The organism is Asticcacaulis sp. P2_C5, assembly GCF_056404555.1.
Genome location: NZ_JBFUDU010000003.1, coordinates 230,686 through 288,356, shown reverse-complemented (window position 1 = coordinate 288,356; position 57,671 = coordinate 230,686). Strand labels below are relative to the sequence as shown.

At 60.0% G+C, this 57,671-nt stretch carries 51 protein-coding genes and 1 tRNA gene (2 of these 52 only partly in view); 26 read left to right on the top strand and 26 right to left on the bottom strand.

Annotated features, from left to right (window positions below):
* Nucleotides 1-778, top strand: partial view of a hypothetical protein gene (locus AC1DXO_RS07225; protein WP_476977442.1) — the 3' portion only. 329 nt of this gene lie to the left of the window's left edge; the window shows 778 of its 1,107 coding nt (coding positions 330-1,107); its start codon lies off the left edge, out of view; the stop codon is at nt 776-778.
* On the top strand, nt 775-1,464 hold the full coding sequence (locus AC1DXO_RS07220) for a hypothetical protein (RefSeq protein ID WP_476977441.1): 690 nt from the start codon (nt 775-777) through the stop codon (nt 1,462-1,464). The genes AC1DXO_RS07225 and AC1DXO_RS07220 overlap by 4 nt, the downstream gene beginning before the upstream one ends.
* Here AC1DXO_RS07220 and AC1DXO_RS07215 read toward each other — a convergent pair.
* The 8 genes from AC1DXO_RS07215 to AC1DXO_RS07180 all read right to left on the bottom strand — a co-directional run bounded on the left by AC1DXO_RS07215 (nt 1,461) and on the right by AC1DXO_RS07180 (nt 11,677).
* Nucleotides 1,461-3,128, bottom strand: coding sequence for an HsdM family class I SAM-dependent methyltransferase (locus tag AC1DXO_RS07215; RefSeq protein ID WP_476977440.1), 1,668 nt, complete (start codon nt 3,126-3,128; stop codon nt 1,461-1,463). The genes AC1DXO_RS07220 and AC1DXO_RS07215 overlap by 4 nt on opposite strands.
* A 452-nt stretch (nt 3,129-3,580) precedes the next feature.
* Complete coding sequence (locus AC1DXO_RS07210) at nt 3,581-4,807, bottom strand: RtcB family protein (RefSeq protein ID WP_476977439.1); 1,227 nt, start codon at nt 4,805-4,807, stop codon at nt 3,581-3,583.
* A gap of 34 nt (nt 4,808-4,841) precedes the next feature.
* Nucleotides 4,842-5,048: a hypothetical protein gene (locus tag AC1DXO_RS07205; protein ID WP_476977438.1), complete on the bottom strand. Its 207-nt coding sequence runs from the start codon at nt 5,046-5,048 to the stop codon at nt 4,842-4,844.
* 20 nt (nt 5,049-5,068) lie between these two features.
* Nucleotides 5,069-6,460: a TROVE domain-containing protein gene (locus AC1DXO_RS07200; RefSeq protein ID WP_476977437.1), complete on the bottom strand. Its 1,392-nt coding sequence runs from the start codon at nt 6,458-6,460 to the stop codon at nt 5,069-5,071.
* Between the two features lie 703 nt (nt 6,461-7,163).
* Nucleotides 7,164-7,241 (bottom strand) — tRNA-Thr (locus tag AC1DXO_RS07195).
* Between the two features lie 350 nt (nt 7,242-7,591).
* Entirely contained in the window at nt 7,592-8,530 is a 939-nt protein-coding gene (locus AC1DXO_RS07190) for a substrate-binding domain-containing protein (protein ID WP_476977436.1), read from the bottom strand.
* Between the two features lie 37 nt (nt 8,531-8,567).
* Entirely contained in the window at nt 8,568-10,253 is a 1,686-nt protein-coding gene (locus AC1DXO_RS07185) for a methyl-accepting chemotaxis protein (RefSeq protein WP_476977435.1), read from the bottom strand.
* 284 nt (nt 10,254-10,537) lie between these two features.
* Nucleotides 10,538-11,677 (bottom strand): chitobiase/beta-hexosaminidase C-terminal domain-containing protein, encoded by a 1,140-nt coding sequence (locus AC1DXO_RS07180; protein WP_476977434.1) that lies wholly within the window; start codon nt 11,675-11,677, stop codon nt 10,538-10,540.
* 344 nt (nt 11,678-12,021) lie between these two features.
* On the opposite strand from AC1DXO_RS07180, the gene AC1DXO_RS07175 reads away from it, so the two are divergent.
* The 6 genes from AC1DXO_RS07175 (at nt 12,022) to AC1DXO_RS07150 (ending at nt 19,239) form a co-directional block, all read left to right on the top strand.
* Entirely contained in the window at nt 12,022-13,518 is a 1,497-nt protein-coding gene (locus AC1DXO_RS07175) for an FAD-dependent monooxygenase (RefSeq protein ID WP_476977433.1), read from the top strand.
* 159 nt (nt 13,519-13,677) lie between these two features.
* A complete protein-coding gene (locus tag AC1DXO_RS07170; RefSeq protein ID WP_476977432.1) occupies nt 13,678-13,827 on the top strand; it encodes a hypothetical protein in 150 nt (49 codons plus the stop codon).
* On the top strand, nt 13,811-14,920 hold the full coding sequence (locus AC1DXO_RS07165) for an RNA ligase RtcB family protein (RefSeq protein ID WP_476977431.1): 1,110 nt from the start codon (nt 13,811-13,813) through the stop codon (nt 14,918-14,920). Before AC1DXO_RS07170 ends, AC1DXO_RS07165 begins: the two co-directional genes overlap by 17 nt.
* A complete protein-coding gene (gene prfH / locus AC1DXO_RS07160; protein WP_476977430.1) occupies nt 14,917-15,543 on the top strand; it encodes a peptide chain release factor H in 627 nt (208 codons plus the stop codon). Before AC1DXO_RS07165 ends, prfH begins: the two co-directional genes overlap by 4 nt.
* Before the next feature lie 197 nt (nt 15,544-15,740).
* The gene (locus AC1DXO_RS07155; protein ID WP_476977429.1) at nt 15,741-16,826 is read left to right on the top strand and encodes a glycoside hydrolase family 43 protein; all 1,086 of its coding nucleotides are present in this window, start codon (nt 15,741-15,743) and stop codon (nt 16,824-16,826) included.
* A gap of 871 nt (nt 16,827-17,697) precedes the next feature.
* A complete protein-coding gene (locus AC1DXO_RS07150; RefSeq protein WP_476977428.1) occupies nt 17,698-19,239 on the top strand; it encodes an AAA family ATPase in 1,542 nt (513 codons plus the stop codon).
* Nucleotides 19,240-19,476: 237 nt separating this feature from the next.
* Here the strand turns inward: AC1DXO_RS07150 and AC1DXO_RS07145 are convergent, their stop codons facing one another.
* From AC1DXO_RS07145 to AC1DXO_RS07130, 4 genes are all read right to left on the bottom strand, one after another.
* Nucleotides 19,477-20,592, bottom strand: coding sequence for a hypothetical protein (locus tag AC1DXO_RS07145; RefSeq protein WP_476977427.1), 1,116 nt, complete (start codon nt 20,590-20,592; stop codon nt 19,477-19,479).
* On the bottom strand, nt 20,593-21,762 hold the full coding sequence (locus AC1DXO_RS07140) for a hypothetical protein (protein WP_476977426.1): 1,170 nt from the start codon (nt 21,760-21,762) through the stop codon (nt 20,593-20,595). It lies immediately after the preceding gene.
* A gap of 324 nt (nt 21,763-22,086) precedes the next feature.
* Nucleotides 22,087-22,710, bottom strand: a complete 624-nt coding sequence (locus AC1DXO_RS07135; protein ID WP_476977425.1) for a hypothetical protein — start codon at nt 22,708-22,710, stop codon at nt 22,087-22,089.
* A gap of 5 nt (nt 22,711-22,715) precedes the next feature.
* Complete coding sequence (locus AC1DXO_RS07130; protein WP_476977424.1) at nt 22,716-23,420, bottom strand: SOS response-associated peptidase family protein; 705 nt, start codon at nt 23,418-23,420, stop codon at nt 22,716-22,718.
* 90 nt (nt 23,421-23,510) lie between these two features.
* Here AC1DXO_RS07130 and AC1DXO_RS07125 point away from each other — a divergent pair, with 90 nt between their 5' ends.
* Nucleotides 23,511-24,017, top strand: a complete 507-nt coding sequence (locus tag AC1DXO_RS07125; RefSeq protein ID WP_476977423.1) for a hypothetical protein — start codon at nt 23,511-23,513, stop codon at nt 24,015-24,017.
* Nucleotides 24,018-24,083: 66 nt separating this feature from the next.
* Here the strand turns inward: AC1DXO_RS07125 and AC1DXO_RS07120 are convergent, their stop codons facing one another.
* Nucleotides 24,084-24,410, bottom strand: a complete 327-nt coding sequence (locus AC1DXO_RS07120; RefSeq protein ID WP_476977422.1) for a hypothetical protein — start codon at nt 24,408-24,410, stop codon at nt 24,084-24,086.
* 64 nt (nt 24,411-24,474) lie between these two features.
* Nucleotides 24,475-26,091: a sensor histidine kinase gene (locus tag AC1DXO_RS07115; protein WP_476977421.1), complete on the bottom strand. Its 1,617-nt coding sequence runs from the start codon at nt 26,089-26,091 to the stop codon at nt 24,475-24,477.
* A gap of 220 nt (nt 26,092-26,311) precedes the next feature.
* On the opposite strand from AC1DXO_RS07115, the gene rpmH reads away from it, so the two are divergent.
* The 5 genes from rpmH (at nt 26,312) to AC1DXO_RS07090 (ending at nt 30,315) form a co-directional block, all read left to right on the top strand.
* Nucleotides 26,312-26,452: a 50S ribosomal protein L34 gene (gene rpmH / locus AC1DXO_RS07110; protein WP_476977420.1), complete on the top strand. Its 141-nt coding sequence runs from the start codon at nt 26,312-26,314 to the stop codon at nt 26,450-26,452.
* Between the two features lie 93 nt (nt 26,453-26,545).
* Nucleotides 26,546-26,926, top strand: coding sequence for a ribonuclease P protein component (rnpA, locus tag AC1DXO_RS07105; protein ID WP_476977419.1), 381 nt, complete (start codon nt 26,546-26,548; stop codon nt 26,924-26,926).
* Nucleotides 26,927-26,962: 36 nt separating this feature from the next.
* On the top strand, nt 26,963-28,831 hold the full coding sequence (gene yidC / locus AC1DXO_RS07100; RefSeq protein ID WP_476977418.1) for a membrane protein insertase YidC: 1,869 nt from the start codon (nt 26,963-26,965) through the stop codon (nt 28,829-28,831).
* Nucleotides 28,828-29,520, top strand: coding sequence for a ribosome biogenesis GTP-binding protein YihA/YsxC (yihA, locus tag AC1DXO_RS07095; protein ID WP_476977417.1), 693 nt, complete (start codon nt 28,828-28,830; stop codon nt 29,518-29,520). The genes yidC and yihA overlap by 4 nt, the downstream gene beginning before the upstream one ends.
* A 195-nt stretch (nt 29,521-29,715) precedes the next feature.
* Nucleotides 29,716-30,315 carry a hypothetical protein gene (locus AC1DXO_RS07090; RefSeq protein WP_476977416.1) on the top strand — a complete coding sequence of 200 codons (600 nt, stop codon included), beginning with the start codon at nt 29,716-29,718 and terminating at the stop codon, nt 30,313-30,315.
* A gap of 98 nt (nt 30,316-30,413) precedes the next feature.
* Here the strand turns inward: AC1DXO_RS07090 and AC1DXO_RS07085 are convergent, their stop codons facing one another.
* From AC1DXO_RS07085 to AC1DXO_RS07060, 6 genes are all read right to left on the bottom strand, one after another.
* A complete protein-coding gene (locus tag AC1DXO_RS07085) occupies nt 30,414-31,832 on the bottom strand; it encodes a calcium-binding protein (protein ID WP_476977415.1) in 1,419 nt (472 codons plus the stop codon).
* 120 nt (nt 31,833-31,952) lie between these two features.
* Nucleotides 31,953-33,833 (bottom strand): hypothetical protein, encoded by a 1,881-nt coding sequence (locus tag AC1DXO_RS07080; protein WP_476977414.1) that lies wholly within the window; start codon nt 33,831-33,833, stop codon nt 31,953-31,955.
* A 6-nt stretch (nt 33,834-33,839) separates the two neighbouring features.
* A complete protein-coding gene (locus AC1DXO_RS07075) occupies nt 33,840-35,825 on the bottom strand; it encodes a calcium-binding protein (protein WP_476977413.1) in 1,986 nt (661 codons plus the stop codon).
* A 64-nt stretch (nt 35,826-35,889) separates the two neighbouring features.
* Nucleotides 35,890-37,941, bottom strand: a complete 2,052-nt coding sequence (locus AC1DXO_RS07070) for a beta strand repeat-containing protein (RefSeq protein WP_476977412.1) — start codon at nt 37,939-37,941, stop codon at nt 35,890-35,892.
* A 109-nt stretch (nt 37,942-38,050) separates the two neighbouring features.
* Nucleotides 38,051-39,430 carry a calcium-binding protein gene (locus AC1DXO_RS07065; protein ID WP_476977411.1) on the bottom strand — a complete coding sequence of 460 codons (1,380 nt, stop codon included), beginning with the start codon at nt 39,428-39,430 and terminating at the stop codon, nt 38,051-38,053.
* Between the two features lie 493 nt (nt 39,431-39,923).
* On the bottom strand, nt 39,924-41,729 hold the full coding sequence (locus AC1DXO_RS07060) for a hypothetical protein (protein ID WP_476977410.1): 1,806 nt from the start codon (nt 41,727-41,729) through the stop codon (nt 39,924-39,926).
* Nucleotides 41,730-41,972: 243 nt separating this feature from the next.
* Between AC1DXO_RS07060 and argB the strand changes: the two genes are divergently transcribed.
* Together argB and AC1DXO_RS07050 are read left to right on the top strand one after the other, a co-directional pair.
* On the top strand, nt 41,973-42,908 hold the full coding sequence (gene argB / locus AC1DXO_RS07055; RefSeq protein WP_476977409.1) for an acetylglutamate kinase: 936 nt from the start codon (nt 41,973-41,975) through the stop codon (nt 42,906-42,908).
* A gap of 136 nt (nt 42,909-43,044) precedes the next feature.
* Entirely contained in the window at nt 43,045-43,692 is a 648-nt protein-coding gene (locus AC1DXO_RS07050; protein WP_476977630.1) for a pyrimidine 5'-nucleotidase, read from the top strand.
* Here the strand turns inward: AC1DXO_RS07050 and AC1DXO_RS07045 are convergent.
* Nucleotides 43,689-44,000: a type II toxin-antitoxin system RelE/ParE family toxin gene (locus AC1DXO_RS07045; RefSeq protein WP_476977408.1), complete on the bottom strand. Its 312-nt coding sequence runs from the start codon at nt 43,998-44,000 to the stop codon at nt 43,689-43,691. The two genes, AC1DXO_RS07050 and AC1DXO_RS07045, sit on opposite strands and share 4 nt — an antisense overlap.
* 5 nt (nt 44,001-44,005) lie before the next feature.
* Nucleotides 44,006-44,242, bottom strand: coding sequence for a hypothetical protein (locus tag AC1DXO_RS07040; RefSeq protein WP_476977407.1), 237 nt, complete (start codon nt 44,240-44,242; stop codon nt 44,006-44,008).
* Between the two features lie 134 nt (nt 44,243-44,376).
* Here AC1DXO_RS07040 and AC1DXO_RS07035 point away from each other — a divergent pair, with 134 nt between their 5' ends.
* From AC1DXO_RS07035 to AC1DXO_RS07010, 6 genes are all read left to right on the top strand, one after another.
* Entirely contained in the window at nt 44,377-44,724 is a 348-nt protein-coding gene (locus AC1DXO_RS07035) for a hypothetical protein (RefSeq protein WP_476977406.1), read from the top strand.
* Nucleotides 44,724-45,563: a DUF2145 domain-containing protein gene (locus AC1DXO_RS07030; protein WP_476977405.1), complete on the top strand. Its 840-nt coding sequence runs from the start codon at nt 44,724-44,726 to the stop codon at nt 45,561-45,563. The genes AC1DXO_RS07035 and AC1DXO_RS07030 overlap by 1 nt, the downstream gene beginning before the upstream one ends.
* 169 nt (nt 45,564-45,732) lie before the next feature.
* On the top strand, nt 45,733-47,694 hold the full coding sequence (locus tag AC1DXO_RS07025) for a methyl-accepting chemotaxis protein (protein ID WP_476977404.1): 1,962 nt from the start codon (nt 45,733-45,735) through the stop codon (nt 47,692-47,694).
* A 134-nt stretch (nt 47,695-47,828) separates the two neighbouring features.
* Nucleotides 47,829-48,677 (top strand): 2,3,4,5-tetrahydropyridine-2,6-dicarboxylate N-succinyltransferase, encoded by an 849-nt coding sequence (dapD, locus tag AC1DXO_RS07020; protein WP_476977403.1) that lies wholly within the window; start codon nt 47,829-47,831, stop codon nt 48,675-48,677.
* A gap of 8 nt (nt 48,678-48,685) precedes the next feature.
* Nucleotides 48,686-49,177 (top strand): DinB family protein, encoded by a 492-nt coding sequence (locus AC1DXO_RS07015; RefSeq protein ID WP_476977402.1) that lies wholly within the window; start codon nt 48,686-48,688, stop codon nt 49,175-49,177.
* On the top strand, nt 49,174-49,704 hold the full coding sequence (locus tag AC1DXO_RS07010; RefSeq protein ID WP_476977401.1) for a hypothetical protein: 531 nt from the start codon (nt 49,174-49,176) through the stop codon (nt 49,702-49,704). Before AC1DXO_RS07015 ends, AC1DXO_RS07010 begins: the two co-directional genes overlap by 4 nt.
* A gap of 212 nt (nt 49,705-49,916) precedes the next feature.
* On the opposite strand, the gene AC1DXO_RS07005 is transcribed toward AC1DXO_RS07010, so the two are convergent.
* The 3 genes from AC1DXO_RS07005 to clpB all read right to left on the bottom strand — a co-directional run bounded on the left by AC1DXO_RS07005 (nt 49,917) and on the right by clpB (nt 53,661).
* Nucleotides 49,917-50,417 (bottom strand): DUF3291 domain-containing protein, encoded by a 501-nt coding sequence (locus AC1DXO_RS07005; RefSeq protein ID WP_476977400.1) that lies wholly within the window; start codon nt 50,415-50,417, stop codon nt 49,917-49,919.
* Between the two features lie 108 nt (nt 50,418-50,525).
* Nucleotides 50,526-50,867, bottom strand: a complete 342-nt coding sequence (locus AC1DXO_RS07000) for a hypothetical protein (RefSeq protein ID WP_476977399.1) — start codon at nt 50,865-50,867, stop codon at nt 50,526-50,528.
* Nucleotides 50,868-51,078: 211 nt separating this feature from the next.
* The gene (gene clpB / locus AC1DXO_RS06995) at nt 51,079-53,661 is read right to left on the bottom strand and encodes an ATP-dependent chaperone ClpB (protein ID WP_476977398.1); all 2,583 of its coding nucleotides are present in this window, start codon (nt 53,659-53,661) and stop codon (nt 51,079-51,081) included.
* A gap of 168 nt (nt 53,662-53,829) precedes the next feature.
* Between clpB and AC1DXO_RS06990 the strand changes: the two genes are divergently transcribed.
* Genes AC1DXO_RS06990 through AC1DXO_RS06975 form a run of 4 tightly spaced genes read left to right on the top strand, consistent with a single transcriptional unit; the run spans nt 53,830 to nt 57,354 of the window.
* Nucleotides 53,830-54,102, top strand: a complete 273-nt coding sequence (locus tag AC1DXO_RS06990) for a hypothetical protein (protein ID WP_476977397.1) — start codon at nt 53,830-53,832, stop codon at nt 54,100-54,102.
* Nucleotides 54,099-54,920 (top strand): SDR family oxidoreductase, encoded by an 822-nt coding sequence (locus tag AC1DXO_RS06985; RefSeq protein WP_476977396.1) that lies wholly within the window; start codon nt 54,099-54,101, stop codon nt 54,918-54,920. Before AC1DXO_RS06990 ends, AC1DXO_RS06985 begins: the two co-directional genes overlap by 4 nt.
* A gap of 37 nt (nt 54,921-54,957) precedes the next feature.
* Nucleotides 54,958-55,755 carry an SDR family NAD(P)-dependent oxidoreductase gene (locus AC1DXO_RS06980; protein ID WP_476977395.1) on the top strand — a complete coding sequence of 266 codons (798 nt, stop codon included), beginning with the start codon at nt 54,958-54,960 and terminating at the stop codon, nt 55,753-55,755.
* Between the two features lie 9 nt (nt 55,756-55,764).
* Nucleotides 55,765-57,354 carry a GMC oxidoreductase gene (locus tag AC1DXO_RS06975; RefSeq protein ID WP_476977394.1) on the top strand — a complete coding sequence of 530 codons (1,590 nt, stop codon included), beginning with the start codon at nt 55,765-55,767 and terminating at the stop codon, nt 57,352-57,354.
* Between the two features lie 6 nt (nt 57,355-57,360).
* On the opposite strand, the gene AC1DXO_RS06970 is transcribed toward AC1DXO_RS06975, so the two are convergent.
* Nucleotides 57,361-57,671: the 3' portion of a type II toxin-antitoxin system VapC family toxin gene (locus tag AC1DXO_RS06970; protein ID WP_476977393.1), read on the bottom strand. 70 nt of this gene lie beyond the right edge of the window; only the last 311 of its 381 coding nucleotides appear in the window; the start codon falls outside the window, past its right edge; its stop codon occupies nt 57,361-57,363.

Below are 57,671 nucleotides of genomic sequence, written 5' to 3'. Positions count from 1 at the left end.
CCTTTTCGATCAGAAGTACCTAAAAGGCAAATTATCGAACAAAGAGTATCGAGATATGTGTCGACGTCAGCTTTTTAGCTTAGCTAGCGGGTATCGTGAGATCTACAAATGTACGCGGGCTGCCGGATTCCCATATAACCTCCTCAACATTGCTTCCGACGAATGGGAGGTCATTTCCCCTCACGGCTTATTGACTGACCTGAACGGCGCAAAAGGCATACCCCATGTTATTGCGAAGCTCCTATTGCGCCAAGTCATCGAACGCCCAGGTATCTTATTAAGCGCAAAGGACGTTGGTGCGCGGCTCGGGATTGAGGCTGAAAATGAACAGCATGAAGCCGCTTTCAATTTTCTCGTAGATGCTGGACTTGGGTATAATGGCATTTTTTCAACCGGCTGGCCCCGTATTTGGCGCCACAATCTTGATCGCTGGGCGGCGGAATATTTTGAAGAACCTCTCACGTCAATTCCAGGTGACCGCAGAGCTAAGACATTAAGCAAAATCATGAAAAGAGATTTTACTCCTGCGGTCTCCAAATGGACAGGCAGACCTGACGAGCTCTTCGCATTTGCCTGCGCGATATGTTGTTACCCTACCGAAATGCGGAATTCGTTAGCTCTGTACGACAAATATCTGTTGCCATACGTCGAGCGAAAGCGCGCGTGTTTTGATTGCATCGTAAAGGGCGCGCTCGATCAACATCCAGGGGTGACGATTGATGAAACTGATGCCGAACTCGGCCAGCGAATTCGATCAGGGGAAATCAAGCGGCCATGAAATATTTGCCAACCGCTTCTGAAATGGCGACCGCCCTCCAAAATACGGTCAAGAAATACGTGGATGCCGGTATTGTTGAAGCTGACAGCTACGGCGCTATCGGCGCCGCAACGACTCGATTGCGCGACAAAAAAGCCAGCCGACAATGGGACTTCAGTATATCAAAAGGAGCGCCCATTAAATTTACTCAGTGCCAGGACAAGCGTGACAACAGCCTGTTCAACCCACTCATAATGGCTAAGGGTATTGGTATTAATGACGCCGCAGCGTTTCCCTATGTGAGTTGGGATGTCTCACTTGTCTTGGAATATCAAGCTGGTGATCGTCAGATTCCAAAATGGCATTTTGATCTGGGGAGTAAACTGCAAGACGGACCGAAACTCCACCTTCAATACGGAGGCCATATTCACGATGACCGGGCATTAGATATATCGATTAAAGAACCTCGCTGGACCGCCTACCCACTTGATATCATTCTGCTGATGGAGGTCGTTGCTGCAAACTTCTTTCCGAAAGTCTGGCGCGACAACCTTCGACAAGACGCTACTGTTAGAAATATGATCAAGGCAAGCGAAACGCTTTGTTATCGCCCACTCCATGAGAGAATGACCGAGTATTTTGACAAGCCAGTCCTCGGCCGAGAAGCGACACTGCTTCATTGTTGCTGGAACGACACCTGGGCTTAACGATTTTTGGCCTTCCGGTCTGGAACTCTTCGTTTCCGGATTGCTGTCAGTTCAGCAGGCAGAACGTTCATCCAATCGGCCTTATCAATATCGAGAGCCGAGAGGATGAATTCGTCGGCGAGATTACGGGCAAGAGCCGATTGTCCAGACCTTAGCGCCAAGTCGATTGTTGAATAGACAGATGTTAAATGTGCTGGGTCGAACACCGACGGCATCAGGACGCTAATGCGTTCCGCATCGCGTGGTTCGTGTTTGAGCACACCTGAGCCATATTTTCTGCCAACGATTTCAGCGGAGATCTGGGAAAACGTACTGAGCAGCGATATCGAGAGCAATTTACATTTGTCTTCCGACACCAGCGGCTTCAAGAATGCACGATGCAGTGTATTCGTGCAATTTGCCCCACTGTGGTTGAGAATTAAACGTGGTCCGAGGTGGTGCATCACCGGAAAAAACGCTGGCGGTATATTTCCGTCTTCCGGAGAAGTCCAACATGGCCTCTTTCCATAGGTACCTACGGATTTAATTTTTTCTGCCGGATATCTATCGATGTAGGCCTGAAGCGCAGGTTCGTTGCCAGTATTGGCGCAGTTGACAAGCAGTGCCCTACCGCCCTTTTCCAAGAGCTTATTCTGATCGTCACGACTAAAGTACAAGCCGTCGAAATAGCTGAATTTGGAAAGAACAGGTCTCAACTTATCTTCTGAAATGCCAAGCTCACGGGCGCGGTCGCGAGTTAGCAGAAAAAAGGGATTATCTCCGGTTACGAGGCCGATACGGATAGACAAATACTTCCCCAAGGTCTCACTATATGGCGAGGCTCCCAACGAATCTAGCACAGACCGCGCTTGAGGTGAAATTTGTCCTGTAACCGCTGCACTACAATCGCTCGTGGAAATCAGTTCACCCGCGAGCCAGGCGTTTACTGAGCTCGCCAGCCCCGAAAGGTCTGGACAAACAGACAGCGATATATCTGCCGGCACGATAGAGCGGGGCTGGGAGGTGAAGCCTTCTCCGAGCAGAATGACAGTCTCCTCATCTGTCCCTTCTTCCAAAAACAATCGCTGCTGTACTGAGAACGCCCTAATTTTCTCAAATCTAGCGGCCAAGAATCGTCTCACCCCGTGAGCGTAATCCGCCTGAAGGAAGCTTCCAGGCAAGACCCAAGCTATACGTCCGCCGTCAGCAAGATTGCCAATGGATAAGGCAACAAAATATGCCCATAGACTTGAGCGCTGCCCCAGTTTGAGCCCGATTGACTTTATATGCTGCAGCGCAGGGTCTCGAACAATAGGGTCTATCTTTTGATACGGTAGATACGGGGGATTGCCGATGACGACATCAAATTGGCCGCGCCAACTCTCGATTGAGGCGACATTTAAAAAATCACCTTGGATGAAATGCCCGAGCTCAGCTTGATCACCAAGCGTATTGGATAAATGTTCAAAAGCGTTCGGATCGACATCACATCCGTAAATTTGACTCTTGGGATTAATGTTTCCCAAAGCCTTTAAGCGATCAACCGCGGATTTTAAAAAGCCGCATCCACCGAAGCTCGGCTCAAGGATACGGTCATCTGCATGTCGAATTGACCAGTTTGATAACAAGTCACTGATATTCGAAGGCGTATAAAAAGCACCCAACTTACGTTTGTTAGCTGCCACTCTCACCATTTATCGGCCTGTTACTTCCACAAATCGTTGGCAATTCCTTGCCGCGGCGGCGGCTGTCAAGCAGCCTTAACATGAAGCCACAGCGCGGTAAATAAAACCTTATCTCGATTCGACGCCAACCTTCCGGCTTTGCTAACTTTTTGTCCAACCAAGAAATTGTTAAGTTTCCGGCACACGATGCTATGCTGGCAAAGCCGAAGAAACGCTGAATCATCGGCAGCGGCAGAGACTCACGCGCCGCGAGACTGGCGTAGCCTGACCGCATCACGGGCCGTGTCCGCTAACACCGCCAGCGCTACAAAGCCCGCAATTCGTTTCATCCCCTCACACCCTTGCCTCCCCCGGCCCGGATTGGCCGGGGGAGGCCCCCTCATCAGACACCGCGCACGCGCAGATGGCAAGCCATCAGGTCGCGCGGTGCCATAGGCGAAGCCACCCTTCGCCTATCCTTTAACGCACACCACCTGCCGCAGCGTGTGGACGATCTCGACGTGGTCGGCCTGGGCGGCCATAACCGCGTCGATGTCCTTGTAGGCCGCCGGCGTCTCATCGATAACGTCGGCGTCCTTGCGGCATTCCACCCCCGCCGTGGCGGCGATGTGGTCTTCGATGGTAAACCGGCGCTTGGCTTCGGCCCGCGACATGGCCCGCCCGGCGCCGTGCGAACACGAACACAGGGCCTGGGCCGATGCCTCGCCGGCGATCCCGCGCACGATGAACGACTTGGCGCCCATCGAACCCGGAATGATGCCCAGCGTCTCCGGCGTGATCCGCACTGCGCCCTTACGGGTCACCAGCACGTCCGCTCCGAAGTGCCGTTCGTGCGCCACGTAGTTGTGGTGGCAGTTCACGGCCTCGCAGTCGCAGGTAAAGCGCTTCGGCACCGATACCGACAAGGCCTCGAGAGCCGCCGTCATCATCAGTTCCCGATTGGTCCGGGCAAAACGCTGGGCCCACGACACCGCGCCCATATAGTCGCCGAAAAGCTCGGAACCTTCGGGCAGGTAGGCCAGGTCTTCGTCGGGCAGGTTGACGAACCAGCGCTTCATCTCGTGCTTGGCGCGCTCGATGAAGTAGGAGCCGATCCGGTTGCCGATTCCGCGCGAACCCGAGTGCAGCATGATCCACACCGCCTGGTTTTCGTCGAGACAGACCTCCACAAAGTGGTTGCCGGTCCCAAGCGTCCCCAGGTGGTTCTGCGCCCGCGTCGCTGCCTGGCTGATCTTCGGGTGCTTGTCGACGATCTTTTTCAGTTCGCCGTTCAGCCCCGAAAACGCCGCCCCGGCCGCCTCGGAGGTTTCGCCCCAGGCGCCGCGGTCATTGGCCCCGCCATTGTCGGTCCGGCCGTGCGGAATCCGCGCCTCGATCGCCGTCCGCAGCCCCAACAGGTTGTCGGGCAAATCAGACGCCGTCAGCGTGGTTCGCACCGCCATCATGCCGCAGCCGAGGTCGACCCCGACCGCCGCCGGGATGACCGCGCCCTTGGTCGGGATGACCGAACCGATGGTCGCGCCCATGCCCCAGTGAACGTCCGGCATGATGGCGACGTGCTTATGAATGAACGGCATGGCCGCGATGTTGTCGAGCTGCTTGCGCGCCTGGTCCTCGACGGCCACGCCGTCGATCCACGCCTTGATCAGCCCGCCCCGGGCGCCTTGAAACACTTGCATATCAACCTCCATTGCGCAGCAACGAAGGCCGCGCCTATTTTTTATCTATTAAATCATCGAGTTCGAACGGCGTTTCACCGGTCAGTTCATACAGTTTGAGCCAGGCCCGGACACAGGCGCCCACCGGTCCCGGGACCGGAAGACCGGCGAACCAGCGGGAGACCGAGGAGCGGTCGACACCCAGCGCCTCCGACAAACGTGACTGCCAGCCACGTTCGCCGAAGAGCAGGATTGCCGACACTCTCAAGGTCTCCGGGTCCATTAGATACCGCCCTCAAGCGCCGGGCGGGCTCCTCGCATCAGCTCGGGCGAGCGGTCGCTCTTGCCAAGTCCTTGCGGACTTGGAGACTGCTCGCTCTCGCGGATATAGTTCAGGACCGTTTCGCTGAAACCGTCGATATGGGTCCATTTGCCGTAGCCGACACCGTTGCGGGCCGAGGCAACGTTGATCATGTACGCTTTTGACGTGACAGGATCAGGAACCGGATCGTGGCTCTGTTCGTCGGTGATGACGATGAGACGATCGTGCTGGATCGTGTTCATCTTCTTCACCGCCTTGCCGAGATAGGTCGAGCCGTGAGGCTGCGACTTGATCACGGCATCAACACCGGCCATACCGCGCCGTGCCGGGACCTCCTTCACGTCCTGCGAGAAGGTGAAGACCCGCACGTCGCCCGGGATGATGGAGGCCAGCGTCGCCGCCGCATCCATACGCGTCAGGTCCGACTTCGCCGACAGGCGGCAATCCATCGAACCGGAAACGTCGACCAGCACGATGGTCCGACCGGTCAGGACCGGACCTTCAAGGATGGTCTCGCTCAGCGCCTGGTCGAGGTAAGCCTCGAACCGGGGCGCCGCCCGCGCTGCCGCCACATAACGGAACGGCAGGACACGATCGGCGCCACGCCGGGCGATGATGGCGTCACGCACCAAACCTTCGTCGACACCGGCCTGGTCCATGTTACGCAGGTTACGCAACAGGGCCAGGTAGCCGAGCTTGCGCTCAGCCAGCAGGCGCGTGAAGGTCTCCGCCTTATCCGCCCCGCCAGACAGCGCCACTTCCCACGTATCGGGAGAGGTCAGCCTGCCGGCGGCCAGGTGCTTCCAGTCTTCGGCTTGCGCCTCGTCCTTCGGCTTGGCGTGGCACAGGAACAGCACGTCACGCAGACGCACAGGCCCGGCACGATCGTACTTGGCCAAGGCATAGGCATCGAACTTGACGAAAGCACGGGCCAGGCCCAGCTTCATCTGTTTCGAGAGAGAAGCGTTCTTTTGGGGCTTGCGCCCGTTTACCTTGAAATAGATCGCCACCAGTTCCGACAGTTCGTCGGCCCGCTGGATCACCCGTTCGATGGTCGGCGCCACCAGCGATCCGCCGTGCTTGATCAGGGCGCACAACAGGATCAGCGGCGCATGACGCAGCTTGAACTGTTCGCGCGCCTCGATGGCGAGTGCCGCCACCGTCGCCGGTGCGACATCGGCAGCCAGAGCCGCGATGCGGTCGGCGATGGTCACGCCGTCTTCATAGAATTCGTCTTCCCACAACAGGCAGGACAGGACCGACCGGCGCAACGCCTGTTCGGCCGAGAGAGTGACGGCGGGAGCCCCTTCGTACGATACGTCGGGGCGCTTTTTGAAAATGTTCAGTCGCATGACCGCACCTTTCCTGACGTGTGAACGCAAGTCAGCCGTCTCCCGACACCGTGTCCGGAGGGTCTTGCGTGTGAAGGCTGGGGGCTGAGGGCGATGCGGAGAGGCATCGCGATGAATATCTTGGCGGCCGGAGGGGCTATACGCGCCCGACTGCTGCCGGTGAAATGACCAAGGGAACCTGCGAAGACGTAAGCTCCCGCTGCCTGACCAGTTTGGTTACTGGGCAGGTTTTGGGAAGGGGATTTGAACCCCAAACCCTTTCGGGCCTCTACCAGACGATGAATACGTCCTCTGTCGCCACTTGATCAGCCGATACTGCGGTTCCGGTAAAGGCCTACATCATCGACATTTTGGTTACTACAGCAACTTGTTGCGTAATGCAACAAATTTCTGAAAAAATTCTTCGTCCAGTTTCCCGGGTACAGGCGGTTCCGGGTGGGAGGCACTTCCGCCGGATCTTGCGCATCCGGGCCACGTTGGCTTGCCGTGCATAGACCACGACATCCAGGGCTGCCCTGTCCCGTTTGGTGCGATGAAGCCGGAACCTACGCCACGGAAAACTGAACTCTGATTGCTTCGGAGAAAATCGATATCGCTCTGGGACGTACCTAAAACGAAGGATGCGAATATCTGCGCTACCGAAACGGTTTCGAGGGGAATAGACGGCAACAATAGGTGCTCTATCCACTGAGCTACACGGCTTTCGCCATGGCCGGATTTGAACCGGCGACCACCTCGTTACAAGCGATGAAATCGTTGCCTGCGCCACCACGAAATGTCGTTACCGAAGCAACGACGGCTGCGGGATACCGCAGTCCGTTGCAGGGCGCAACAGGGATTTCAAAAAAGATGTCGCAGCACCACAGATAGTGGCGGAAAAGTCACATTGTGCGTGACTCTCAGGAAATCCGCCTCTTCCCGTTTACGGGGAGAGGCCGGCGCAAAGCGGCGGGTGAGGGGCAAATTCCACTACAGGTGCAACAGTTCCGTCAGTGGCCGTAATTTGCGGCAATCTTGAGTTCGAGCTTGCACGATCGTAGAAATCCTTTCGAGCGTGGAATGCCCCTCACCCGGCTCGCAAGCTCGCCACCCTCTCCCCGCAAGCGGGAAGAGGTAGATTTAAAACGCCCCTTACTTCGCGGCGAACTGCTCGACATTCGACGGGATTATGACCTCGTATGGCACCCAGTCGTAGAGCTGGGCATAGTCCTTCTTGGCGAACTTGACCGCGTCGTCGAAAGCCTGATTGGCCTGGGCTGTGGCGTTTTGCAGGACCGACATGGCCATCCAGTGGCTGCGGATGGCGTCCAGCGCCTCGGAGGTGCCGTCCACACCCGCGACCACGACCTGACCCGGCTTGTAGCCGGCCTTTTGCAGGGCATCGATGGCGCCCAGGGCCATATTGTCGTTATTGGCAATGACAGCATCGATATGCAGGCCGTCGTTCAGCCAGCCGGTGACCAGCCTTTCAGCATCTTCGCGTTTCCAGTTGCCGGTAACGTCCTTGACCAGCTTCAGGCCCGGCTTGGCGGCGATGATTTCCTTGGTACCTGCCGTGCGGTCGCGCGCCGCCGGGTGACCGTCTTCGCCACGCAGGATGACGACATTGCCGGTGTCCTTGATCTGTGACGACACAAGACGCATCTGCAGCCGGCCGGCGACCAGGTCGTTACAGGCGACGATCGCCACCTGGCCATCGAAGCGATCGATCGACGGCAGGCGGTTGACGAAGATCAGCGGCACGCCGGCCTTCGACGTCTGGTCCGCCGCCGACTGCGCCGAGGCGTCGTCGACATTCATGATCATCACCACATCGGCCTTTTGGGCGATGGCGTCCTTGACGTGCCCGATCTGGGCGCCGCTGTCGCGATGGGCGTCTTCGACCACGACATCGAGTTCCGGGTGCTGAGCCGCGGCGGCCAGGATGGAATCGCGCAGAATGATGGTGAAGGTGTCGTCGGCGCGTGCCAGGGTGACGACGATCTTTGGCTTGGCCTGGGCCACGGCAGGCAGCACCGAAGACGCCGCCAGGCTCAATACGGTTGCGCCGATCAAGGTGAGTTTCTTCATGTCCTTGCCCTTTCCTAAGTGTAAGGCGCTGCGCCCGCTATGCCGCGCGAACCCGCGCCAGGAACTTGTCGACTTCGCCCTTCAGCATATCCGATTGACGCGCCAGAGCATTGGCGGCCGACAGGACCTGAGTGGCGCCCGCGCTCGATTCCTGAGCGGCCAGGGTGACACTGTTGATATTGTTGGTGACGTCCGACGTATTCTGCGACACCTCGTGGATGTTGCGGGAAATCTCGGCCGTCGTCAGTTCCTGCTGATTGACGGCGTCGGCAATCGCCGAAGCGATGTTGTTGACCTCGGCAATCGTGCTTTCGATGCCCGAGATTTCGCCGACGGCCTGCAGGGTCGAAGCCTGCATCTTGGCGATCGACACGCCGATCGTCGTCGTCGAGGTCGAGGTCTGGTTGGCCAGCCCCTTCACTTCCGAGGCCACGACCGCGAAGCCCTTGCCGGCTTCACCCGCCCGGGCGGCTTCGATGGTGGCGTTCAGCGCCAGCAGATTGGTTTGCTGCGCGATGGCGTTGATGATGCCGACCACGGACTCGACCTGGGCGGCGTCGCCGGACAGGGCGTCCATGCTGTTGCGGGTCCGAATAGCCTGGTCGACGGCGTTGTTGGTGATGCCGGACGAACGGGCGACCTCGCCGCCAACCTGGCGGGCCGAGGCGGCCAGTTCTTCGATGGCGGCGGCCACCGAGCGGACATTGTCGGCAGCCTGACGGGCGCCGGCTTCGACGGCCGAAGACTGGACGCTGGTTTCTTCGGCCGCGGCCGACAGGGTCTGGGCCGAGGATTGCAGTTCGCTGGCGGCGTTGGAAACGGCGCGGACGATATCACCGACCGCATGTTCGAACTCGTCGGCCAGCTTGACCACCTCGACCTTGCGCTGCTTCTGCATGTCGTCTTCCAGGGCGGCCTGGGCGGCGCGCAGTTCCTCGCCCTCCATCAGCTTTTCCTTGAAGACCTTCAGGGCCGAAGCCATGCCGCCGATTTCGTCGCGGCGCCCGGCATCGGGAATGGTGACATCGGTTTCGTGATTGGCCAGGCGCAGCATGACCTGGGTCATGCGCGAAATCGGACCGGAAATGCTCATGGTCAGCATGGCGCCCATCAGGACGCAGAATACGGTCAGCGACCCCAGAGCGATCATGATCCACAGGCGCGCCGATTCATTGACCTTGACGGCGGCGGCGGTCGCGGCGGCAGCCTTGCCCTCGCGATAGTCCTGGACGCGGCGGACGGCGCTGTAGAAGGTGACACGTTCTTTCGACAGGTCGTTCATCAGGACGTCGGCCGCCTCTGTGGTCAGGCCCGCCTTGTCGAGATCGGAAACCTCTTCCTGGACGGCCAGGAAATGTTGCCATGCCGCACGCAGCGACGCCGCCAACTGGGCTTCCTCGTCACCCTGGACCATGGCGCTGTAATCGCTCCACGACTTGGAAAAAACGTTGCGGGCCGCTGCCGCTTCCTGGCTGTAGGTATCGCGATCGGCGCCGACGGCCGAATGTTCAAGGAAGGAAATCACGCTCAGGGTCTGGCTGTTGCGTGCCAGATCGCCCAGGGTCGACACGGCCTTCAGCTCGGCAGACAGGCGCGTGCCGATCGCTGAAACTTCGTTCAGTTTCATGATCGAGAAGGCGCCCGTCGCTATGGACAGCACCATGAGCACGGCAAACGCCATGGCTATTTTTCCACGAATGGAAAAAAAGATTTTACCTAACATGATCTGAGGTCTCTCCCAATCGCCCAGTTTCTGAGCGAAATTACAGGGGCAACTGATAATTTAGGATTAACCACAATACCGTTCTCCACGCTGTGATAGCGATAACGCATCGCAGCGTGGCAAGGGCGACCGCACGTCCGAGCTCGTGCGAGGAGCCATGCGGCGATTGAGCTGAAGAAATTCTTCCGGTCACATTTCAGTCCCTTGAGCCCGGATGTGAAGAACCGCCGCGGAGTGACCCGCAGCGGTTCAGGATGGCCCAACAGAAACAGAGTTTCGTCAAATCAGTTGGTATATAACCGGACGTAATCGACCTGCATTTCCGACGGGAAGGGTGTCGCGCCGTTGGGGGGACCGGGCCAGTCGCCGCCGACCGCCAGGTTCATGATGATGAAATTGCTCTGGCCGGCATCGAACGGCCATACCGCGCCCGGAAAACCGGCAATGCTGGCCGTCGTAAAGGTCGCAAAGGGTGTCGCAGAATTGTCGATATAGTAGGCGACGCTGCCCGGTTTCCAGATCATGCCGTAGGTGTGCCAGTCGGCCGCCGTCTGGCCGGCCGGGAAGTGATAGGTGGTGCCCAGGCCCGTGCCGCCGATAAAGCCGGTGCCATGGATCGAGCTCTCGTTCCAGTCCGGTGTCAGCGGCCCGTTGACGCGCTCCAGAATGTCCTGCTCGCCGCTGGCCGGCCAGTTTACCGTGGTGATATTGTTGCCGAGCGTCCATACCGCCGGCCACAGGCCCTGCGCCTCAGGAGCGCGGGCGCGCATTTCGAAGCGGCCATACTGGAAGCTGAACAGGCCCTGGGTCTTCATCCGCGCCGAGGTATAGACGCCCGGGGACGGCTGGCGGGCGACGATGTGCAGCACACCGTCCGTGCCGACACTGGCGTTCGGGTTGGCGCTGTCGCAGGGTGAGGTGTTCGAAGTCGCCGTGCAGTAGGTTTCAAGCTCATGATTGCCGAAGCCGCCATTGCCGGTGTCGTAACCCCAGATCGTGGCGTCGGGCGCCTTGGGCGAACCCGTCGAATTGCTGAATTCATCGGCCCAGACCAGGGTATTGGTTGGAATATTGGGCGCGAAGACCTGCGAAGCCGCGGCGCTGTTGGTATAGCCTGATGCCGCTGCGATGGCCTTGACCGTCACATTGGCGGCGACCAGGAAGGGCGCTTCGTAATGCTGCGACGCTGTAGTCGGGGTCGTGCCGTCGACCGTGTAATAGATGGTGGCGCCGGCCGTCGTGGTCGACAGGCTGGCGATCACGGCGCCGTTCTGCTGGGCGCTCGTGGCAACCACCGGGGTTGCGGCCACCGGGGTCGCGGGCGGTGGCGTCGTACCTCCCCCGCCGCCGCCTCCCCCGCCACAGGCGCCAAGAAGGATAAGCAGCCCGAGGGCCGAAAGGTGCAAGCTGAACCTGGGTATCATGTGCTGTCCTCGACTATGTATGCGAGCCCCTTCTGCACAGATGGCGAGGGCTCTTCATTGTTATGATACGCACGCGCGGGTGCGGTTGGCAACGCTTCCAAAGCCAAACCCGAACAAATGTCCGAAATGACAGCAGAAACGCGACATCGATGTCATAACGCGTCAGGCAGCAATGTGCAATATCATGAAACCGTGGAATGGGACGGTTGGGTCGGGAGCGCGGCAGAGCCCGCCTGATCAGGATATAGGGGCAAACTAAATAAGTTCAAGAATTGCCAGGCTCCGACCTGCCGCTCTATAAAATCGCTGCAAAAACAGGCAGGTGGGCGAGCGGAGTGACAACCATGCGAAACATCGATGTTCTGATCGCGGGCGCAGGCCCGACCGGGCTGATGCTGGCCGCGGAGATGGCCCTGGCGGGCGTTGATGTCGCCCTTGTCGAGCGCCGACCCAACCAGGACCTGGTGGGTTCACGCGCCGGCGGACTGCACGCCCGTACCCTCGAAATCCTTGACCAGCGCGGAATAGTCGATCGTTTCCTGGCCGAAGGGCAAAAGGCGCAGGTCGCCGGATTTGCCGGGGTTTCTCTCGACCTCAGCACCTTTCCGACCCGGCACACTTACGGCTTAGGCCTGTGGCAAAACCATATAGAGCGCATCCTGGCCGGTTGGGTGGCGGAGCTGGCTGTCCCTATCCACCGCGGACGCGAGGTAACCGGGCTGAAACAGGACGACAGCGGTGTCGATCTTGAACTGGCGGACGGCCCTGCCCTGCGGGCCCAATACCTGGTCGGTTGCGACGGCGGGCGCAGCGTGATCCGCAAGGCCGCCGGCATCGCCTTTCCCGGCTCGGACGCGACCAGCAGCAACCTGATCGCCGAGGTTGAGATGACCGAGACTCCGGAACTGGGCGTCCACCGCAATGCCTTCGGCATCCATTCCTTTGGCCGCGAGCAGTACGAAATTCGCGACGGCAAGGTGATCTATGCCGATACGGGCCCGATACGGGTGATGGTCAGCGAGCCGCTGGTCGGTTCCACGAACGAACCCACATTGGCCGACCTCAGCGCCGCCCTGATCGCCGCCTGCGGCACCGACTACGGGCTACACAGCGCGACCTGGATCTCCCGCTTCAGCGACATGTCACGCCAGGCAGACACCTATCGCAAGGGGCGCGTGCTGCTGGCTGGGGACGCCGCCCATATCCATGCACCGGACGGCGGCCAGGGTCTCAATACCGGCGTCCAGGACGCGGTCAATCTGGGCTGGAAACTGGCCCAGGTGGTCAAGGGCACCTCGCCGGATACGCTGCTCGACACCTACCACGCCGAGCGCCACCCGGTCGGCGCGCGCGTGCTGCGCAACACCATGGCCAGCGTGGCCCTGCGCCGCACTGACGATCGCAGCAACGCCGTGCGCGAGGTCATGGCCGAACTGCTTGGCATGGACGAGCCGCGTCAGCGTTTTGCGGCGGAAATGTCGGGCCTGGGCCTACACTACGACCTCGGCGCCGGCCACCCGCTGTTGGGACGGCGCATGCCCGATCTCGACCTGGCCACAAAGGATGGCCCGCTGCGGGTCTTCTCCCTGCTGCACAGCGCCCGGCCGGTGCTGCTCAATCTCGGTGCACCCGGCGCCTTCGACATCACGCCGTGGGCGGATCGCGTCCAGCTGGTCGATGCCCGCTACGACGGTTTGTTGGAACTGCCGGCACTGGGTGCGGTCAGCGCGCCCTGCGCCGTGCTGATCCGCCCCGACGGTTATGTCGCCTGGGTTGGCCACGGCGGCCCGGCGGGACTGACGGAAGCCCTTACCACATGGTTCGGACCGCCCAGTTCCTAGCCCGTCGCAAATCTGGTTGATTTGTTTGGCGCAATCTCTTATGAGGCCCGACAGCCAGTCCCGGCGTGTCCCTGAAGCAGGAAAGGAGAAAATCATGCGAGCACTGTTCCTTCATCTCGAAACCGATTTCCCGATCCAAACTCTTCAGGAACAAATTGCATGGGCAATTCCCTGTCAGGCGCACACGCACGCCTGATCTTTACTGGCCGCGCGTGGCGCGCTGCCGATTTCTACAATTTCAACGCCTGGCCTGCGCCCGGTGATGTCTCCCCTCTTTCGAAGGAGGGCGCGCATGAACACGCCATGTGAACTGACCCTCATCGGGCGCGACCCGGCGCGCTTCGACCCGATCGCCCTTGATCAACTCGATGCCACGGCGCGTCTTGAAGGGATGGGTCGGGTCGTCGGCCTGCCCGATCTCCATGCGGGGAACGGCATCGCCGTCGGTGCCGCCTTCTGGTCGCCTGACCGGATCTGGCCCCACTTGGTCGGCAGCGATATCGGCTGCGGCATGGCGCTGTGGGAAACCAGCCTGACGGTGCGCAAGTTCCGCGTTGGCCAGGTCGACCGCAGACTGCAGGGCCTCGACGAACCCTGGGACGGACCGGTCGAACAGACCCTGGTCTCAGCCGGCCTGCCGGCCGACCTGGCCAATCCCGGGCTCGGCACGATCGGCGGCGGCAACCACTTCGTCGAGTTTCTGCGGCTCGAAGAGGTCGTCGATCCTGAGCGCTTTGCAAACCTCAACCTGGCGGAAGATCGCGTCTGGATGATGGTGCATAGCGGTTCGCGCGGGCTGGGCCAGGCCATCCTGCAGGACCAGACGGAACGCACCGGCAAGTCGGGCCTTCTGGCGGACAGCCCGGAGGCCAGGGCCTATCTGTTACGGCATGATCAGGCCGTGGCATGGGCGGTGGTGAACCGAAAGGTGATCGCCGACAGGTTCCTGAACGCGGTCGGCCTGTCCGGCCGGTGCTGTCTCGACATCGTGCACAACTGCGTGTGCGGCCATCGCGGCGGCTGGCTGCACCGCAAGGGCGCGGCACCTGCCGATCGCGGTCTCGTCGTGATCCCCGGATCACGAGGCGATTTCAGCTATCTGGTCGAGCCTGTGGCGGAGCGGGCGGAAGAGGCGCTGTCGTCACTGGCCCATGGCGCCGGGCGCAAATGGAGCCGCAACGATGCCCATGCGCGTCTGTCCCGGCGCTATCGCGTGGCCGACCTGCAACGAACCAAGCTGTCCAGCCATGTCATCTGCGAGGACCGCCGCCTGATCTTCGAGGAAGCGCCGGAGGCCTACAAGGATATCGCCGGCGTCATTGGCGACCTTGAGGCCGCGGGCCTTGTCCGGGTGATCGCCAGGCTGCGTCCGCTGCTCAGCTACAAGACGAGGGCCTCATGACCGAGATCATTCTGCACCTGACCTCAGGCAAGGGCCCCGACGAATGCTGCTGGGTGGTGGCGCACCTGGCACAAGCGTTCGCAAGCGAGGGCGCGCGCCAGGGCATCGTATGCGAAGTGCTGGATGCGCAAGAGGCGCTTCCCGCCTCGCTCCTTTTGCGGATCAGCGGCGACACGGCAGAGACGTTTGCGAAGGACCGGATCGGCACCATACTGTGGGTCGGCGAAAGCCCATTTCGCCCCCGGCACAGGCGCCGAAACTGGTTTGTCGGCGTTGCCCTGGCGCCCTCTCCCGAGAGCGTGCCCGATCTGCGCGATGAAGATATTGACTTCCAGACCATGCGGGCCAGTGGACCGAGCGGACAGCATGTCAACAAGACGGACAGCGCGGTGCGGGCGACCCACCGGCCAACCGGACTGGTCGTGACGGCCCAGGAACAGCGATCCCAGCATGCCAATCGCAAGCTGGCGACGCTGAAACTCGCCGTCATGCTAGAGGAACGCCGATCCGGGGCACGTGACATTGTCCGGCAGGCGCAGTGGTCAACCCATCAAAACCTCGAACGCGGCAATCCGGTGCGGACCTACATGGGCCCGCGTTTTGACCTCAAGGGCGTCATATAGGGCTTTTGGCTGTCGCGGGGCGGGAAAACTGCCTCGCGGCAGCACTCAGACCTATCCCATGTCTTTGACAACGCACACCAAAATGTTAGCGCTACCAAAATGCTTGCCTTTGGTCGCGAAAGGTGATTTCATCGGGGTCCCACATAAGAAAAAGTCCAGCCCACATGGGTTAGGACATAGCCCAAACGGGGATGCCAATGCCAAGATCTGCCCTTTCCTACGCTGTGGCCCTGAGCCTGACGGCCGCGCTTGCGCCGCTGACGCTTCATGCCCAAACCAACGCTCCCAAGGCGCCCAATGGCCGCCATTACCTGTCCCAGCCTCTGGTCACGGATATCTACACCGCCGACCCGTCCGCCCATGTCTTCAACGGCCGGATCTATGTCTACCCCAGCCACGACATCCCGACCGACATCCCCAACGACGACCTGGGCAGCCAGTACGCCATGAAGGACTATCGCGTCCTGTCGATGGATCACATCGGCGGCCCGGTGACGATCGGTCCCGTTGCTCTCGACGTCAAGGACGTTCCCTGGGCCAGCAAGCAGATGTGGGCGCCCGACGCCGCCTACAAGAACGGCACCTATTACCTGTATTTTCCGGCGCGCGATCCGAAAAACGTCTTCCACATCGGCGTCGCAACCTCGACCTCGCCGGAGGGGCCCTTCAAGGCCGAGCCTGAGCCGATTGCCGGATCCTTCAGCATTGATCCGTCCGTCTTTACGGACGGCGACGGCGAAACCTATATGTACTTCGGCGGTATCTGGGGCGGTCAGCTCCAGCGCTGGGCCACCGGGTCGTTTGACGCCAACGGCTCCGACACCGATCTTCATCAGGACGACCAGCCGGCGATAAGCGCCAGGGTCGCCAGGTTGTCGCCGGACATGAAACAGTTCGCCGAAGCGCCCCGCAACGTCGTCATCGTTGACGATGCCGGCAAGCCGATCCTGGCCGGCGACCACGATCGCCGCTTCTTCGAAGCGTCGTGGATGTTCAAGCACGACGGCCAGTATTACTTCACCTATTCGACCGGTGACACGCATTTCCTGGCCTACGCGGTCGGCAGCAATCCCTATGGCCCCTTCACCTACAAGGGTCATTTCCTGTTGCCGGTCCAGGGGTGGACAACCCACCATTCGATCATTGAGGCGGACGGAAAGTGGTGGCTGTTCTACGCCGATACCCAGCTTTCGGACAAGAACCACCTGCGCAGCGTCAAGATGACGGAACTGCATTTCAAACCCGACGGCACCGTCCAGGAAATCGATCCGTTTACCAACTGATCGTAGCGCGTGCATCCTCCCCGGCCATACGTCTTTGTGCTACGCGGCGCGGGGAGTTATGGAGAATTCTGGGACAGGTTTTGGACTGCATAATTCGTTTCTGAGAATTATGCATTTCATAACCTGTCACCGAAATACCCGTTTTGACCTCAAGGCTGTTAAATAAGGCTTGTGACGCCCCTCCGGAAAAGCGCTTCCTCCGCCAGGGCCAATCGCGTCAAAAAGTCGCGCAAAAACCAGTGACGCGGGACCGGGTCACAGTCTGTTGCTACGTTACAGGGCTTGGCTTTCCGGCGTCACAGCGTCACGACTTTTCAGATGTGACGGCCTGTGACGCCCTGCCCTTGCCGACACCCCGAAGCGTCACAACCGTCACACGCCCCCTATAGGGGTGTGACGGTTGTGACGCTGTGACGGGACCACCAAAAATATTTCCGTCTTAACGGCGTTAAACTGGACAAGTTGCGTGTTATCTCTGCCTGACCGTCCAGCGCAGGCCTAGGTTATCGAAAACGATAATCCTGCGTAGCCATGAGCGCTCCGCGCCCCTCCCCCCAAGGACCGACCGGCAAATTCCTCCTCTTCCCGCCTGCGGGGAGAGGCGGGGCGCCCCGTGGCGTGGCGCGAAGCGCCGGGTGAGGGGCATTCCACCGTCAAAACAGCCTGTGCGACCGTGCAGACCAGAGCTCCCGCTGTCGGCGATGAAGAGCCTACCTCCGTACAGGAAATCATCCGACCACTGACCGGGCCGCTGCATCTGCAGTGGAATGCCCCTCACCCGGCGCTTTGCGCCACCCTCTCCCCGTAAACGGGAAGAGGAGGATTTAAGCCCTTTCCGCCGCCAACATCCGTCCAATCCTGAGGTAAAGCCATGAACGCCATGACGTTAAACCTGGCCAGTGTCGAGGTCGAGCAGGCCCTGTGCGGGGCCTGCCTCAACATTCCGGCCGCCGTCAACAACGCCCACGGCGTCACGGCCGACCACTTCGCCTCCCCCGTCCTTGGCCGGATGTGGCACCTGATCCAGGACCTGGCACTAAATGGCGGCGATATCGCCCCCTCGGTCGTCGTGTCGCGCCTGAAGGCCGATCCGGAATTCGCCTCCCTGGGCGGCAAGAGCTATCTCGCCGACCTGATCGACAAGGCGCCGCCGGCCAATACCGTCCCCACCCTGGCGGCGGAACTGATCGAAACATGGAAGGCCCGGCAGGGCGCCCTGCTCGGTGACCAGATGGTGCGCGAACTGGCCAAGGGCGGACCGGTCGGCCATGTCCTGGCCTATTACGGCGCCGAGCTCGACAAGATCCAATCGGTCGACAACCGGACCTCGCGCTACAATCCGGAACCCTTCGCTGCCGTGGCACCCGTGGCGTCGCCGTGGCTGATCAAGGGCGTCCTGCCGTCGAAAGGCGTCGGCTTTATCGTCGGCCAGACCAAGGCCGGCAAGAGCTTCCTGGCGCTGGATACCTGCCTGCGCCTGGCGGCCGGCGCACCGAAGATCTTCGGCGCCCGGGCGAGACGCGCTGGTGTTGTCTATATCGCCGGCGAGGACGACAATGGCTGCCGCGCCCGCGTCCTGGCCTGGCGCCGGAAGCACCACCGCGCAACACCCATGCCGTTCGAGCTGATCGGCCAGGGGCTGAACCTGCTTGATCCTTCCGCCGTCCACGACCTGAAAAAGGCCCTCCACGCCGCGTCCGATCGCTTCGCCACGATCGACAGTCACCTCGGCGTTGTGGTGATCGACACACTGTCGCGCTGTGCACCGGGGGCCGATGAAAATAGCTCCGTCGACATGTCGCGCGCCTTCCACGCCCTGGAAGACATCGCCCGATCGACCGGGGCGCTGGTCCTGGCCGTCGCCCACTTCGGCAAGGCCGGCGCTGACAAGGGTATCCGCGGCTGGTCCGGCCTCGACGCCAATTCGGACGCCACCCTGACCGTGGAACGCTCGCCCGACGACGACAGCCTGCGCCTCGTCACCTTTGCCAAGGTCAAGAACGGCGTCGACGGCGGCCAGATCGCCTTTCGGCTGGAAGAGGTCGGGCTGGGCATGGTCGATGGCGACGGCGACGAGCTGACCTCGTGTGTCGTGGCCTTTGAACCCCTATCGGACAGGGTTGAGCGGCGGAAGCAGTCACGGGCTCTGAAGCCTCCCGAAGCGCTGGTTTTGGCCGCCGTCAAGTATGTGACCGACCACGAAAAGACGCTCCCGCTGCCCATCGCGATCGAAGGCCAGAAGCCATGGATGAAGGCCGTGACGCGCGAACAGGTCAAGGCCCGCTCGCTCGCCACCGGGCTTGCCGGCGACGACAAGGGCGGCACGGTCCGGATGCGCTTTTCTCGTGCCCTGGAAGGCCTCGGCGCGACCGGCAAGCTCAGGATCGAAGGGGATTTGGTATGGCTGATTTAGGGCGACAGGGTCAGGTCGGGTGAAGTGTGACCAACTGTGACGCGCCACATTTCCGACGCGGTCCAATGAGAGGTCCTCGGCACGGCCGATGTCGAAGCCGTAACCGACTCCCTCGTCCAACACGTCCAAAATTACGATGCCGGGGCAAGGCGCACGTATATCCAATGTTCATAAAAATCAATAAACTGACTCTGCCCCCTTAGCTTGGCCCCTTATGGCCTCTTAAACTTGATACCATTAGTTAATAGTTAAGTGCTCTTTGTATTTTTCATGAAATATGCGGAAGAATTTGGTGAGATATAAGCTTAAATCTCTCCAATCTTTCATAGACAAATTCTCGTTTATTTTCACTTCTCGATCTTTCAAATGGACTAAGCTATTTCTATGGAAGTAGACCTTCTTTCCTAGTGCGCCTCGCTTTGCTTCCGCGGCTCCCATTGCATTAACAAGAGTAACTATCTGCGCCTCACAGTGGTTTAATTCTTGACTATCCACCATTTCGAATATCTCACACATAGAATCTGACTCTTTGCTCTTCCAGCTTAAATTATCTTCACAAAATTTGGCCAAACTTGCCGCAGTCAAAAAGGTATTTGTTTCCATTTTTAACTTATACATCCATGGAAAAAAGAATAATGCTTCGAAAAATCGATACAAATCTAGAAAAACATGCTTCCAATTACCTGCGTTTAGGCAGTTCAATAAATTGTCAGGTGGACAGAAATATAATCCCTTCAACCTTATTAAGGAGTCAGCAAATAATTGGTCAATGTACTTGGGACGCAAAAAAGAAAACATCCACAACAAATCTAAGGCAATATCAGAAAAATTTGACTCTATATATGGGCAGTTTTCTGTAATTTCGTATGCAAATACAGTCCTGTAGCAAGACATAAGCTCTGAGATATCATGGCCGCTATATTTTTCATCGACAATATCAAGGAAATTTGTTGCACCTAACGCTGAACGATATTCCTCCTTCAGCATCAAGTGATCTCTCAGATCACCGCATGCCCAAATAAAAAAACCCTCATCAAAATCAACTTCATTTATATTCAACAGATTGCGGGAGTCGTCTGACAAAATGATCTGGTCATCTTCGTTTATCCAAGGCGAGCTAATTAAGATATACCTTTTTTGCTTGAAATCGGCCTCAGCAATAAAACCTCCGCCGACGAGAGCGCATACATTCGCTTCGTTGAACTTAATCCCGTTAAATTTAGCAAACTGTGCAGCCTTCCTATCCTCGGCTAAGTCTTTCGTTCGTAACAAAGGCGCTAGATAGGTCTTTCCCGAGCTCTCAATTAAAGGACGAAAAGCTTCCAAAATGTAGGCGACGGCATTTCGGGTCATTCACGAAACCCAAGATGGCAACATACTGTCAATGCGGTCTGCGTTGTTTATCAGGACGGTGAAGGCTTTTTGGAATAAGTCTCGTTCAAAACGGCCAACCTGACCAGAACGCTGATTCAACCTATCGTTCAAAGTGTCCAACTGCAAAAATTCCTTCAACTCGCTGGGTGGCATTAAGTTGAGGCGATCAATGAACTTGTTGAGCGTCTCTTCGACAGCCTGAAGCTTAGTATCGACTTGTCCCCAATCTGTCGGCATTCCAGGGATGTCAAACAGGATGACAGCAACTGAGACGAAGAAACCAACTAGCGCCGGATCGGTCTTGAAAATTTCCTGGCCGTCAGCAATTCGAACAGCATGGGGCTTCGGTGCAGGCTCGCTTCTGGCAAATGCATGATCTAAGCGTACCATCAAACGAAACACTCGAACGAATTGATCGACGAAATCTACATGGGCACTTGACTCAATGGTGTCCAATCTAGCGAAGTCATCCGCAACTCTATCTTTCACATCAAACTCTGAGCGCCTAGAAGAAAAGCTTAGGTATAACCTAACAACAGTTGATCCTTGATATTGCCCAGAATCACTCCTCCTCTGGCCATCATTCCTGTTATAAACCTCGACATCGTTGCCAACTGAGTTCTTCAATATTTTTATCAGTTGAGAATAGACGGTCTCTAGCTGCCTTGACACTTCCCAAGGTACTTGGCCCGTATTCAACACCAACATTCTATATATTAAACTATTTAGGCTTTTAGCCACCCAAAACTCTACTCTAACTTTTCTATCTTCAAGTGCCTTGTCAGAATCGACAGCCTCCATCAGTGCAGTAGTTCGCTGCATGCCATCGATTATAGAAAGCCCATCATTGTCGATGCCAGATATTAATTCCGCTGCTTTTTCAGAGCTTAAGTCGGCGGATATACTAATCCCATCGTCCTGAACGCCCAACACAATTGCTGGAATAATAGCTCCCTGTGAAATGTCCTGAACTAATCGCGACCTGATCGATTTTGCAGTCTTGGTCGTTAAAGCCACGCGCTGGCCTTCAATTCCGCCACGTCCAGAATAAGCCGCCTTGACCATTGCGAGGTACTGACCGACCGGCATGATAAAAAGCAGGGAATGACATTTGACGCGATCGTCATAGTCGATATTAACAAGCTGCATTTTGCCTCGCACATCCAAACAATGGCCTAAACGGTCTTTGCCGTAGCCCGCACTTTAGTGGTGAGCCATCAATTCTAATTGCTCAAGCGAATCGGTCCGTTGTCAACAAGCTTACTCGCAAGGCTACGCTCCTACACGTTCCGTACAGATTGTGTAGACGGAAAAGGGGTGAGAGTCACTGCTGTCCCACAGGACTTGAAGTATAGCGCGAATTACCGTGACGCCATACCAATTTCCAATTTAACTGTCTGATTTAATTGACTACTCGTACGCGTCCTAAGTGTCCGTTGAGGCTCATACAAGGGCAGCTAAGCGCCCCCTAATCTAAAATGGGGCTTTTTCGAGTGGAGTCAGTTTCAGGGCCGCGCGCTGTTGCGCGAGGATTTCGTTCGCCTTCAGCCTGAAGCTGGTCGGATTATCTATAACGACCAAGAAGCGCATTGCGTGAGGGGTCACCCTTTCATCGGATATCCCTCTCAAAAACTGTTCCGCTTCATCGAGATTGCCCAATATCCCGGCAGCGACCCCGGCATAGTAGCCAAACCACGATGCTCGCATGCGCTCCGATCCCTGCGCTTCATCGATCACATATTTTGCAATTTCCTCGAAGGACGAGAATTTTGCGTCGATTTTTGTAGCGTTTACCGCGGCCAATCGCGCGATTTCGGCGATCTCATGGCGGAATTGATCTTCGTCTTTGAACTCAGCATGCGGCCTGTCAGAAAGGCAATAATTCAAGGTGATGAACCCGCTGCCGCCCCAAAGCCAATGAGCGCAGTTGTTCAGATCGACCGTTACAGACCAGGGACTAGGTGTGAATTCTACGACATTTAGCCAGAAACTATGATCTTTCAGCCAGAGTCGCGATCGCCCCTCCCGTTTAAAACCGATAGGTCCAAGTTCCGCTTTAGCGGCTGAAGCAATGATCTTGTTATGTGATGCCCCCATCTCCCTTACAACAAGCTGCCGACCGTGCCCTGCACATCGCCGCCCGGCAAAACCTCTTCATCCTGCTTGCCGCCAAGCCTGACGATCTTGAGCGAACCATCCGGCAAGGGCCTTTGCAGCGCCTTGGCCTCGTCCCACGGCGCAGTCATCCACGTCTTGCATTCATCAAGCGTCCGCAGATGGACCGGCATGGCCTTGGGGTGGACGGCGGCGACTTCGGCGTTCGGCTCGGTCGTCAGAAAGGCATAGAACAGGCCCGAGACCGGGTCGTCATTGACCTTGATCTTGCGCGTCACCTCGGCGCAGACCCCGGCAAAGAAGGTCAGGGGCCGGTCCTCGCCCAGGGAAAACCATGTCAGTTCCTTCGATCCGCTGGCCTGGTTGGGCTCGCAAAAGCTGGTGACGGGGACCAGGCAGCGAAATTCCGGCGCCAGCCAGCGCCGCCAATGCGGCGAGGCCGTGTTGCGGATATTGGTCACACCTGGGTCGGTCTTCTTGCCCTGAAGCGCAAAGGCCGGTGACGGCATGCCCCACAGGGCGCCGGTCAGGTCCAGGTCGTCGCCGTCGTGTTTCAATACGACGCCGGTACGGTTCGGAAAGATACCGCTCAGCGGGACTTGGTTGCCGGCACGGTTCCTGACGTCCTTCCAGGCCTTCACGAAATCGATGATCGCCTGGGCGTTCTTGGTTTCCGAATAGAGATTGCACATAAGCCGCCCTCCTGATGCCGGGAAAGGCACGCTACCCGCTTGACTCACCCCCGGCAATGAGAACAAAATAGGAACTTCGGAGGTTCGGCGATGATCATCAAGGACACATTCTGCGTCGATCTGGAGGGGTTGCGGGACCGTGGCGGCCGGGCGACCTATTTCATCGCCATGGAAGACAGCCAGAGAAAGGGGACCTTCCATATCGGCGGCTATCGCTATGACAGCTATGGCCAGCCGGTCGACAATCCGCACGCCCCAAAGGTCATCGACGTCTGGTCGGTCGAGACGGAGACGCGGCAACACGCCAAGACCCGTCGGATGTCGATGGGTGATGTCGAGTTCTTCAAGGCCGCCGAGCAGATGCAAAACGCGCACTTGCCGTGGAAAGATCGGACAAGGCTGTACGAAATCTCGGCCTGGAAGAGCCTGACCGGCACCTGCCAGGCCTGCGGCCTGGCGGTGACGCATCCGGTCCGCCAGCTTATCGAAGAGGCCCGCTACGGCGCCCGGACCATAGCGGAGATCGAAGCCGTGTCCGTCTGTCGCCGGGTCAAGTGCCGGGGCAGGATATCGATTGAATTTTCCAACGAAAAATAGCCCACGCCGCAACGGCGGAACAAGCCGGCGCGGCTAAGCCCAGTGCGACCAAGGTATGGGTTGGCCCTACTTTTTTTCGGAGCGCGCTCCAGGCGTGTCAGGCGCGATAGCTTCGGCGTATTCATCTATGGCCAGAAAGGCGTCGTGGACGTGTTGCGGATCCAGTCCGTCGCGCACGACGAGGGTGTGGAACTCGACAAACACCCGCAACCTTGCTGCGTCACCGCGCAGATCCTGAACGCCGAAAAAGGCTGCGCCGCCGGCGTAAGCGAAATGCCCCAGCCACTCGGTTTCGCTATCGTCATCCGTCAAGAGGCGAACCCCGACCTGGCCGTCCGTCGCAAGGCCAAATCCTGGCGGTGTCCACGCGATAAGCGCTTGGCAAGCCTTCATCTTCGCTCCAGCTTCATGTCGGTGACGGGTCCATGAACACTACGCCCTATTGATATGGCCCCCCCTACCCCTTCAACGGCAGCCTGATCTCAAACGTCGTGCCGCCGGCGCCGGTGGCCGTCAGCCTGACGTCGCCGCCGTGGATCTGCGCCAGTTCACGGGCGATGGCCAGGCCCAGGCCCGAACCACCCGGCGTGTTCGAGGCCGTAAACGGCTGGAACAGCTTTTCGCGCGTCTTTTCCGGAATGCCCGGACCATTATCGGCCACCGACAGCAAAACCTCGTCGGCGGTCTTCTCGGCGGTCAGGGTGATACGCCCCTTGGCCTTGCGGTTGGGCTGCAACTCGATCGCCTGGCGGGCATTGCGCATAAGATTGACCAGCAGGCGGTGCAGCTGTTCCGGGTCGGCCTCGAGATGGAAACCCTTGGCCGACCTGAGTATAAAGCGCACCGGCTCGGGTGATTGCGCCGTCAGGGCCAGGCCGGCGTCTTCGGCCGCGGCATCGGCCAGGTCCTTCAGGTTGACGATCTGGATCTGCGGGTCGTGCTCGTCGCTCTTGCCATAGGTCAGGACGTTGGTGGCCAGCGACAGGGCACGGTCGAGCGCGCGTTCCAGGCGCGGCAGGGCCTTGGCCACGGTCGGGTCGCTGGAGGCCGACAGGCGGTCGGACGCCATCTGGGCCGAGGTCAACATGTTGCGCAGGTCGTGATTGATCTTCGACACAGCCTGACCCAATGCCGCCAGGCGCGCCCGCGAGCGCAAGGCCGTGCGCACCTCGTCCTGCATCGAGATCAGCTCGCGCTGGATATGGCCGATCTCGTCCTGACGCTTCGACGGCTTAAGCCCCAGGCTGGCGTCTTCCGGATTGGTCTTGAAGCGCTGGATAGCCTTGGTCAGGCGACGGATCGGGCGGACGATAAAGCCCGACAGGGCGGCGAAAACCAGCACCCCGGCAGCCAGCGAAATACCAAGCGAGACACGCAGCTTCGAGATCAGACTGGCGCGCAGGGTGGTCTTCAGCGAGTCCGACGGCACCACGATCTCGATCATCTGGCCGGGGCGGACCCGGGGCGGGGTCTGGACGTGGATCAGCCGGTTCTGCGGGCTCATCAGGGTCTTCCACGGCGCCCACAGATAGGCGATGTCGTGGAAGATGTCCTTATGCATGTCGCGCATGTCGGTCACCTGGTCCGGCACCACGATATCGGGGTTGAACAGGCGGTAGTTGCGCACGCCGTCATTCTGGATGGCCAGGTAGAGCACGCCGGCGCTGTTGAGCAGCTGTGACGACATATGTTTGGACACCGTGTTCTTGGTCGAGGTGTCGACAGCAAAGGAGGCGATCTCGGCGCGGCGCACGCGGTCGTACAGCCAGCGTTCCTGGTCGGCGGCCAGGGACGGGATCAGGATCACCGCTTCGACGATCAGAACGAAGCCGAAGGTCAGCAACAGCAGCTGGCCCGACAGGCTGAAGATGAAGCGGCGCGTCAGGTGGGTGGTCTTCAGACCGTATTTCAGGCTAAACGCAATGAGGGCATTGACCGCGCGGGCGCCGCGTTCGGCATAGAAGCCCGCAGTCCGCTCGGAAAGGGGTAGCGTTGCCGGCGCAGACGCCGCCGCCCGCCGGGGCTTCCCCGCCGGTCCTGACCTGGTTTGTCCCGGCTTGCCTTGATCAAACACGAATGAGGTACCCCGCGGAGGTGCGAATCGCTATGCAATCCCAATCGGGACTTTGGCCACAGAGTCTTTACTATACCTGAAATACGGCGCAAAAGCGCGTAAATTAGCCCAATTGCGCCCAAACGAGATTGACAAGGGCGCGGGGCTGGACTAATCACGCGCCTCTTTTGCAATTCCCGGCGTCCTTCGTGATGCCACGCTGTCATCCGGAGTTACCCTCATGGGAACGAAACGTACCTATCAGCCGAGCCGCCTGGTTCGCAAGCGCCGTCACGGTTATCGTACGCGCATGGCCACCGCGAACGGCCAGAAGATCGTCGCCCGCCGCCGCGCCAAGGGCCGCAAGCGCCTGACCGCCTAAGCGACATCGCGCACACCTGTTTCGAGAAGAGCCCTTAACATGTTTAAGGGCTCTTCTTGTATGTGCGATGTGGCGTCCTCATCTTCCGCCAACATGATCCCTCATCTCAAAACCCGGGCCGAGTTTCTCAAGGCCGCCAAGAGCCCCTACGCCGCCCGGACCGGCGTGGTGGTCCAGGCGCGGGCCCGCGACGACGGCGATGACGCCATCCGGCTGGGCTTTACGGCAACCAAAAAGATCGGCAATGCCGTGGTGCGCAACCGGGTCAAGCGCCGCCTGCGTGAAGCCGCCCGGGCCGTGGTGCCCTTGCACGGCAAGGCCGGACACGACTATGTCTTCATCGCCCGCGCCGGTACCCAGGAGCGCCCATGGCAGGCTTTACTTGACGATGTCAAAGCGGCCCTGATAAGGCTCGCCGGCGCGCAACACAACCGGGCAAGCAACCCCAGGCCGCCCGAGCCGCCAGTATCATGATTAACCGCCCCGCCCCCAGGAAATAAAGACCGTTCGATGAACAATACCGACGACAACAAGAACATGATCTATTTCCTGGTCGCGAGCGCCGCCTTGCTGCTCGCCTACCAGTTTTTCATAGTCGCCCCCAAGCAGAAGACGCTGCAGGCCCAGCAGGCCGTCGCCGCGGCTTCGGCTGCCGCATCGTCGAGCAGTGCGATCGCTGCCGGGGTGCCGGCCGGTACGGTCATCACCACGGCAACCCGCGAACAGGCCCTGGCCGCTGCACCGCGCGTCCGTATCGAAACGCCGTCGCTGCGCGGCAGCGTGTCGTTGGCGGGCGCCCTGATCGACGACCTGTACTTGATCAAGTATGACAAGACGACCGACAAGAAGAACGATCCTGTCGAACTGCTGCGACCGGCCGGCAGTGATCATACCTACTATATCGAATCGTCCTATCGGGCAGATAATGTCCAGGGCATTCCCGGCCGTAATACGCTTTGGGCCCTGACGTCAGGCGACGTACTGAGCCCCGGCAAACCGATCGTCCTGACCTACGACAACGGCACGGGGCTGGTGTTTACGCGCACGCTCAGCATTGACGACAACTACATGATCACCCAGGACGACCAGATCGCCAATACGGGCGCGGCGCCGGTGAACATGCTGCCCTATTCCTACGTCGTGCGCAGCGATATTCCGGATTCGGCCCAACACGCCGGCATCGTCCATGAGGGCCTGGTCGCGACCTACGCCAAGGAGATCAAGGACGGCAAGGCAGAGCACTATGTCACCACGTCGTTGAAGTACAAGGACATCGCCAAGGACCCGAAGAAGAGCCTCAACACGGTCGACACGGTGGGCGGTTGGTACGGCATCACCGACAAATACTGGATGGCGGCGGTTATTCCGAACCAGACCCAGGCTGTGAAGTTCACCGCCAATGTCGATGCATCGGGTCAAAAGCCGGTCTTCCGCGCCGGCTATTCCGACAACCAGATTACTGTCGCGCCGGGCCAGACCTGGAAGGGCCAGTCGCACGTCTTTGCCGGCGCCAAGGTCTATTCGCAACTCCAGACCTATGAAGATACGCTGCATATCCCGCGCTTCCACTGGGCCGTCGACTGGGGCATGCTCAGCGTCATCACCTTCCCGATGTACTGGCTGCTGGACAAGCTCTACGCCTTTATCGGCAATTTCGGCCTGTCCATCCTGACCCTGACCGTCATCGTAAAGGCCGTCTTCTATCCGCTGGCCCACAAGGCCTACGAGTCGATGACCAAGATGAAGCAGGTCCAGGACCGCCTGAAGCCCAAGATGGACGCCATCAAGAAGCGCTTCCCCGACGATGCTCAAAAGCAGCAGGAAGCGACCATGGCCCTCTATCAGGAGGAAAAGGTCAACCCCATGGCCGGCCTGGGCGGCTGCCTGCCCATGCTGCTGCAATTGCCGGTCTTCTGGGGCCTGTACAAGGTGCTGCAACTGGCCATCGAAATGCGCCATGCGCCCTTCTTCGGCTGGATCAAGGACCTGTCGGCGCCCGACACCACCTCGATCGTCAACCTGTTCGGCCTGTTGCCCTTCGATCCGGCCCAGGTGCCGTTGATCGGCGGCGTCCTGGCCGGCCCGCTGCATATCGGCATCGTGGTCATCCTGTACGGCGCCTCGATGTGGCTGAGCCAGCAAATGACGCCGACCAGCGGCGTCGATCCGATGCAGAAGAAGATGCTGGCCTTCATGCCGCTGATGCTGACCTTCTTCATGGCCCAGGTGGCGGTCGGCCTGATCGTCTACTGGATCTGGAGCAACATCCTGACCATCCTGCAGCAGTACAGCATTATGCACCGTCTGAAGGTCGAGAACCCGATCGATACGGCCATAACCAAGGTGCGCGAGCAGCTTGAGAAAAAGAAGGCGGCGTGAGCGAGTCCCCAAAAATCGCGTCTCCCAAGGTCGAGCCCCTGAAGGTCGAGGCGTTGTACGACGACGAAACGCTCGAAGCGGCACGTGTGCTGTTTGCCCGCGAAGCCCGCTTCGTCATGGGCGCGGCCAAGGTCGAGCAACTGCCCGACACCAGCCAGCCTGAAGTCGCCTTTGCCGGCCGGTCCAATGTCGGCAAGTCGTCGCTGATCAATGCCGTGGTCGGCATGAAGGCCCTGGCGCGGGCGTCGAACGAGCCCGGCCGCACGCGCGAAGTCAACTTCTTCAATCTCAACGACCAACTGCATCTGGTCGACCTACCGGGCTATGGCTGGGCCAAGGCGTCAAAGACGACGGTCAAGAAGTTCCAGAACCTGGGGCGCGACTATCTGCGCGGCCGGCCGAACCTGATGCGCGCCTATCTGCTGATCGATGCGCGCCATGGATTGAAAGAGGTCGACAAGGAGCCGATGGACGCGCTGGACCTGGCGGCTGTGTCGTACCAGATCGTGCTGACCAAGGCCGACAAGATCAAGCCAGCGGAATTGGCCAAGGTCATCGAGGCGACCCAGGCGGGGATCAAGAAACGCCCGGCCGCCCACCCGGTGGTCATGCCGACCTCGTCGGAAACCGGCTTCGGCATTGCCGAGCTGCGCGCCGAGATCATGCGCGTGTGTAACGTCACGCCTTAAGGCTTTACCCCTCCGTCGGCTGCGCCGCCACCTCCCCATCGTCGCTTCGCTCGACAGGGAGGAGGGAGCCAAACCGAATGTCCATAAACTCCCTCCTCCCTATTGCGCAGCAAAGGGGAGGTGGCGGCGAAGCCGACGGAGGGGTAAACCACCTTCGGGATTGCCGCCTTATAATCCCGGCGCTAACCTCGCGTCATGGGATTAGAAGCCAACGGCCAGTTGACCACCAATGACGGGACCTTCGCGGTCAAGGCCCTGCTGGAAACCGACGCCCTGATCCTGCGCGGCGGCTACAAACAGACGGTGCCGCGTGGTCAGATGGCCAATACGCACGCCCTGGGCGAGCAACTGCTGTTCGAACATGCTGGCCGGGCCTATGCCCTGATCCTGCCCGCCGGTCAGGCCAACAAATGGCTAAAAAAGCTGACCGATGCTGCACCCAGCCTGGCCGCCAAGCTGGGCATAGCCGAAGGACGCCCAGTCCTGGTCTACGGCGCGACCGACGACCCGGCGCTGAACGACGCCCTGCACAATGCCGTCACCAGCGACGCAATAGCCGCCACGCAAGGGGTGATCATCGCCGCGACACCTGACGATCTGTCGTCCGCATTGGCTAAAGCCACCATCGCCCTGCCCCACGCGCCTTTGTGGATCGTCTACCCCAAGGGCGCCAAATCACCCCTGCCGGAGTCGGCCGTGCGCAGCCACCTGCGCGCCCTGGACTATGTCGATACCAAAACCAGCGCCGTATCGGCCACCCTGACGGCCCTGCGGTTTTCGCGCCGCAAGACGTGACCGAAGACTCGCTCTCCCAAACGCAAAACCGGCCTCGCGATGGTTCGCGAGGCCGGCTTAAATCTTAGACAACACGCGCCTTTACGAGCGCGTGAACCTTACCAGATGATATGGCTGAGCAGATTCGGGTCGTTATAGGCGACGCCGTTGAGCAGGATGGTATTGCCGCCGCCCAGATCGATCAGCGTATTGCCGCCGGACTGGGTGATGGTGACGCTGGGGTCGTCGACCACGCCATGGGTGTAGGCGTTGATATTTACCCAGTCGCCCTGCGACGTTGAGAAGTCCGAGATGCGATCAACACCGCTGCCCGTATTGAAGACAAACGTATCTGCGCCGCCGCCGCCAACAAGGCGATTATTGCCGCTGTTGCCCGTGATGACGTTGTCGAGCGCATTGCCCGTGGCGACAGAGGCAGCCGTGCCGATCATGGTCAGGTTCTCGACATTCGCACCCAGGGTATAGGAGAACCCTGCCATGACAGTGTCTGTGCCTTCGCTGGCTTTCTCAAAGACAACATCTGTGCGGCGTTCGACAACATAGGTATCGTTACCAAGCGCGCCAACCATGGTGTCGGCGCCGTTGCCGCCGTCCAGATAATCGTTTCCACTCTTGCCGGACAGGATATTGTTGAAATAATTGCCGGTCAGGACGTTGTCGGAAGCGTTGCCGGTGCCGTCGATCGTGCCGCGGCCGGTCAGGGTCAGGTCTTCGACGCGGGCGCCGAGGGTGAAGCTAACCGAGGAATAGACGATATCCGTGCCCTGATCGGCCAATTCATTGACCTGGTCGCCGACATTGTCGACATAGTAGGTGTCGTTGCCGTCGCCGCCCGTCATGCCATCGACACCGGTGCCGCCATCCAGCGCGTCATCACCGTCCTCGCCGGCGATGGCATCATTGCCGCCGCCGCCATTGAGGACGTCATCACCGGCCAGGCCGATCAGAATGTCGTTGTTCATGCCGCCTGTTATGCTAACGGCCTCGACATTGATTACGGCCGCGAGATAGTCGCCAGCAAAGCTCTGAATCCGATAGCCTGATCCGCCAAAAGTATAGAGCGGCGACGTCCCAGTCGAAAAGTCGGCGACAAAGCGATCCGAACCATCCCCGGCGTCCCATACAAACATTGTCTTTTGCAGCGTGATTATGGCGGTGTCGTCGCCCGCGCCGGTCTGCAGTTCCCATAGCTCCTCGATGTTCATCAGTTGGGTGCCGTCGAACAGGGTCGTACCAAGGCTCGTCGCAGCCGCCGTCATGTCGACCGTGATATTGTTAGTATCCGACGAATCAAAGAGGAGGCTTACGCCGTCGCGGCCCTTGCCGCCGTCAAAGACATCGACACCACTCGCTATGCCACTGACATAGCCCAGCCAGTCGTCGCCTGCACCGCCATCGATCGTGTCGTTACCCTTGCCGCCGCTCAGGGTGTCATTGCCGTTGTTGCCGAAGATCGCGTCGTCGTCGTCACTACCCGTAATGACATTTCCATTCGCGTTACCGTTGTAAGTCGCCATCCGTCTGTACTCCTGCCTGTTTGTTTTCCGCAAAAAACGATTGCAGCAAGGGACGCTAGACTGATTTGCATTGACCGTATAGCGGGCAAAAATTACCCGGTCACCACGCGATATGCCGCGCTACCACACGATATGATTGAGCAAGCCCGGATCGTTATAGGCGACGCCGGTAACGATGATCGTATTGCCGCCCCCCATATCAATCAACGTGTTGGCGCCGGACTTGGTAATGGTGACACCGCCACCGCCGACCACGCCGTGGCTATAGGCGCTGATATCGATCAGGTCGTTCTGGGCGGCAGAAAAATCCCAGATCCGGTCGGCGCCACTGCCCAGATTGAAGACGAACCGGTCGGCGCCTCCACCACCGGTCAGGCGGTTGGCGCCGGTATTGCCGGTGATGATATTGTCGAGCCCATTGCCGGCGCCGGCGATACCACCCGTGCCGATCAGGACAAGGTTCTCGAAATCAGCCAGAAGCGTGTAGGAATTGGGCGTCATGACGGTGTCGGTCCCCTGGCCGGCCAGTTCGATCACAACGTCGGTCGCCTTGTCCAGGACATAGGTGTCATTGCCCAGCCCGCCAATCATCGTATCATTGCCCGTCGCGCCATCGATGCGGTTATTGCCGGCATTGCCCGTCAGCCTGTTGGCCAGGTTGTTACCGGTGATGTCGATATCGGCGGTACCGATCAGGACTACGGTCTCGATTGCGCGCGTTACGATCGAATAGCTGACCGAACTGTACAGGGTGTCCGCGCCTTCGTTGGTGTATTCGCGAATGTCGTCGAGCGTGCTCTCGATATAGTAGGTATCGTTGCCCAACCCGCCGTACAGGGTGTCGTTGCCAGTGAGACCGTCCAGCTTGTCATTGCCGTCGTAGCCAAACAGCTGGTTAGCGCCGGCATTGCCGGTCAGGATGTTGCCGAGCGCATTGCCTGTGCCGCGCAGATCGGCCGTGCCGGTCAGGACCAGGCGCTCGACATTGTCCGACAGGACGTACTTGACCGAAGAAATGACGGTATCCGCGCCTTCGTCGGCAAATTCAACGACGGATTCATAGGTGGCGTCGACAAAATAGGTGTCGTTGCCCTTGCCACCGTACATGGTGTCGAGGCCCACGCCGCCGTCGATCCGGTCATTGCCCGTCCCGCCGAACAGGACATCGGTGCCACCCAGGCCGTACAGTGAGTCATTGCCTGTCAGGCCGACAATTGTGTCGGCCTTGGCCGAGCCCTTGATCAGGTCATCGACCGCCGAACCGCGCGTGAAGCCGCCCGCCGCCAGGGCCGTGAAGGTGAAGCTGTTGGTCGAGCCATTGTAGGACCATGACGCATATTGCGTGCCGTCCTGGGCATTTGTCCCATAGACAGCTTGCGCCGCCGCAATGTCGAGCGCCGTCAAATGCTGCGGTCCATTTGGCTGCTGCGTCATGATGGTGTCGACACCATTGTCGGTCGCCAGGACCTGGTCGTGGTTGGTGCCCGACGCGTAGTTCATGAAGGTCTCGGTCGGGTGTTTGAAGCCCAGGGCGTGACCGATTTCATGCAGTAGCAGGCCGTAGTTGAACAGGCCGCCAGTCAGCGAATCCGTATTGAGCAGGACATGGCCGGCAACATCGAAGCCGCCGTCGAAAAAGTGCGGATAGCTGTAATAGTTCCAGTCGCCGAAGGGATAGAAGCCGATACCATCAACGCCACTGTAGCCCGAGGCGGAGAAGTCGTAAGACGAGAAGGTGATATCGGAATTACCTGGCGCCACCTCGACCGCTGTGATGCCGGACGCCGCAGCCCATTCCTGCATGGCGGCGCGCGCCTGGTTCTGCTGGGCGGTGTTGAGGGCCGCGAAGGTTGCCCAGGCCGTGGAACCCAGCACGGCCTGATCGGTCGGCGGCGCCACGGCGGCGAAGCTGAAGGTGACGATGGCGGGAGCCGAGGCGATTTCAAGCCCGTTCCACGAGTCGCCTGACAGCAAGGCCGTGTAATCGTTGACGACCGGCATGGCGCCTTAGGTCCACTGCAGATGGCTGAGGAAGCCCGGATCGGTCGCCGTGGTGTGCAGGACGCGCACAAAGACGTCATTGCCCAGCGAGATGACGGCATCAGCCCCGTCCTGGGTGATGACGGCCTGGGACTGCTGGAACGAGCGCAGATCGATACGATCGTTCTCGGCGACGGAAAAATCGGTGATGACGTCGCTGCCGCCGTTCAAGTCCATACGGAAGCTGTCGCTACCCGCGCCGCCTGTCAGGGTGTCGTTGCCGAAGCGCCCCTGCAGGCGGTTATTGCCACTGTTGCCGATCAGGATATCGTCGCCGACATTGCCCGCCGAGTTAAGATTCTCCGTTCCCGTCAGGATCAATGTCTCGACGGCATTGTTCGTGAGGGAAAAGCTCACAGAACTGTAGATGACGTCCTGACCACCGTTGAAATTGTCAAGTATGGTGTCACCGGCATTATCGACATAATAGGTATCGTTACCGTAGCCGCCTTCCATGTAGTCCTTGCCCGCACCACCGATCAGGACATCATTGCCGTCCAGTCCAGACAGCGCCTGGTCTTCCGCATTGGCCGTAAGCACATTGTCGCCCTTGTTCCCGGTGAGGCGAAAGAAGCGCGTTTCCCCGGTCACGGTAAGGTTTTCAACATTGTCCGCCAGCGTGTAGGCGCTGCCCACATTGGCGGACGTCACAGCCAGCATCACCACGTCAATGCCGCCGTCGGCCAGTTCGACCACCGCATCAGAGAAAGAATCGACGTGATAGGTGTCGTTTCCGCTACCGCCAGTCATGTTGTCGACGCCGGCACCGCCGTTCAGTTCGTCATTGCCGGCGCCGCCGTTCAGCGTATTGCCGATTACATTACCGGTCAGCTGGTTATCGAGGCCGTTACCCGTACCGGTCGTTGCCTCACCCGTCAGGATCAGGTTCTCGAGATTGGCGCCCAACGTATAGTTGAAGTCGGCATAGACCGTATCCGAACCTTCGCCCGCGGCTTCGATGACGGTGTCGTCCGACGTCACGACATAACTGTCATTGCCGCGCCCGCCGCGCAGTTCGTCGTGTCCGACCCCGCCGCGTACGATGTCATTGCCGTCCATTCCCCACAGGACATTGTCGAGGCCATTGCCGGTCAGCATGTTGTCGCGGCCGTTGCCCGCGCCAGTGTGGGCCGTTCCGACCAGATACAGAGCCTCGACATTCTCCGCCAGCGTGTAGTCGAATGAGGCATAGACCGCGTCGCGGCCGGTGTCGCCGTATTCGACCACCATGTCGCCGGCATCATCGACGATGTAGCTGTCGCTGCCGATGCCGCCGATCATGACGTCGTCACCGCCCAGCCCGCGCAATATGTTGTTGCCGTTATTGCCGGTCAGGATATTGTCGCCGTCATTGCCGGTCGCCGTATAGCTGCCGTCGCCCAAAAGAGTCAGGTTTTCCAAAGTGGCGGCCAGACGCCAGCTCATTTGCGCCATAACGGTGTCGACACCGCCATCGACATCTTCGAAAATTCGGTCGCCCACATTATCGACCACATAGGTGTCGTCACCCGCTCCGCCAAGCATGTTGTCAATTCCGATACCGCCGTCCAGGCGGTTAGCCCCGGCATTACCGCGCAGAATATTATTCAGGACATTGCCCGTGGCGTCGATCGAGTCCGTGCCGCCCAGAACGAGGTTTTCGAGATTGGCGCCCAGACTGTAACTAACCGTCGCCACCACCGTATCCATGCCCTGGCCCGCCAGTTCGACGATCGTGTCGCCGCGGTTGTCGACGCGGTAACTGTCATTGCCCGTTCCGCCCTTCATCAGGTCGAGACCGCTTCCACCGTCCAGCAGATCGTCGCCACCAAGGCCTGACAGGGTATCTGCCCCGCCCTGGCCGATGAGATAGTCGTCACCGTCTCCGCCGGCGAGGAGGTTCGCGTCATCGTCGCCGACCTGGGTAGCGAAGGCTTGGGTGATCGATGCCGTCAGGCTGTATTTGCGGATCATGAAGAGGCTTTCTTTGAGGCAGGTGAGCGCTAAGGCGCTCACCTGTTTTTTTGATGACGCGCGGCTACCAGAATATATGCGTGTAGACGGCAGCGGAAAGGCTGTTGAGAACAGTTATCATATTACCGGTGCCCAGGTCTATCACGACATCGAGACCGGACTGCGTCACCGTAATGCCGCCGCCACCGGCTGTGCCGTGGCTGTAGGCATTCACATTGATGCGGTCGTGGTCGATGACGCTGAAGTCGGTAATAACGTCCGCGCCGCTGCCCAGGCCGAAGACGAAGACGTCCTGGCCGCCTTCGCCGCTCAGGGTGTCGTTGCCGCCCTCGCCGCTCAGGTGATTGCTCGACGCATTGCCGACAATGGCATTGTCCAGCCCGTTGCCCTTGCCGTTGGCGGCCGTGCCGTCGAGATTGAGGTCCTCGAGATTGGCGCCCAGGGCGAAATTGATGAAGGCATAGACGGTGTCGTGGCCCTCGCCTGTCCGCTCGACGACGGTCACGCCTGCATGGCTGACAATATAGCTGTCATTGCCGAGACCGCCAAGCAGGGCATCGTTGCCGGCACTGCCCCCGTCCAGCGCGTTATCGCGATAATTGCCGCGAATAATGTTGGTGGCGGCATTGCCCCAGCCGCTGATATGTTCGTCGCCGGTCAGGGTCAGGTTTTCGACATTGTCGGTCAGCGTATAGGAAATGCTACTGCCGACCAAATCCGTGCCCTCACCCGCCAGTTCCAGCACCTGGTCCGCGGCATTCTCGACAGCATAGGTGTCGTCGCCGGCGCCCCCGGCCAGGGTATCGGCGCCCAGGCCGCCATAGATCCTATTGTTGCCGGTATTACCGCCCAGCCAGTTGTCCAGAGCGTTGCCGGTAAGGTAGATATAGGCCGATCCGGTCAGTGCAGCGTTCTCGACATAGCTATTGCCGATCTCGTAGCTGATCGACGCATAGACCATGTCCACGCCCTCGCCCGCCCGTTCAATGACGCGGTCAAAGGGGTCATCGACAGTGTAGGTGTCGTTGCCACCGGCACCGGCCATGGTGTCGCCCGACGCGCCGCCGTCGATGCTGTTGTCGCCGCTGTTGCCGACGATGCTGGTGACGCCGGCATTGGCGACGACATTGATATTGCCCGTTCCCGTCAGGATGACGGTTTCGATCTCGGTCCCGCCCAAGGTAAGGCTGGCTGACGTATAGACGGTGTCCGCCCCCTGGTTCAGCACCTCGAACACCTGATCGAAAGGGTTGTCGACATAATAGGTGTCATTGCCCTTGCCGCCGATCATGCTGTCACGCCCAGCTCCACCATCCAGAAGATCATCACCGGCCTGGCCCGTCAGGGTGTCGCCGCCGGCGCCCCCCTTCAACACGTCATTACGGTTCAGCCCGATCAGGTCGTCGTCGCCCTGACCGCCGGTGACATCGAACCGGTTACCAGCGATCGGACGGGCCGAATTCATCTCGAAATCGAAGTCGCCATCATCGGTGACCAGTTCGTAATCGCCGATATTCAGGCCGTCTATGATCGTATGTATCGCGGTGGTCGCCGTCGCCAGGCTGATCACCAGGGTACTGTCGCCCAGCCCGGCATACCAGTGGAAATCGCCTGCGGGCATATCGAAGATCAGGGTGTCATTACCCGCGCCAGTGGCAAAATAAGACGCGGACCGTTCTACATTGCGCACAAGCGTGCCATTGATCGTCGTACCCACAGCCGTTGCCGCAGCGCGCATGTCGATCACGATGTCGTTGGTCGCCCCATCAAACACGACGGGTGTCAGGCTGTCGACACCGCTGCCACCATCGAGTACGCCGCTATCGGCTTCCATGTACAACAGGTCGTCGCCGTCCCCGCCGTACAGCAGATCGACACCCGTCTGTCCGTACAGGGTGTCGTTTCCGTTGTCGCCGATCAGCAGGTCGCCACCCAGGCCGCCCTGCAGAAAATCATTGCCGGCGCCGCCGTGGAGCCTATCCTGATTGTTGTCGCCGTTGAGGGTGTCATCGCCGTCATTGCCCCACAGGCTGTCATTGCCGACGCCACCGCGGGCGGTGTCGTTCTGCGGCGTTCCGCCGAAAGTGTCATTGCCGCTGGTGCCGACGAAATTCATGTTCGTTCCCTCCCGAGCCGGTTGTCATACACGCTGTAGCCCGCCCTGGATCAGAATACTGAGCAGGAACAGCCGCCGGAAGGCGCCAGCGCCCCGGCGGCTCATTATCCTACCACACAATATGACCGCTCAATTCGGCCACCAAAGTACCCTGAACCGTAATCATATTGCCGCTGCCCAGGTCGACGACCGTGTCGCCGCCGACCTGGGTCATCGAGACGACCCCGCCATAGGCGCGGACATCGATGCGGTCGTTTTCGCCGGCATGGAAGTCGGTGATGATGTCGGCGCCACTAGCCAGCCCGAAGATGAAGGTGTCACGACCCGCCTCGCCCGTCAGTGTGTCATTTCCTGCCCCGCCGTCGAGATAGTTGTTGCCGGTGCCACCGACAATCTGGTTGTTCTGCGCATTGCCGACACCATTGACCGAACCCGTCAGGTTGAGGTTTTCGATATTGGCGCTCAGCCGGGTATTGACCCAGGCATAGAGGGTGTCGATCCCTTCGCTGGCCCGTTCGACCACCGTCACCCCGGCATGGTCGGCGATATAGCTGTCATTGCCTAACCCGCCGATCAGGATATCGCTGCCGGCACTGCCGGCGTCCAGAGCGTTATCGCGATAATTGCCGCGAATAGTGTTGTTGGAGGCATTGCCCCAGCCGCTGATATGCTCGTCGCCCGTCAGGGTCAGGTTCTCGACATTGTCGGTCAGGGTATAGGAAATGTTGCTGGCGACAAAATCCGTGCCGCCGCTGGCCTCTTCACTCACCCAGTCACCGCCGCTTTCGACGGAATAGCTGTCATTGCCGCTGCCGCCGATCATGGTGTCGGCGCCGACACCGCCATAGATAAGGTTATTGCCGCTGTTGCCGGTCAATATATTGGCGAGACTGTTGCCGCTCGCACCGATATTGCCTGACCCCGTCAGGGTGACATTTTCGATATAGCCGATACCGATAAGGTTCAGACCGCAACTGACCGACGAATAGATAAGATCGACGCCTTCGTTGGCGTATTCGATCACCCGGTCGAAATCGTGATCGACATAGTAGGTGTCGTTGCCCGCGCCGCCAACCAGGTCGTCGGCAAAGCCGCCGCCGTCCAGGATATTGTTCCCGCTATTGCCCTGGATCATGTTGGTGAGTTCATTGCCGGTGCCGTTCAGGTCGGCGTCGCCCAGCAGGGTCATCCAGTCGAGATTGCTGCCGAGCGTGTAGCTGATATAGGAATAGATCCAATCGACGCCTTCGTTGAGGCCTTCGATGATCTGGTCGCCGGCATTGTCGACCGTATAAAAATCCTGCCCGATGCCGCCGGCCATGGTGTCGGCGCCTTCACCACCGTACAGCCAGTCATTGCCCTCGCCGCCGTCCAGGCTGTCATCGCCCGCGCCCGTGCTGAAGGTGTCGTTGCCGCCCAGGCCCTGGGCGTAATCCGCCTCTGGCGTGCCACCGAAAGTGTCATCGCCGGATGTACCGATGAAATTCATTGCGAGCTCCTCTGTAGGTGTGTTTTTTTTGGGAACGCTACGCCACTGTTACAGGGTGGGTTGGCCACATGGGTTGGCCGTATGACTCTGTTTTGTCATCATGGTCCATCATCAGGGGACGCGTAAAATTACCCGATGATAAATAAGGAAGCGATGTGCCAGGCCTGGCGCAGCCGTTCAGCAGATCGTCTCCGTCAAGGCCTTGGCTATGTCGCTGCCGAGTGTGCGTCTAACGTGTCATTGCCGGCGGCGCCTGTGTAGCTGGACATGATCATCCCCTCTATTGCGCGCCCGGCCGCTATCCAGCGATCGCTGCGTACGGGTAAAAACTTAATACGCAAGACGAACGCCCTAAACACCTGCCCTATGATACGCCTGTCGTGTGACAGTTTTACGTAAAATGGTCACGGCGGCAACCGGATGACTGCCCGCGGCTACCGCTCAGGACCATGACAGGGACGCATGACGGTATCGGTTCCGCCCCTGCCCCATCCTACCAGATGATCTGATGCGCCACATCCGCCTCAAGCGCGTTGACGACTATGATGCTGTTGCCGCCGCCCAGGTCGATCAGGGTGTCTCCGCCGGTCTGCGAAATGACCACACCGCCCGTGCCCCCGTGGGTATAGGCGTTGATATTGATCCGGTCGTACTCTGCCAGCGAGAAATCGGCGATGACATCGTCGCCGCTGCCCGGAGCAAAGAAGAAGATGTCGTAACCGCCACCGCCGATCAGGGTGTCATTCCCGGCGCCGCCGGTCAGGTAGTTTCTGGCTGAATTTCCGGTTATGACATTGTCCAGGTTATTGCCGACCCCATTGATCGTGATTGTCCCCAGCAGTGTGAGGTTTTCGACAAAAGAGCCGGCCAGGCTGCGCGACACGGTCGAAAAGACGATGTCCGTGCCCTGGCCCGCCAGTTCCGGCGTTTCGTCGCCGGCATTATCGACATAATAGGTGTCGTTGCCCTTACCGCCGACCAAGGTATCGGCGCTGCTGCCGCCGTCCAGCCAGTCATTACCGCCAAGGCCCGTAAGGTTGTCATGACCCGAACCGCCCTTCAGCACATCGTCACCGTCCAGGCCGGTCAGGTCGTCATCGGCCAGCCCGCCGGTAATCTGAAATACCTCGATCCCATAGCCTGTAAATATCTGCGGCTGAGCGTTGCTGCCAATCGTCAGTTGCACGCCCGAAATCTGCATATGCAGGCTGGCTGTGACCTGGCTGAAATCGGCCACCAAGGTGTCGATGCCCTCGCCGGCGTACCAGACATAGGCACCATGGCGATCCAGGTCTATTGTCGTAATCCATCTGTCGTTACCGGTACCCGTGCTCAGGGCACTGCTGGTATGTTCGATGTTGCGCAAGACCATGCCATTGGACAGCGTGATTCCGCTGGCTGTCGCTATGGCGCGGGTATCGAAATCGACGTCAATTGTAAGGCCACTCAGAAACAAGGAATCGAGCGTATCATCGCCGGCGCCGCCGTCGAGGATGTCGATACCGCCACCCGACTTCAGAAAATCATTGTTCGCCCCCCCGTTCAGGGTTTCGTTGCCCACGCCACCGAACAGGGTGTCATTACCCGTTCCACCTTCGAGCAGATTGATTCCTGCCCCTGAGGTTAACATGTCATTACCGGAACCGCCGTCGAGCAGGTTGTTTCCCGCACCGCCGTTCAGCGTATCATTGCCCGAGCCGCCATACAGGGTGTCATTGCCGTCGTCACCAGACAGCTCATCCTCGCTGAGGCCTCCGTCCAGCCAGTCGTCGTTTTCATGGCCATACAGCCGGTCGACGCCGCCGCCGCCGATAATGGTGTCATTTCCGGCACCGCCGTACAGGCTATCGACGCCGTCACCGCCGTCGATCCGGTCATTGCCCCCATTGCCGTACGCCTGGTCGTTCCCCGCCCCACCAACAAGTGTGTCGGCTCCTGAGGTTCCGCTGAGATAGTCAGCCCCCGAACCGCCGGTGATCGACAGGGCTTCGAAATTACGAACCTCGATCGCTACGCCACCCGGCGCCAGAATATAGTACACGCTCCCAGAGGAGGGATAGGCGGAAATACCCCCCGTCGCCGTGCTGAAATCCGCGACTACGGTATCGCTACCAGTGCCCCCGTCAATTATGTCGCTACCGAGTCCTACAATGAGAAGGTCATTGCCGTCGCCACCATCGATCGTGTCGGCGCCGAGCCCTCCGTTCAGGGTATCATTGCCTCCCAGCCCCAGAATGGTGTCGGCATCGTTCGTGCCCGCATAGCTGTCGGGACCGCTGGTTCCGGTAAAATTTGCCATGAAAATATACCCTCCTCGAAAACCTGTTAAATGGCCCGGTTCCGGCCCATGGTTATTGTTTGCCAAAGTCCCGGCAACTCGATCGGCTCACCGGCAATGGAGATCACAGCGGCCGTAAAAACGAAATGTGGAAGTTGAACGCCTCCCCCATGGTCATTCCGTCGCAAGATTGCGCCAAAATAGTCGTCGCCGCAACCGCAAAATCTCATGACAGCGACCTCCATATCCGCTAAGTGCGCGGCCATGGACAACGACAACCAATATACCGCCGAAGAAGAGAAAGGCTGGGCCACCGCCAAGACCCTGGCCGAAGCCCTCCCCTTTATCCAGATCTATGACCGCGAGATCGTCGTGGTGAAATACGGCGGCCATGCGATGGGCCAGGAAGCGTCCGCCAAGCTGTTCGCCTCCGACATCGTGCTGCTGAAGCTGTTGGGCGTGCACCCGATCGTCGTCCACGGCGGCGGACCGCAGATCTCGGCCATGCTGGGCCGTGCCGGTGTCAAGTCGACCTTTGTCGACGGTTTGCGCGTCACCGACGACGCCACGATGGAAATCGCCGAGATGGTGCTGTCGGGCGCGGTGAACAAGCAAATCGCCAGCTGGATCACGCTTGCCGGCCAGGAGGCTGACGTCCGCGGGGTCGGTCTGTCGGGCAAGGACGCCGGTCTGATCACGGTTGAAAAGGCCACGCGAACGAAAAAGGACCCGGACAGCATGATCGAACAGGTCGTCGACCTGGGCTTTGTCGGTGAACCGAAGCGCGTCGACGACAAGCTGATCCGCACCCTGATCGACGACGTCAATCACGACTATGTCCCGGTCATTGCGCCGATCGGCGTGTCGGATGAAGGCCAGACCTTCAATATCAATGCCGACACCGTGGCTGGCGCCGTCGCCGGCAAGATGGCGGCCAAGCGCATGCTGCTGCTGACCGATGTTATCGGGGTGCTCGACGAGAACAAGGAACTGATCCGCCAGCTGACCGTCAGCGAAGCGCGCGGGCTGATCGAGTCGGGCGTCGCCTCGGGCGGCATGATCCCGAAGCTCGAAACCGCCATCGCCGCCGTCGAGTCCGGTGTCGAGGCCGTGGTCATCCTGGATGGCCGCCGTCCCCATGCCATGCTGGTCGAACTGTTCACCGAACACGGCGCCGGAACCTTGGTTAAGGCGGACTAAGGATTACACCAGCCGTCCAAAGTTTGACTTTTCTTTGCCCACCCCATTTATGGGGAGGGCGGCGCGAAGCGCCGGGCGGGGCCCTTTACCGGTGCTTTGGCCAATCGCCGACGATTTGGAATGTTAGGTAATGTCCATGCACCCCGCGCTCAGCCACGTCGACACCTGGATCTTCGACCTCGACCAGACCCTGTATCCGCACGAAGCGGAGGTCATGGCCCTGATCGAGGGCAAGATGACGACGTTTGTGGCGCGTGAAACCGGCATGCCCTATTCCGAAGCGTTTGCCCTGCAAAAGCGTTATCTCAGCGAACACGGCACGACCCTGGCCGGGTTGATGGCCAACCACGGCGTCGATCCCTACCGCTTCCTCAATGAAGTGCACGATGTGTCGTTGGACGGGTTACACCCCGATCTCGAATTGAATGCCGTGATTGCGGCCATGGGCGGGCGCAAGCTGGTCTTCACCAATGGCGACAATTTTCACGCCGTGCGCATCCTGGCCAAGCTGGAAATGACGGCGCTGTTCGAAGGCGTCTTTCATCTCGAACACGCCAATTTCGTCCCCAAGCCCAACCGCTCGACCTTCGACCTGATGATGGCGGCCCACGGCGTCGAACCGAAGACGGCGACCTTTTTCGAAGATAGCCCGAAGAATCTGCGCACGGCCCACGAACTGGGTATGAAGACCGTCCTGGTCGGTCCAAAGGCGGAGGGCAACAACGACGCCTGGGTCGATTTCCGCAGCCCCAGCCTGAAAGCGTTTCTGAGCGATCTGGGTTAGGGCCGCCGAACGAGCGGCGGCAGGTTCCGCGCGCCGTGCACGACTCGCCAGACATAGATGCCATCGCCTTCGGGCAGTAGGTCGAAGAAGATGGCGTAACGAAACACGTTAATACGCCTCGGCGCACCGAGAAACTCTGTCCGCTTGCGATAATGCAGAGGGCGTGAAGCGGCACGGTCTATGGCTTTAGAAATGCGGGCAACGATCGCATCCGCAGCGGCGGCGCCCACTTCATCGGCCAGACCTTGGTAGAGTTCACTGATATCCCGACGTGCGCGTAGCGATCGGACAACACGCGGCGAGTTCATTCAGTTCAGGATTTGCTGTTGCGTGCAGCAAAACGCGCGCGTTCTTCTGCCAACAACACATGTAGCGGCTCCATGGGTTCGCCTTCGCCGCGCCCGATTTCGTCATAGGCTTCCTGCAGGAGATCGTCGATCTCAGCGATGTGGTCAGCCATCAACCGATCCATCTCATTGTCGGACACGGTTTCATCGTTGAGAAATGTCTCAATCGATTCCTTGCTGCGCTGCTGCTTTGCTGTGGCCATGACGGCACCTTATCACAGTCCCATTTTTGCGTACAGGCTCCCGAGAATGTTTGAACCCCGTTCACATTTATCTTGACGCGCCCGTCAACATGAACCATGTTCATCGTGAACAACGTTCACAACAGGAGCCCGTCATGAAATACGCCGTCCTCACCGCGTCCGTCCTAGCCCTCGCCGCTACCGGCGCCCAGGCCGACAGCCTGGGCAATGCGTCCAAGGCTTCGGGCGATTCCGTTATCGCCGTGGCTGAACTGGCCGAATCCGGCGTCAAGCTGGTGGCCGGCGCCGTTGCCCTGCCCTTTGTCGTCGTCGGATCTGCCGCCGAAAGCGCCGGCGGCGCGGTGCGCGAAAGCGGCGAGGACGTCTGGGACTCCGCCAATGAACCGCTCGAAGTCTCGCCCGAGACCGTCACCGCCCAGCCGGCGCCACAGGTGCCGTATGACCGCCCCGAGCGCGACAATGACGACCGCCGGCGCAACTGATGCGCCGGCTATTTCTTTTTGCTCTGGCGGCCTTGCTGCTAACGACACCCAGCCTCGCCGCCGAACCGAAGCCTGTACCCGACAGTGGCGGCTTCTCCGGCCACACCGCCGGCCGCCACTTCACCGCAGCCGAGGCCGCCGACTTCGCCAAACAGGTCGAGTTGAGTCTCGGAGCCCGGGGCGCCCGGGTCGCCATCGTCTTTCGTTCCGGCCGGCCACGCAACAAGCTGCCCGCCGGTATCGCCTACACGCACGGCGCCTTCTGGGTCTATGGCGACATCAAGGGCGGCGATGGCCATATCTATAAGGGTTATTCGTCCTACAACCTTTATCAGGGCGACGGGGTCAGCCGTCTAGCCGACCAGTCGTACCTGGCCCAGGACTTCCCGCTCGACTTCATCAGCGGCAGCCAGGTCGACGACGTCGCCATCATCATCCCGTCGCCGGAAATGCAGCGGCGAATTCTGGCCACTATCGCCTCGCCAGCCTATGAGCGCCTGCATATCGACGACTATTCGCTGGTCTCCAATCCCTTCGACGCCCGCTATCAGAACTGCACCGAGTTCGTTCTCGACGTCATCGCGGCGGCTGCCTGGCAGACCAACAGCTACCCGCAGATCAAGGCTGACCTGCAGGCACATTTCAAGCCGACGATCGTCCGTGCCAATGTTTTCGAACGCATCTTCGGCCCCATGGTCGACCCGCGCCTGAAGATGGACGATCAGGACGGTCCCATCGTGACCGCCACCTATGACAGTATAGCGGTCTTCATGCGGGATAATCATCTGCTGGCGGAGACCTATCGTCTCGACAAAGGTACGGCTGCACCGGACCGGTAACATGATACTCGCACAGGTTGCGCGAATTAACCTATGGGTAACCGGGTTACTCTACCCTTGGCTTAGAACCTCTCGCAATTCGGACTCCAATATCGCGAATTGCCGGACATTGCGTCGTTTTCGCCCCTCGCCCGTCCCTTTGCCAGCCCCCCTGAATGATCTGTGCAGCATGAAACTTCAAACCAAATTTCTTGGCCTCGCCTGTATCAGTGCGACCATGGTTATCGGTGTCATCGGCTTGAACCACTGGGTCGACCAGCTACGCTCAAGGCAGCTCGCGATCCAGATCGAGATCGCCAATGTGCTGCAACGGCACGTCAATGGTGACATGCAACACGACGCCATTCGTTCGCAGGTCCTGACGGCCATCATCGCCGCCGGCCATAACGATACTGCTGCTCTGGACGAGGCCGAAACTTCGGCCAAGGCCTATGGCGAAACCTTCGTCAAGGACGTCGACGGCAATCTGCAAAGCAAGCTGACGCCCGAACTGAAGGACAAGCTGGCAGCACTGCGCGGCGATATTATCGCCTATACCGACCTGGCCGCCCAAACCGTGGCCGATCTTCACGCCACGCCCGACAATCAGGCCGCCGTAGATCGCTTCGAGACCCTGTTCGAAAAACTGGAAGGCGAGCAAGCCAGCGTAACCGACGATCTGCAGGCGTGGAGCGTCGCGGTCAAGTCCCAGGCCGACAGCCAGGCCCAGGGCGCCGCCGCTCTCGTCCTGGCCATATCGCTGGGTGTCGTTCTGCTGATGGTCTTCAATATGTGGCTGATGTGGCGCCAATTGCTGCGGCCGCTGGGCGTTTTTTCCGGCCAGCTGAGCCGGATGTCCGGCGGCGATCTCGGCTTCGACATCGGCAATCTGGACCGCCGCGATGAAATCGGCACGATCGCCCAGTCGATGGACGCCCTGAAAGCCCGGGTCAGCCAGGCCTTCCGGCTGGAGCAGATGGTCCAGGGCATGCCGACCCCCGTCATGTCGGTGGATGTCCACGACAATCTGCGTATCAACTTCTCCAATGCAGCCTGCGGCCGCCTGCTGAAACGTGTCGAGGACGACATTGCGATCAAGGCGGACAACATCCTCGGCCAGTCGATCGATATCTTCCAGCAGCATCCGGAGCAGCAGCGCCGCCTGCTGGCCGATCCGGCCAACCTGCCCCACCGCGCCCGTATGAAACTTGGTGCAGAGACCATAGATCTCCAGATTTCCGCCGTCTATGACTACAAGGGCGAATACCAGGCCGCCATGCTGGTCTGGGAAATCGTCACGCAAAAGACGCATCTGACCCAGGAATTCGAAGGCAGTGTCCAGGACGTTGTCGCCATCGTCGCCGCGGCGTCGGAAGAACTGACCCAGGTGGCCACCCTTCTCAGCGACGAACTCAACAAGAATGCCAGTCTCACGGTGTCGGCCTCGAGCGCCGCATCCCACACCGCCTCGAGCGTCCAGTCGGTCGCGGCCGCCGCCGAGGAACTGTCGTCGTCGGTCAGTGAAATCTCCAACCAGATCCAGAAAGCCAATTCACTGGTCCGCAATTCCTACGCCAAGGTCCAAAACGCCGACCTCATGGCCCAGAAACTGGCCAGCGCATCGGATCGGGTCAGCAGCGTCACCGAGGTCATCTCCGCCATTTCCAGCCAGATCAATCTGCTGGCGCTGAACGCGACCATCGAATCGGCGCGGGCCGGTGAAGCCGGTCGCGGCTTCGCGGTCGTCGCCGGCGAAGTCAAGAACCTGGCCAACCAGACACACCGCTCGATCGGTGAGATCAACGCCGTCATCAGTGAAATGCGCGCGGCCGCGAGCTCCATTGTCGAAGCGCTGCACGACATTCGTGTCGCCGTCGACGAGATTACCGGCGCCACCACCTCCGTCGCCGCCGCGGTCGAGGAACAGTCGGCTACGACCCAGGAAATCGCCCGCAACATGGCCTTTGCCGCCGATGGCACCCAGGTGATCAGCGACAATCTGCAGGAGGTCTCCGGCCTGACCGCCGAAAGCCAGCAATCGTCGCGCCACCTGACCCATTCCTCGGAAGACCTGAGCAAACAGGCCAATATCCTCAAGGGTCGCGTCAACCAGTTCCTCAGCCGGATGAGTTCGCTGGTCGAAGCCGCCTGAGTTTTTCTGCTCAGGCGCGGCCACATGACGGCCCATGCCCGGTGAAAATCCAACACCGCTGGTATTTACCCTTGATCAGACGCCTGTGGAGCCTTATGGCCTGACGCGAATTCCGAAACGCAAAGGCCCTGCCCATGTCCGACCTCGCCGCCTTCAAGGATGATATCGAAGCCGCCTGGCAAGTGCGCGACACATTGAACCCCGACTATCGCGGACCCTACCGCGAAGCCGTCGAGGGGGCCCTGGCCCTGCTCGACAGCGGCCGTTTCCGCGTCGCCGACAAGATCGATGGCACCTGGGTGACGCACGAATGGCTGAAGAAGGCCGTCCTGCTCAGCTTCCGCCTCAACGGCAACCAGTTGATGCACACCGGCCGAGGCCTGTTCGAACAGGCGCCGCTCGGCCCCTACTGGGACAAGGTGCCGAATAAGTTCGCCAAGTGGGGCGCCGATGAATTCCAGAAGGCCGGCTTTCGCGCCGTGCCGGGCGCCATTGTCCGCGCCGGCGCCTATATCGCCCGCAACGTCGTGCTGATGCCGTCCTTCGTCAATATCGGCGCCTATGTCGATGAGGGCTCGATGGTCGACGGCTGGTCGACGGTCGGCTCCTGCGCCCAGATCGGCAAGAACGTCCACCTCAGCGGCGGCGTCGGCATCGGTGGCGTGCTGGAACCGCTGCAAGCCAATCCGACCATCATCGAAGACGACTGCTTTATCGGCGCACGCTCCGAAGTGGCCGAAGGAGTCATCGTCGAACAGGGCTGCGTGCTCAGCATGGGCGTCTACCTGTCGGCCTCGACCAAGATCGTCAACCGCGCCACCGGCGAAGTCTTCCGCGGTCGGGTGCCGGCCTATTCCGTCGTCGTTCCGGGCACCCTGCCCGATCCGAAAGGTGGACCGTCGCTGTACTGCGCCGTCATCGTCAAGACAGTCGACGCCCAGACCCGCGCCAAGACCGGCATCAACGAATTGCTCAGAGACTAGGAACAGACATGGATGCGGCCACACTCGATGCCCTGGCGGCATTTCCTGACCGGCTGGAGGCGCATTACGGCGCCATTCCGGATGGCTACGAGTTGTGGACCCCACCGTCCTGGCTGACCTGCCCCAGCGAGCCCTATTCGGCCCTGGAGCAGCTGTGTCACGTCCGCGACATCGAAATAGACGGCTACCATGTTCGCTTCGTCCGTACACTGAAGGAAGATCATCCCTATCTCGGCAGTATCGACGGCGCTCAACTGAAGATCCAGCATGCCTATGGCGACAGCTTCGCGCCCGACGTCCTGCAGCAGTTCCGCATCGCGCGCGAGGAAACCCTGGTTCTGCTGGCCACCGTGTCGCAGGCCCAGTGGGACCGCACGGCCGAGTTCGAAGACTATGGCCCGGTGACGATGCGCAGCCTGGTCCACTATCTGTGCAGCCACGACCAGCAGCACCTGGCGGGCCTGCAATGGCTGGCCGGCAAAATTACGGCGCTTGGATGAGCATCTTTGTCGTCGATGTCGAATCCGACGGCCCGGCGCCAGGGCTCTATTCGATGATCTCGGTCGGCGTGGTGCGTCTCGACCGTGACCTGAAGACGACCTTCAAGGCGACTTTTGCGCCGATCTCGCCCGACTGGATTGCCGACGCCCTGGCGGTCAGCGGATTTACCCGCCAACGGCACGAAGCCTGTCCCGATCCGGCCATCGGCATGGCTGATTTCGCGGCCTTTCTCACGGCCGTGAATTCCGGCGGACGGCCGACCTTTATTTCAGACAATCCAGCCTTCGACTGGCAATGGGTGAACTACTACTTCCACCGCTACCAGGGCGCCAATCCGTTCGGCCATTCGGGACGGCGCATCGGCGACCTCTATGCCGGCCTCGTCCAACGCTTCGGCGCCGCCTCGGAGTGGAAGGCGTTTCGCAGGACGAAACATACGCACGACCCGGTCGACGACGCTATCGGCAATGCCGAAGCCCTGCTGCATATGGCGGATCAGTTCGGCCTGAAGATTCCGGGTATTTAAGATTTGGCCACGGATGCGACTTCGCCGCTACACGGATCGGCCGGGCCTTCGAACTGACTTGGATATGGTTCAAAGCGCAAAGCGCCTTATCAAAATCCCTCAGATAGATCCAGGTCTCGCTGTCATCCGTGCAGCGGCAAAGCCGCATCCGTGTCATCCGTGGCCAATATCTTTAGACCGTTTCCGCTGCAGATGGCCTCCGGCATAGCGGCTCAGGCGCAGCTATCGAGCACGGGCTCGGGCTCTGCCTGACCCGGCGCCGGGAAGGGCTTGCTGAAGGTAAAGGCGTCGGCATGGGGTCCGATACGGCGCAGGCGTTCAAGACGGCCGATCGCTTCGGCAACCGTCGGGATGTGCCCGGCGGGTACCCACCACAGCACAAAGTACAGTTCCATCTTTTCGAACCATTCCTTGCGCCGCCGCATGATCTCCAGATGGTCCGGATTGCGGTAGGTATAGGCGGCCAGGCTGTCGATATCGCGCCACAGCGACATGTTGATAGCCACATTCGGGTCATCGAACGCATGGATATCCATGGCGTCGCCCCCCTCGCCTTTCAGCCGCCAGATAAAGCCGTCACTGCCATCGGCCAGAGCGTTTACCCTGTCGAGCGCATTGACGAAATCGGCATTGACGGGGTCGTTCATGGGTACGCGAAAACGGGCAATGTTGACTTCGGCCAGGTGATAGTCAGTCGCTTGATTGTCTGTCATGGGGCGCCTCCTCAGCCATTTGGATATAGGGGCAGAACACGCACCCGCAATACCGGCCGTTTCAAGAATTTACGCGCCGTGATGTTTCCTCAAAATTGGCAAGAGTGCCTAATGGGATCTCGGTTCGAACGGCCCGGGAAATCCAACAAGTTTATACTGGTCGATATTTTCGGAACGGACTTTAATTGTCCAATTGGTCAGCAGATCGGGGTCTTCGAGCTCCTCTCCCGTTGCGCGCAGGGTGTAAATACCTGGTTTGGCAACATTGAAAGCTTTTGTGTCCGGCGGCAGAACGAACACTCCAGATCCGTCACCCTTCTGCACGACAATGCCTGTCAACTCATCGGCGTTCAGAATGCGGCCATGGGTTTGGAAATGTTCGACCACGGCATCATCTATCCCTACGAAGGTGATGCCGATCATCACATATCGTCCAATCAACTCGTTCATAGTTTTGGTTTGCCTTCCTACGCCAAATTCAATCCTCTCAGATATGGCAACAGATGGCGCAACATGAAAGCATCATTCACATAACCGACACAGGCTGAAGACCGCAGCCCGGAAATCAATGCCCTCTCCACGCCTTCGCCCAAGCGGGCGAGGCGCGGAAAGGGCAACGGAAGTCTTGGGGCCCCAAAGACGCTTCATGCCCCCCCCCCCGTCAGTTGACGGTGGGCTTGCCGATCGTCAGTTCCTCGCCATCAAAGCCGACATGGATGACATCGCCGTCCGTGACCTCACCGGCCAGGATCCGTTTGGCAATCCCATCGACCAACAGCTTCTGGATCACCCGCTTCAAGGGCCGTGCCCCATAGGCCGGGTCGAAGCCCTTTTCGGCCAGGAAGTTCAGGGCCGAATCCTCGATCGACAGAGTCATCTCCCGGTCGGCCATCAACTTCTCCAGGCCCTTCAGCTGGATGCGGACGATGTCGTGCATATGCGCCGCGTCGAGGCGATGGAACAGGATCATCTCATCGACCCGGTTGAGGAATTCCGGGCGGAAATGGCGGCGCACAGCCTCCAGAACCAGCGGCCGCACGACCTCGACCGACGTCTCCGGTGACATATTGACCAGCACGTCCGAACCCAGGTTCGACGTCATAACGATCAAGGTGTTACGGAAGTCGACAACCCTTCCCTGGCCATCGGTCAGGCGACCGTCGTCCAGCACCTGCAAGAGGATGTTGAACACGTCCGGGTGCGCCTTTTCGACTTCGTCGAACAAGACGACCTGATACGGCCGGCGGCGCACGGCCTCGGTCAGCGCGCCACCTTCGTCATAACCGACATAGCCCGGAGGCGCGCCGATCATCCGTGAGACCGAGTGCTTTTCCATATATTCCGACATGTCGAGCCGCGTGATCGCCGTCTCGTCGTCGAACAGGAATTCCGCCAGCGCCTTGTTGAGCTCGGTCTTGCCAACACCCGTCGGGCCCAGGAAGAGGAAGGAGCCGATCGGGCGGTTGGGATCCTTAAGACCCGCCCGCGCCCGACGCACGGCATCGGACACCGCCGTCAGGGCCTCGTCCTGACCGACCACGCGTTTGCGCAAGGTATCTTCCATACGCAGCAGCTTGTCGCGCTCGCCTTCCAGCATCTTGTCGACAGGAATCCCGGTCCAGCGCGACACCACAGCGGCGATCTGCTGAGAATCGACCACTTCCGGGGTCAGATGTTGAGCGTCCTGTGGCGCGGTTTCAGCCGCCGCCAGCTCCTTTTCGAGCGACGGAATGCGGCCATACAGAATTTCAGAGGCCTTTTGCAGGTCACCGACGCGCTGGGCATTGGCCAGGTCGATGCGCGCACGGTCGAGCGCTTCACGCGCCCGGGCGGCCGATCCGACCTTGTCCTTTTCCGACTTCCAGCGAACCGTCAGGTCGTGGGACTTGAGCTCCAACTCGTCCAGTTCGTCGGTCAGCTTGTCCAGACGGGCACGCGAACCGGGATCGGTCTCCTTGTTCAGCGCTTCGCGCTCGATCTTCAGCTGGACGACGCGGCGGTCCAGTTCATCCAGCTCTTCGGGCTTGGAGTCGATGGCCATGCGGACGCGCGATCCGGCCTCGTCGATCAGGTCGATCGCCTTGTCGGGCAAAAAGCGGTCGGCGATGTAACGGTTCGACAGGGTCGCCGCCGCCACGATCGCCGAGTCGGAGATGCGCACGCCGTGGTGGACTTCATACTTTTCCTTGAGGCCGCGCAGGATCGAGATGGTGTCCTCCACCGTCGGTTCGGTGACAAAGACCGGCTGGAAGCGCCGCGCCAGGGCAGCGTCCTTTTCGACGTGCTTGCGGTACTCATCCAGGGTTGTGGCGCCGACGCAGTGCAGTTCGCCGCGCGCCAGGGCGGGCTTCAGCAGGTTGGAAGCGTCCATAGCGCCATCGGATTTGCCGGCGCCGACCAGGGTGTGCATTTCGTCGATGAACAGGACGATCTCGCCCTCGGCTGCGGTCACCTCATTGAGGACGGCCTTCAGGCGTTCCTCGAACTCGCCGCGGTACTTGGCCCCGGCGATCAGGGCGCCCATGTCGAGCGAAAACAGCTTCTTGTCCTTGAGAGATTCCGGTACGTCGCCATTGATGATGCGCTGGGCCAGGCCCTCGACAATCGCGGTCTTACCCACACCGGGCTCGCCGATCAGGACAGGATTGTTCTTGGTGCGCCGGGCCAGGACCTGGATGGTGCGACGGATTTCCTCGTCACGGCCTATGACCGGATCGATCTTGCCGTCCAGCGCCGCCTGGGTCAGGTCGCGGGCGTATTTCTTCAAGGCGTCAAAGCCGTTTTCGGCCGAGGCCGAGTCGGCTGTCTTGCCCTTGCGAAAAGCCGCCTGGGCGTCTTTCAGGGTTTTCAGATTGAGATTGGCGGACTTGAGGATGGCGGCGCCGTCAGTGGTATTGAGCGCGGCAACCAGCAGGCGGTCGGCGGTGACGAAGCTGTCGCCGGCTTTTTGGGCTTCGGTCTCGGCCTCATTGAACAGCTTGGCGGTATCGTTATGCATGAACAGTTGCTGGGCCGAACCGGTCACCGACGGGATCTTGTTGAACGTCGCGTCAACGGCGCCCGCGAAGGCTTCGGCATTGCCACCGGCCAGGGCGATCAGGCGCGAGGTCAGGCCGTCGCGATCCTCGGTCAGCGCCTTCAGCACATGGACGGGCATGAAATACTGGTGGCTGCTCGCCTGGGCAATTCCCTGGGCGCTTTGGATAAGCTTTTGCGTTTTTTCGGAATATTTGTCGACGTTCATGGACGGCTCCCCTTCAAGGCGGATGGACTTGACGGCCCTTGCGATGAAGCGACCCTCATGGCAGCCGATATAGTGTGGCATTTCAACAACACAAGGGCCGCTCGCCCAATTTTCCACAGTGCACTTTTGCTGTGGCGCAAACCTGTCAATCGCCCTATAAAAGCGGCCATGAAATTTCTCGACAACAAGATCTTTTATCCGGTTGCGGCCCTCATCGCCTTTGTGCTGATTGCGTTCAGCCTGATCTGGCCACAGGGCCTGGGCACGCGTTCGCCGGCGCCGTTCGGCCATGCTGTCGAATATCCCGACTATTACCGCATGACGCGCGAACGCGATGCCCGCCTCAAACGCGAAGCCGCCGAAAAGGCCCAGCGCCGGGCTGGACAGTCGACCGATGCGGCAACCGCGTCTGTGACCAGCGACGACGCCGCGACCAATTGAGTCGCCAACTCCTGATCTTCGGCTATGGCTATATCGGCGCGGCCTTTGCGCACCTGGCCCGCGACGCCGGCTACGACATCACAGCCACGGCACGCTCAGCGGACAAACGCCAAGCGCTTGAAGCAGAGGGCGTTACCGCCATCGATCCGACCGAGGCGCGCGACGTAGCAGCCGACGCTATCCTGATCACGCCCGCCCCTGGTGATGACGGCTGTCCAGCCTTCGCCGCCCTGTCTCTGTTCAAACGCAGTTGCTGGATAGGATACCTGTCGACGACCGGCGTCTATGGTGACCGTGGCGGTGGCTGGGTCTGGGAAGACAGCGAACTGAGGCCAACCTCGGCTGAAGGCCGCCGGCGTGTCGTAGCCGAGCAGCAATGGCTGTCGGTAGGCGCGCAGATCTTCCGCCTGCCCGGGCTTTATGGTCCCGGCCGCAATGTCATCGAACGGCTGCGCGACGGCACGGCCCGACGCATTCATAAGCCGGGTCACGTCTTTTCCCGCCTGCATCACGACGACTGCGCCACCGCCCTGATGGCCAGCCTGAACCGTCCCCGTTCGGGTGGAATCTATAATCTGTGCGACGACGAACCGGCCGCCGCCGACACGGTATTACTGCACGCAGCTGCCCTGTCCGGACTGCCGGTGCCCGACGCCACGGCCTGGGACGATCCGCGCTATCCGGCCATGCAGCGCTTCTACCGTGACAACAAGCGCGTCTCCAACGCCCTGGCCAAGGCCGAACTGGGCTGGCGGCCGGCCTATCCGACCTATCGCGACGGACTTTTCGCGCTGTGGCGGGCTATACAAAAGCCGTAATCGGATTAGCCTATGACGCCAATCCTGGGGCGACTCAATGGCGAAGACTTTTCTGATCACGGGCGCGTCATCGGGCATCGGCGCCCAGTTCGCCCGCGCTTACGCGGCGCGCGGTCAGAACCTGATCCTGGTGGCCCGCCGGCGTGACCGCCTCGATGCCCTGGCCACGGACCTTCGCGAACAATACAAGATCACCGCCACAGTCCTGACCGCCGACCTGGCCCAGCGTGCCCAGGTTGAAGGTCTATTGGCCGAGCTCAAAACGCACGACCTGCAGCCCGACGGACTGGTCAACAATGCCGGCTATTCCCTGGCCCACACCTTCAGCCACACCACCGCCGAGCAGCAGTTGGCCTTTGTCGAGGTCTGCGTCACCACGCCGACGCTTTTGGCCCACGCCTTGCTGCCGCACATGCTGGCTCAGGGCTATGGCCGCATAATCAATGTATCGTCCATGGTCGCCTTTTCGCCCGGTGCCGCCGGCCATACCCTGTATCCGGCGGCCAAGGCCTATATGCTGAAATTCTCGCGCTCCCTGGCCGCCGAGGTGGCCGCCAAGGGCGTCAAGGTGACGGCACTCTGCCCCGGTTCCACCGAGTCGGAATTCCAGACCGCCAACGGCATGACTGAGGTCCTGAAGGACAAACCGTCACGCCTGGTCCAGAGCGCGCAAAGCGTTGTCGAAGCCGCCATTCGCGCCAACGAAGCCGGCCGAGAAGTCATCGTCACCGGCCTGGTCAACAAGATCGCCGTCGCCGCCATGACCCTGTTACCCGACGGCCTGATCACACCGCTGATCCGCTGGGGCGCCAAACGCTATCAACTACACGACTGAGTAATATCCATGCCCGACCTGCCGTCCGCCGAGACCACCCATTACGACATCATCATTATCGGTTCCGGCGCGGGCGGCGGAACCCTGGCCTACAGTCTGGCTGACACGGGAAAAAAGATCCTGATCCTGGAGCGCGGCCAGGAACTGCCGGTCGAGAAGCAGAACTGGGACGCCCGCGCCGTCTTTATCGAGCACCGTTACCGCACCAAGGAGGTATGGGTAGACAAGGACAACCGCCCCTTCATCCCCAATACCAACTACTGGGTCGGCGGCAATACGACCTTCTATGGCGCCGCCCTGATGCGCATGAAGGTGCGTGACTTCGAAGCCGTCGAGCACGCCGACGGCCTGTCACCGGCCTGGCCGATCTCCTATGCCGACCTGGCGCCCTACTACACCAAGGCCGAAATGCTGTGGCGCGTCCACGGCGAACGCGGCATAGATCCGAACGACCAGCCCGACGATCCTCCCTATCCCTATCCGGCGGTCGCCGACGATCCCGGCGTTTTCGCCTTGAAGACGCACCTGAAGGCGCGTGGCTGGCATCCTTCGCCCCTGCCCCTAGGTATCAATCGCGATGAGACAAATCCCCAGGCGTCGCATTGCGTACGCTGCACGACCTGCGGCGGATTTCCGTGTTTCCTCAAGGCCAAGTCCGACGCGCGTTCGATCGTGCTCGATCCCATCCGCGATCTGCCGAACGTCACCATCCTGCCCGGCCACAAGGTGATGAGCCTGGTCACCGGCGACGGTGACAAGACCGTCACGTCAGTGATCACCGAAGATGCAAATGGCGCGCCGATGACCTTCAAGGGCGATATCTTCGCCCTGGCCGCCGGGGCCGCCAATTCCGCCGCCATCCTGCTGCGCTCGGAATCGGCCAGCAATCCGAATGGCCTGGCCAACAGTTCGGGTCTGGTCGGACGCAACTACATGTTCCACACCACCTCGGCGGTGATCTCGATCATGGCCCAGCGCTTCGACTCGCACTTCCCCAAGACATTCGCGGTCAACGACTTCTATTTCGGTGAGCCAGACGGATCGTATAAGTTCCCGATGGGTCAGATCCAGCTACTGGAATATATGTCCGGCCCGACCCTGGAAGGCCAGATCGCCGACTATATCCCGCCCAGCCTGATCCCCGATTTCCTGACCGACGACATTGCCCGCCACATGGTCGCCTTCCTGACGATGAGTGAGGACCTGCCGCGTGCCGAAAACCGAGTATCCCTGACAGCGACCGGCCAGATCAAGCTGACCTACACACCGAACAATCTGGAGCCGCATCAGCGCCTGACCCGCCGGCTGGAAAACGCCCTGCATGGCTTTACCCTGCGCCAGCACACCCTGTTCGAGCCCAACTTCCAGATCGACCAGTTGCTGCCCTTGTACGGCACGGCGCACCAGTGCGGCACCCTGCGCATGGGCCGCGATCCCGCCGCCAGCGTGGTCGACGCCAACTGCAAGGCGCACGATCTCGATAATCTGTACGTGGTCGACACATCGGTCTTCGTGTCGAGTTCGGCGGTCAACCCGACCCTGACCACCGTGGCCAATGCCCTGAGAGTCGGCGATCATCTGCGGGAACGACTGGCCTGACGCCCCTCAGCGAATCGCAACAATTTGCAGGGGCAGTCCCAGCGATTGCCAGATGCCGTCGGCCGTAACCACGCTTGCACCCTGCGCCATGGCCAGGCTCAAGCAAGCGCGATCACCCAGCGAAAGACCGCCCCGAACAGTCTGCGAACGCAACGCGCCGGTCGCGAAAGCCTGCTGTTCGTCATAACCGACCATCGTCACCTTCAAACTGGCCAGGAAACCCCGCATCGCATCCAGATCGAGGCCACGTTCCTGGCATTTGCTATAGACTTCGGCAAGATTGACCGTGCTCATACAGGCGTCGGTCAGGTGGGAGG

Coding starts and splice junctions, on each gene's coding strand:
- AC1DXO_RS07185 (WP_476977435.1), bottom strand. CDS start 10,253: ATGTTAGGTAAAATCTTTTTTTCCATTCGTGGAAAAATAGCCATGGCG.
- AC1DXO_RS07005 (WP_476977400.1), bottom strand. CDS start 50,417: ATGACAGACAATCAAGCGACTGACTATCACCTGGCCGAAGTCAACATT.
- dapD (WP_476977403.1), top strand. CDS start 47,829: ATGTCCGACCTCGCCGCCTTCAAGGATGATATCGAAGCCGCCTGGCAA.
- AC1DXO_RS07040 (WP_476977407.1), bottom strand. CDS start 44,242: ATGGCCACAGCAAAGCAGCAGCGCAGCAAGGAATCGATTGAGACATTT.
- AC1DXO_RS07025 (WP_476977404.1), top strand. CDS start 45,733: ATGAAACTTCAAACCAAATTTCTTGGCCTCGCCTGTATCAGTGCGACC.
- rnpA (WP_476977419.1), top strand. CDS start 26,546: ATGATCCCTCATCTCAAAACCCGGGCCGAGTTTCTCAAGGCCGCCAAG.
- AC1DXO_RS07135 (WP_476977425.1), bottom strand. CDS start 22,710: ATGGGGGCATCACATAACAAGATCATTGCTTCAGCCGCTAAAGCGGAA.
- AC1DXO_RS07075 (WP_476977413.1), bottom strand. CDS start 35,825: ATGATCCGCAAATACAGCCTGACGGCATCGATCACCCAAGCCTTCGCT.
- yidC (WP_476977418.1), top strand. CDS start 26,963: ATGAACAATACCGACGACAACAAGAACATGATCTATTTCCTGGTCGCG.
- AC1DXO_RS07125 (WP_476977423.1), top strand. CDS start 23,511: ATGATCATCAAGGACACATTCTGCGTCGATCTGGAGGGGTTGCGGGAC.
- AC1DXO_RS07150 (WP_476977428.1), top strand. CDS start 17,698: ATGAACGCCATGACGTTAAACCTGGCCAGTGTCGAGGTCGAGCAGGCC.
- AC1DXO_RS07045 (WP_476977408.1), bottom strand. CDS start 44,000: ATGAACTCGCCGCGTGTTGTCCGATCGCTACGCGCACGTCGGGATATC.
- AC1DXO_RS07130 (WP_476977424.1), bottom strand. CDS start 23,420: ATGTGCAATCTCTATTCGGAAACCAAGAACGCCCAGGCGATCATCGAT.
- AC1DXO_RS07065 (WP_476977411.1), bottom strand. CDS start 39,430: ATGAATTTCATCGGTACATCCGGCGATGACACTTTCGGTGGCACGCCA.
- AC1DXO_RS06990 (WP_476977397.1), top strand. CDS start 53,830: ATGAAATTTCTCGACAACAAGATCTTTTATCCGGTTGCGGCCCTCATC.
- AC1DXO_RS07035 (WP_476977406.1), top strand. CDS start 44,377: ATGAAATACGCCGTCCTCACCGCGTCCGTCCTAGCCCTCGCCGCTACC.
- AC1DXO_RS07155 (WP_476977429.1), top strand. CDS start 15,741: ATGCCAAGATCTGCCCTTTCCTACGCTGTGGCCCTGAGCCTGACGGCC.
- AC1DXO_RS07145 (WP_476977427.1), bottom strand. CDS start 20,592: ATGACCCGAAATGCCGTCGCCTACATTTTGGAAGCTTTTCGTCCTTTA.
- AC1DXO_RS07050 (WP_476977630.1), top strand. CDS start 43,045: ATGCACCCCGCGCTCAGCCACGTCGACACCTGGATCTTCGACCTCGAC.
- AC1DXO_RS07085 (WP_476977415.1), bottom strand. CDS start 31,832: ATGGCGACTTACAACGGTAACGCGAATGGAAATGTCATTACGGGTAGT.
- AC1DXO_RS07070 (WP_476977412.1), bottom strand. CDS start 37,941: ATGAATTTCGTCGGCACCAGCGGCAATGACACTTTCGGCGGAACGCCG.
- AC1DXO_RS07010 (WP_476977401.1), top strand. CDS start 49,174: ATGAGCATCTTTGTCGTCGATGTCGAATCCGACGGCCCGGCGCCAGGG.
- AC1DXO_RS07170 (WP_476977432.1), top strand. CDS start 13,678: ATGGGCAATTCCCTGTCAGGCGCACACGCACGCCTGATCTTTACTGGC.
- AC1DXO_RS07175 (WP_476977433.1), top strand. CDS start 12,022: ATGCGAAACATCGATGTTCTGATCGCGGGCGCAGGCCCGACCGGGCTG.
- AC1DXO_RS07140 (WP_476977426.1), bottom strand. CDS start 21,762: ATGCAGCTTGTTAATATCGACTATGACGATCGCGTCAAATGTCATTCC.
- rpmH (WP_476977420.1), top strand. CDS start 26,312: ATGGGAACGAAACGTACCTATCAGCCGAGCCGCCTGGTTCGCAAGCGC.
- AC1DXO_RS07190 (WP_476977436.1), bottom strand. CDS start 8,530: ATGAAGAAACTCACCTTGATCGGCGCAACCGTATTGAGCCTGGCGGCG.
- argB (WP_476977409.1), top strand. CDS start 41,973: ATGGACAACGACAACCAATATACCGCCGAAGAAGAGAAAGGCTGGGCC.
- prfH (WP_476977430.1), top strand. CDS start 14,917: ATGACCGAGATCATTCTGCACCTGACCTCAGGCAAGGGCCCCGACGAA.
- AC1DXO_RS07120 (WP_476977422.1), bottom strand. CDS start 24,410: ATGAAGGCTTGCCAAGCGCTTATCGCGTGGACACCGCCAGGATTTGGC.
- AC1DXO_RS07080 (WP_476977414.1), bottom strand. CDS start 33,833: ATGCCGGTCGTCAACGATTACACGGCCTTGCTGTCAGGCGACTCGTGG.
- AC1DXO_RS06980 (WP_476977395.1), top strand. CDS start 54,958: ATGGCGAAGACTTTTCTGATCACGGGCGCGTCATCGGGCATCGGCGCC.
- AC1DXO_RS06975 (WP_476977394.1), top strand. CDS start 55,765: ATGCCCGACCTGCCGTCCGCCGAGACCACCCATTACGACATCATCATT.
- AC1DXO_RS07015 (WP_476977402.1), top strand. CDS start 48,686: ATGGATGCGGCCACACTCGATGCCCTGGCGGCATTTCCTGACCGGCTG.
- AC1DXO_RS07180 (WP_476977434.1), bottom strand. CDS start 11,677: ATGATACCCAGGTTCAGCTTGCACCTTTCGGCCCTCGGGCTGCTTATC.
- AC1DXO_RS07060 (WP_476977410.1), bottom strand. CDS start 41,729: ATGGCAAATTTTACCGGAACCAGCGGTCCCGACAGCTATGCGGGCACG.
- AC1DXO_RS07220 (WP_476977441.1), top strand. CDS start 775: ATGAAATATTTGCCAACCGCTTCTGAAATGGCGACCGCCCTCCAAAAT.
- AC1DXO_RS07000 (WP_476977399.1), bottom strand. CDS start 50,867: ATGAACGAGTTGATTGGACGATATGTGATGATCGGCATCACCTTCGTA.
- AC1DXO_RS07210 (WP_476977439.1), bottom strand. CDS start 4,807: ATGCAAGTGTTTCAAGGCGCCCGGGGCGGGCTGATCAAGGCGTGGATC.
- AC1DXO_RS07030 (WP_476977405.1), top strand. CDS start 44,724: ATGCGCCGGCTATTTCTTTTTGCTCTGGCGGCCTTGCTGCTAACGACA.
- AC1DXO_RS07200 (WP_476977437.1), bottom strand. CDS start 6,460: ATGCGACTGAACATTTTCAAAAAGCGCCCCGACGTATCGTACGAAGGG.
- AC1DXO_RS07165 (WP_476977431.1), top strand. CDS start 13,811: ATGAACACGCCATGTGAACTGACCCTCATCGGGCGCGACCCGGCGCGC.
- clpB (WP_476977398.1), bottom strand. CDS start 53,661: ATGAACGTCGACAAATATTCCGAAAAAACGCAAAAGCTTATCCAAAGC.
- AC1DXO_RS07090 (WP_476977416.1), top strand. CDS start 29,716: ATGGGATTAGAAGCCAACGGCCAGTTGACCACCAATGACGGGACCTTC.